Origin of the sequence: Burkholderia sp. IMCC1007 (assembly GCF_027257875.1) — a bacterium.
GTDB lineage: Bacteria > Pseudomonadota > Gammaproteobacteria > Burkholderiales > Burkholderiaceae > Burkholderia.
Genome location: NZ_JAPVQY010000020.1, coordinates 1 through 55,439, shown reverse-complemented (window position 1 = coordinate 55,439; position 55,439 = coordinate 1). Strand labels below are relative to the sequence as shown.

The following is a 55,439-nucleotide window of genomic DNA, read 5'->3' as shown; positions in this document are numbered from 1 at the left end:
GACGGGACGAAAGGGAATACGGGATCGCACGACGGCAGTGCCGATGGACAGGATGGGGCATGCTGGGGCGTACGCTGAACGCGTACCGAAGGCGCATACCAAAGAAGGCGCGTGCCGAAGATACGCATCGCACATGCGGCACATGGCGCCCGTGCACATGCAAACCCACACCCGCCCTCACGTGTCAGCCGTTGTTCGGGGCGCTTCCCCTCTCGGCGCGCGCCTGCTTCCAGATGCGGTACGCCTCCCATGCGGCGAAGCCGACGGTGCCCCACTTCAACGCGGGGCCGGCGCTTGCGCGCAGCAGCGAGCGCATGGGTTTCGCGAGCACGAGCGATGCGAGCGAACTCAGCATCGGATACTGGTTGACGAGTTGGCCAAGGCTCGCGTTCAGTGTCTTGGCGGACTGGCTGAACCTGCCGGTCGACAGGCCGGGCACGAGTATCTTCAGCCAGCTGAAGCGCGTGACAGCATGGCGCACTTCGGCGGCGGCTTCGACAAGCTCGAGCCGCTCGACCTCGGAGCGCAGGATCAGCAACTCCTTGCGCAGCGCGCGATGCTGCGATGCGCTCCAGTTCGATCGCGACGAATGGGAGCGGGGTGAATTGCCCGTAACGTTCTGGCTCATGGCGCGTCGGCGAAGTAGGTGAGAGGGGCGAACGCCGATGCGTTCACGGCTTGCCGCGGAACATGTCGCGGTCTTTCTCGAGTTCGTGCAGCGTCGCCTCGAACACGGTCGGTGCGTCGCGCAGGCCGGAGCGCGCCTTCAGCGCGCACGCGATGCCGCCCACGGCGTACACCGCGGTGATCACCGCCAGCGACTGCCAGCGATAGGTATCCCAGAACGCGATCGCGATGAGCACCGTCAGGGTGATGAGCGTCATCGTCGCGAGCATCATGGCCGCGAGCCCGAGGAACAGTACGCCCAGCAGGCGCTCCTTCTCCTCGGCGAGCTCGATGCCCACCAGTTCGAGGCGCGTCTGCAGAAGGCCGATCGCGGAGCCGACGAGGCGGCGCAGCGGCCCGTGGCCGGACGGCTGCGGGTTGGTGTCTGTCGTCATGGATGAGGCGCTTGCGCGCGCAGTGAACGGCTAAGTCAAAGCCGGCCGGTGGCGACCCACCGGCCTGGCTTCACCCCCCCATGTGCCGCCGCACGGCGGCGCACGGGTGGAACGGCATCGACGCGTTACTTGCGGTTGATCAGCAGACCGACCAGTACGCCGAGGCCAGCGGCGATGCTGATCGACGTCCACGGATGCTCGTGCACGTAGTCGTCGGTTGCGCGCGCGGCCTTCTTGCCTTTTTCGACCACCACGACCTGGACGTCGGCTGCCTTTTCCTTGGCCTGCTTCAGACGCGACATGGCTTTCTCGCGCAGCTCGGCCGCACGGTCGCCCGTGCTGCTCGCGGCTTGCTTGAGCAGGTCTTCGGCGTCCGCGAGAACGGTTTTGATATCCGACATCAGTTTCTCCTTGTTGATTTCCGACATTGCAACTCCCTTCATGCTGTCATGCAGTTTCACATCGTAGCGAAACGCCTGCTTGCTGGCGAGCCGGGAAGACGCACGACGGCCGTGCCAGCCCACATGGTAAACGACTCGTAATCATCAACGGAGCCGCAAACGCCGTGAAAAGTTTCCCTCGCCGCCGTCCGTTCCGCTCCACCACCGCGCAAAAATGACAAAAAAGTATGAATATCAAACGGAATAATCGTTCGCATGTCCCATTGCTTCCCGTAAGCTGATGGACTGTCCCGCGCCGACAGCGCGCGGTTTCAACCAGCATCGTTCGAGGAGGGAACATCATGAGTCTGCGTCTTGGCGACACCGCACCGGATTTCGAGCAGGAATCGAGCCTGGGCCCGATCAAGTTTCACGAGTGGCTCGGCGACAGCTGGGGCGTCTTGTTTTCCCACCCGGCCGACTACACGCCGGTGTGCACGACCGAGCTCGGGCTGACCGCGAAGCTGAAGGGCGAGTTCGAGAAACGCAACGTGAAGGTCATCGCGCTGTCGGTAGACGGCGTCGAGTCGCACAAAGGCTGGATCAACGACATCAACGAAACGCAGTCGACGGTCGTCGGCTTCCCGATCATCGCCGATGCGGACCGCAAGGTTTCGCAGTTGTACGACATGATCCACCCGAACGCGAACGAAACGCTGACGGTGCGCTCGCTGTTCGTGATCGATCCCAACAAGAAGGTACGGCTCATCATCACGTATCCGGCCAGCACCGGTCGCAATTTCGACGAAGTGCTGCGCGTGATCGACTCGCTGCAACTGACCGATAATTACAAAGTCGCGACGCCTGGCAACTGGAAGGACGGCGACGACGTCGTGATCGTGCCGTCGCTGCAGGATCCGGAAGAGCTGAAGAAACGCTTCCCGAAGGGCTTCAACGCAGTGCGTCCGTATCTGCGCCTCACGCCGCAGCCGAACAAGTAAGCATGCGCTGCGCATCGGCGGCGCGCGGCGCATGACACGCGCGAGCGCCGACGAAAACGGCCCGCCCGGCAGCAATGCCGGGCGGGCCGTGTCTTTTCAGTGTCAGCGTCAGCGGCGCCGGCGGGGTAGCGTGCCCGCGTGTCGCGCGCAATCAATCGATCAGAAGAATGCCTGGATGCCGGTCTGCGCGCGGCCGAGGATCAGCGCGTGGATGTCGTGCGTGCCTTCGTACGTGTTGACCACTTCGAGGTTCACGAGGTGGCGCGCGACGCCGAATTCGTCGGAGATGCCGTTGCCGCCGAGCATGTCGCGCGCGAGCCGTGCGATGTCGAGCGCCTTGCCGCACGAGTTGCGCTTCATGATCGACGTGATCTCGACGGCCGCGGTGCCGTCGTCCTTCATCCGGCCGAGACGCAGCACGCCTTGCAGGCCGAGCGTGATTTCGGTCTGCATGTCGGCGAGCTTCTTCTGGATCAGCTGGTTCGCGGCGAGCGGCCGGCCGAACTGCTTGCGATCGAGCACGTACTGGCGCGCGGTGTGCCAGCACGACTCGGCCGCGCCGAGCGCGCCCCACGCGATTCCGTAGCGCGCCGAGTTCAGGCACGTGAACGGGCCGCGCAGGCCGCTCACGTTCGGCATCAGGTTCTCCTCGGGCACGAACACTTCGTCGAGGACGATCTCGCCGGTGATCGACGCACGCAGCCCGACCTTGCCGTGGATCGCGGGCGCCGACAGGCCCTTCCAGCCCTTCTCGAGGATGAACCCGCGGATCGCGTCCTTGCCGTTTTCCTCGAGCTTCGCCCACACGACGAACACGTCGGCGATCGGCGAGTTCGTGATCCACATCTTCGCGCCGGACAGCGAGTAGCCGCCGGGCACCTTCTTCGCACGCGTGACCATGCTGCCCGGGTCGGAGCCGTGGTTCGGCTCGGTCAGGCCGAAGCAGCCGATCCATTCGCCGGTCGCGAGCTTCGGCAGGTATTTTTGCTTCTGCGCGTCCGAGCCGAATTCGAAGATCGGCACCATCACGAGCGACGACTGCACGGACATCATCGAGCGGTAGCCGGAGTCGACGCGCTCGACTTCGCGCGCGATCAGCCCGTAGCTGACGTAATTGAGGCCGGGGCCGCCGTATTCCTCGGGAATCGTCGGACCGAGCAGGCCCACTTCGCCCATCTCGCGGAAGATTTCGGCGTCGGTGCGTTCATGGCGGAACGCCTCGGTGACGCGCGGCGCGAGCTTGTCCTGCGCGTATGCATGCGCGGCATCGCGCACCATCCGCTCTTCTTCGGTCAGTTGCTGGTCGAGCAGCAGCGGATCGTCCCAATGAAAAGTTGCAGCACTCATCGTGTCATCTCCTGTCGGCCGAAGTTGGCGCTTCAGCGCTGACTCCGGCCCTGCTTCGCGGGCGGTCAGAGTTCGCGCTTCAGCACCTGCTCGGCGCCATGCTTTGCGGTCGGCCAGAGCCGGCGCTGCAGCGCTGACTCCGATCCCGTGCTTTGCGGTCGTCCCGGGGTGGCGCTGCGCTGCCTCGCCCCATCTCTAAAGTTTGCTTGACGAGAGTTCCGCTGTGCGGAACAATGTTTTGCAAATCGAACCCAGTGTAGCACCAGATGACGCTTTCAACCATCGACGAAACCATGATCGACGAACGCAAGTTCGTCGTGGCGCTCGCGCGCGGGCTCGACCTGCTGCGCGCATTCCGGCCTGGCGAGACGATGCTCGGCAACCGCGACTTCGCGGAGCGCACGGGGTTGCCGAAGGCGACCGTGAACCGGCTCGCCTATACGCTGACCGTGCTCGGCTACCTGCGCTACGACGAAACGCTCGGAAAGTATGCGCTCGACGCTGGCGTGCTGTCGCTCGGCTACGCGCTGCTGTCCGGGTCGGGGACGATCGACCTCGCGCGGCCGCACATGCAGGCACTCGCGCGCGAGATCGGCGCGGCCGTGTCGCTCGGTTGCCGCGACGGGCTCGACATGATCTATCTGGAGACCATTCGCAGCGAAACGGCGCTCACGCTCGGGCTTGCGCCCGGCTCGCGGCTGTCGATGCTGACGAGCTCGATGGGCCGCGCGTACCTGGCCGTGCAGCCGGAAGACGTGCGTCGCGCGCTCTATGCGGACCTGCACCGCGCGGCCGGCGGCGCGGCCGACGCGGATGCGCTCGTCGCGGCCGCGCAGCAGGCGGTAGCCGAGTTCTCCGAAGGCGGGTGCTGCTATTCGTTCCGCGCGTGGCATATGGACGTGAATGCGGCGGCCGTGCCGTTTCGCGAGCCGCGCGAAGGGCGCTGGCTGATTCTCAGTTGCAGCGGGCCCGCATCGTCGATGGACGAGGACGTGTTCCGCACGCAGGTGGGGCCGAAGCTGAAGGCGCTCGCGCAGCGGCTCGGTCCGACGGCCTGAGCCGCTGCGAGCCGCGACGACCATGACGAGCCATGACGAGCCATGACGAGCCGCGACAACGAAAGCGCGACCGGCGCCGGTTGAATCGCGCGCGAATCGCGCTCATCATCGTTCGTCCGTATCCCGACGACGAGGCTCGCGATGTCCCAGCCCGAGACGATGGAAGGCGGTTGCGCATGCGGTGCGATCCGCTACCGGATCGCGTGCATGCCGGCCGACGCCGGCTTCTGCCACTGCCGGCTCTGCCAGCGCACCACCGGCGCGGCGGTCGTTGCGTCGGCATCGGTGCCGATCGATGCGTTCGAATACCTGCAGGGCGAGCCGACGGTCTATGCGTCGAGTGAGTGGGGCGAGCGGCGCTTCTGCGGACGCTGCGGTGCGCAGCTCGAATACCGGCTGGCCGCTGCGCCGACGACCGTCGAAATCAATTACGCGACGCTCGACGAGCCGTCGCGTCTGCGTCCGGCGTGGCACGTGTGGTACGGGGATCGTTTCCCGGGCATCGAGATCGACGATGATCTGCCGAAATTCGACGATGGCGGAAGGGACTAGCGAGCCGTCATCAGGTGGCCGCGAGCGGGTGGCGGCGCGGCGCGCACAGGCGCTCACCGCGGGCTCGACATGCGCGCGGCGTTGCAAGTAACGGCCAACGAACCGGCCGACATCGAGCCGTGAGCAACGAAGCGCACCGACATCCCGATCCAGCCGTCGAACCTACCGTCCGGCCCGCCGCCTCACGCATGCACGCTTGCGTGCCACTCCCGTAATCAGACCGTGACGACCTTCGCGAACACCGGCCCCTGCATGAAGCGCACGTCGTGCTGGCGCAGCAGTTCGCACTGCGTCTCGTCGACGACGCCGTCGAAAATCAGCGGAATCCGCGCGCGCTGCGCATAGGCGACGAGCGCCTTGACCATCCCGTCGCGCAACGCGATACCTGCATCCATCTTGATGAAGTCGGGCCGCGCCATCTCCGATTCGACCGCGAGAATCCGGCCCGGGTCGGGCAATTTGTCGGCGACCCTGAAGCCGTGATGCTGGTAGCTGCGCGTGAGATACCCGAGGAAGGTCTTGTGCGCGACCGCGACCGCCGGCAGCTCGATCACGATCCGGTCGGCCGGCAGCCCGAAGCGCTGCAGCACCGACGAGAAATGCTTGCCGTGGTCGTACTTCACGCTCTTGAGCAGCCGCTCGTGCACGCGCAGGAACAACAGCCCGTGGCGCTGCGCGCCGAAGAAGTTGATGGCGTGCAGCGCGCGCGACAGCCGGTCGATCGCCACCAGCGTCTGGTCGTCGACGGCCGAGTCGACCGGGTCGTGCGGGCTGCCCGTAACCAGCGTGACGGCCTGGAAACCGAGTTCGTCGCCGTAGCGCTCGATTGCGTCGGCGAACGACGTCGACTGCGGCGAACCGGGCATCGTCACGTCGTAGATCGGCTCGTAGGCGCTCGCAAGCGTGCGCTCCGGCAGATTCGCGCACGCGGTGCCGCCGTCGGCAAGCGCGAGGTGCTCCCCTAGGTAAGGCAGTTGCCCGGCACGGGCGACCAGCTCAGGGATGGTGGGCGGAATCATCGGTGTCAAAAGGAAAAATGGCGGCCGAAAGGGGCCGCCTCATATGTCGATATTAGCAGCGCGCGCCGCGCTCGGCTCGCCGTTTCGTTCATATCGTTATCCCGTCCCTCGACCGATGGCTAGGGTTTACGTTGATTTCACTATTCGTAATTGGTTTTACTATTCGTAAATCCAAGATTTGACGCCGATCAGGAAACGCGGCGTTCGGGCGCCCCGGAATGGCGCCGTTCCGAATCGAATCAACAGGAAGCAAGGAGCGAGACGTGGCGGTTGACTGGAAGTGGACGCAGAAAGGCGGGCAGCGGCGCGGGACGGACCCGGGCGCGACGGTGAAGCGTGCGCCGGCGCGCGCACGGCAGGGTTGAGGAGCGGATGGCGACCATGAGCATCGATTACCAGACGCTGAAGTTCGAATATCGGCCGCGCGCGGCGCGAGCCGGCGGCGACGACACCGCCGTGCACCCGGTGATCGTCGTCGGCGCGGGCCCGGTGGGCCTGTCGGCCGCGATCGATCTGGCGCAGCAGGGCGTGCCGGTCGTGCTGCTCGATGACGACGACACGCTGTCGACGGGTTCGCGCGCGATCTGCTTCGCGAAGCGCACGCTCGAGATCTTCGACCGGCTCGGCTGCGGCGAGCGCTTCGTCGAGAAGGGCGTGAGCTGGCACGTCGGCAAGGTGTTCCTGCAGGACGAGCAGCTGTACGCGTTCGACCTGCTGCCCGAGGAAGGGCATGCGCGCCCCGCGTTCATCAATCTGCAGCAGTACTACGTCGAAGGCTATCTGGCCGAGCGCGCGTTCGCGCTGCCGAACATCGACATCCGCTGGAAGCACAAGGTGACGGGCGTCGCGCAGTCGGCGGAACACGCGGCGCTGACCGTCGAGACGCCGGAAGGCATCGAGACGCTGCGCGCGCAGTACGTGATCGCGGCCGACGGTTCGCGCAGCCCGATGCGCGCGGCGATGGGCCTGGAGAGCCGCGGGCGCACGTTCAAGGACCGCTTCCTGATCGCCGACGTGAAGATGAAGGCGGAATTCCCGACCGAACGCTGGTTCTGGTTCGATCCGCCGTTCCACCGCAACCAGTCGGTGCTGCTGCATCGCCAGCCCGACAACGTATGGCGCATCGACTTCCAGCTCGGCTGGGACGCCGATCCGGTCGCCGAGAAGCAGCCGGAGCGCGTGATCCCGCGCGTGCGCGCGCTGCTCGGGCCGGAGGTCGAGTTCGAGCTCGAATGGGTGAGCGTGTACACGTTCCGCTGCCAGCGGATGGACACGTTCCGTCACGGCCGCGTGCTGTTCGCGGGGGACTCCGCGCACGGCGTGTCGCCGTTCGGCGCGCGCGGCGCGAACAGCGGCGTGCAGGACGCGGACAACCTCGCGTGGAAACTGAAGCTCGTGCTCGACGGCCGCGCGCACGATCGCCTGCTCGACACCTATGCGAGCGAGCGCGAATTCGCGGCCGATGAAAACATCCGCAATTCGACGCGTTCGACCGACTTCATCACGCCGAAGAGCGCGGTATCGCGCGTGTTTCGCGACGCGACGCTGAAGCTCGCGCGCGACTGCGAGTTCGCGCGCAAGCTCGTGAACAGCGGCCGTCTGTCGGTGCCGGCCGTGCTCGCCGATTCGCCGCTGAACACGCCGGATCGCAACGGCGACGCATTCGCATGCGCGATGCGCCCGGGCGCGGCGGCGGCCGATGCGCCGGTGCGCGCGCATGGCGCGTCCGGCTGGCTGCTGCAGCATCTGAGCGATGGGTTCACTGGCGTGCTGTTCGGGTTGCCGGGCGATGCCGCGGCGCTCGCGCAGGCGCTCGACGGTCTCGCGCTGCCGGTACGGCCGGTGCTTGTGGCGCCGGCCGGCCACGCGCAGCCGGTGCCCGGCGTCGACGTGGTGGAAGACGTCGACGGTTTCGCCGCGCAACGCTACGACGCGCGGCCCGGCACGTTCTATCTGCTGCGCCCCGATCAGCACGTGTGCGCGCGGATGCGCGCGCTCGATCGCCAGGCGATCGCCGACGCGCTGGCGCGCGCGACCTGCGCATGCTGAGCACTGCATCGAACACGACGACGACACCGGAGACTCCCGTCATGCCCCGACTCGATACCCGCCCGCGCCTGGCCGATCCGGACGCGTTCTACGAAGCGCTGATCGACATGCATCGCGACCTGTCCGATGCGGACAGCCAGCTCGTCAACGCGAAGCTGATCCTGTTGCTCGCGAACCATATCGGCGATGCCGACGTGCTGCGCGAAGCGATGGCGCTCGCCCGCCAGGGCGTGACGCCGCCCGCGCATCCGGCCGCCGAGGTCGCGCAATGAGTGCGGCGCCGGCCGACGCGCGCGTGCTCGAAGTCGCGCACGTGCGGGTTCTGCGTGGTCGGCGGGCAGCCTGCCATGAACGCGCTCGCGGGCCGGTACTACCCGACGTCGCTGCGCTCGACCGGCATCGGCTGGGGCCTCGGCATCGGCCGGATCGGCTCGGTGCTCGGGCCGCTCGTCGGCGGACAACTGATCGCGCTGAACTGGACCAACGGCGCGCTGTTCCATGCGGCCGCGGTGCCGTGCCGTGCTCGGCGCTGTTCGTCCTCGGCCTGGCCGGCGTAACGCGGCGAAGCGGCGCGCAGGTGCCGAACCCCGCCATGAATTGATGGAGAAAGGAAACGATGACGTTTGACCTGTCGAAACCGGCGACCGCCGGCTACCTGAGCGGTTTCGCGAACGAATTCGCGACCGAGGCGCTGCCCGGCGCGCTGCCGCACGGCCGCAATTCGCCGCAGCGCGCGCCGTACGGGCTGTATGCGGAGCAGCTGTCGGGCACCGCGTTTACCGCGCCGCGCGGCCACAACCGCCGCTCGTGGCTGTACCGGATCCGGCCCGCCGCCGTGCATCGGCCGTTCGAACCGTTCACGGGCCAGCAGCGGCTCGTGTCGGAGTTCGGCGATTCGGCCGACGTGCCGCCGACGCCGCCGAACCAGCTGCGCTGGGATCCGCTGCCGATGCCGGTCGAGCCGACCGATTTCGTCGAAGGGCTCGTGACGATGGCCGGCAACGGCTCGGCGGCCGCGATGAACGGCTGCGCGATTCATCTGTACGCGGCGAACCGCTCGATGCAGGACCGCTTCTTCTATAGCGCCGACGGAGAACTGCTGATCGTGCCGCAGCAGGGGCGGCTGTTCATCGCGACGGAATTCGGCCGGCTCGACGTCGAGCCGTTCGAGATCGCGGTGATCCCGCGCGGCGTGCGTTTTGCCGTCACGCTGCCGGACGGCGATGCACGCGGCTATATCTGCGAGAACTTCGGTGCGCTGCTGCGCCTGCCGGACCTCGGCCCGATCGGCTCGAACGGGCTCGCGAACCCGCGCGACTTCCTGACGCCGCAGGCGGCTTACGAGGATCGCGAAGGCGCGTTCGAGCTCGTCGCGAAGCTGAACGGGCGCCTGTGGCGCGCGGACATCGGCCATTCGCCGTTCGACGTCGTCGCGTGGCACGGCAACTATGCGCCGTACAAATACGACCTGCGCCTGTTCAACACGATCGGCTCGATCAGCTTCGATCACCCGGATCCGTCGATCTTCCTCGTGCTGCAGGCGCAGAGCGACACGCCGGGCGTCGACACGATCGACTTCGTGATCTTCCCGCCGCGCTGGCTCGCGGCCGAGGATACGTTCCGCCCGCCGTGGTTCCACCGCAACGTCGCGAGCGAGTTCATGGGGCTCGTGCACGGCGCGTACGACGCGAAGGCCGAAGGCTTCGTGCCGGGCGGCGCGAGCCTGCACAACTGCATGTCGGGCCACGGGCCCGATGCGGACACGTTCGAGAAGGCGTCGGCGGGCGATACGTCGAAGCCGCACAAGGTCGACGCGACGATGGCGTTCATGTTCGAAACCCGCACGCTGATCCGCCCGACGCGCTACGCGCTCGACACCGCGCAGCTGCAGGCCAACTACTTCGAATGCTGGCAAGGCATCAAGAAACACTTCAATCCGGAGCAGAGATGAGCGATACCCAAGACTGGCGCGCGACGCTGGACCCGGCCCGCAAGAGCTGGGTCGACACGGCGAACGATCCCGCCTGCGATTTCCCGATCCAGAACCTGCCGTTCGGGATCTTCAGCGACGCGAAGCAGGCGGCACGCCGTCCGGGCGTCGCGCTCGGCGACCAGATCGTCGATCTCGCCGCGCTCGCGCGCGCAGGCCTCGTGACCCTGCCGGCCGGTGCCGACGCGTTCGCCGCGCCAACGCTCAACGCGTTCATCGCGCTCGGTCGCGATGCATGGCGCAGCGTGCGCGTGCAGCTGTCGGACCTGTTCTCGCGCGGCCACGCGCGGCTGCGCGACGACGCGGCGCTGCGCGCGCAAGTACTCGTCGCGCAGCGTGATGCGACGCTGCATCTGCCGGTCGACATTCCCGGCTACACCGATTTCTATTCGTCGAAGGAGCATGCGACCAACGTCGGCTCGATGTTCCGCGATCCGAAGAATGCGCTGCTGCCGAACTGGTCGGAGATGCCGATCGGCTACAACGGCCGTGCGTCGTCGGTGGTCGTGAGCGGCACGCCGGTGCGGCGTCCGAACGGGCAACTGAAGCTGCCCGACCAGGAGCGTCCGGTGTTCGGCGCGTGCCGCAAGCTCGACATCGAACTGGAGACCGGCTTCATCGTCGGAAAGGGCAACGCGCTCGGCGAGCCGATCGCGTGCGAGGATGCCGAAGCGCATATCTTCGGGATGGTGCTGCTGAACGACTGGAGCGCGCGCGACATCCAGCAGTGGGAATACGTGCCGCTCGGGCCGTTCAACTCGAAGGGCTTCGCGACGACGATCTCGCCGTGGATCGTCACGCTCGACGCGCTCGAACCGTTCCGCGTCGCGCAGCCGGAGCAGTCGCCTCAGCCGCTCGCGTATCTGCGGCATGCGGGCAAGCATGCGTTCGACATCGCGCTCGAGGTGACGCTGCGCGCGGAAGGTGCGGCCGAAGCGACGTCGATCTGCCGCACCAACTTCAAGCACATGTACTGGACGATGGCGCAGCAGCTCGCGCATCACACGGTGGGCGGCTGCAACGCGCGGGTCGGTGACCTGATGGGATCGGGCACGATCAGCGGGCCGACCAAGGATTCGTTCGGCAGCCTGCTCGAACTGACGTGGAACGCCAAGGAGCCGCTCGTGCTGAACGGCGGCGGCAGCCGCACGTTCATCGAGGACGGCGACGAGCTCACGCTCGCGGGGTGGTGCCAGGGCGACGGTTATCGCGTCGGCTTCGGCGCGTGTGCGGGCAAGATATTGCCGGCGCGTAGCGCGTAACGCAGTGCGGCGCGACACGCCGCGCATCATCCGGAAGGACAGGGCGGCCCGCATTGCGCGGGCCGCTTTTGTTTGGGCGGCAGGTGGAGGGGATCAGGCGCAGGCAGCCGGCGACACGCGGGGCCGGCGTCAGACCGCGCGCTGCAGCGCCGCGCGCCGTTCCCACAGCGCGGCCGCGACGAACGCGGCGACGCACACGACCAGCACACCGACCAGCGCATTGCTGCCCAACTGCTCCATCAACGCGCCCGCCACCAGCGGGCCGCCGAAGCTTGCGGCGCTCCACGACGCGGACACGAGCGAGCTCGCGGTGACGAGCGCCGAGCCGCGGAAACGTTCGCCGCACGCGACGAGCGACAGCGTGTAGATGCTGCCCGCCGCCGCGCCGAGCACGAACAGCAGCGGCCAGCACAGCCACGGATTCGCGATCACGAACGGCAGCAGCGGCAGGCCCGCCAGCACGATCCAGCCGGCGCCGAGATGCACGCGTTCGCGGCCGAGCTTGTCGGCGAGCCAGCCGATCGGGAACTGCATCGCGGTGTCGCCGAACAGCATGATCGACGCGAGCAGCACGGCCGTCGCGCTCGCGACGCCGCGATCCATCGCGTAGAGCGGCAGCAGCGACAGCGCGAGCGTATCGAACAGCGCGAAGAAGCCGGTGCCGATGATCAGCGCGGGCATGCGCGGCAGCACGGCGAGCCAGCTGTCGTGCGCTGCGTGATGCGCGTCGTCGCCGGCGAGCGGCGCGCGCCGGATCGTCGCGAGCGTCGGCAGCGCGAGCAGGAACAGCGCGCCGCACAGCGCGAAGCGGATGCTCGTCGCGCCGGCGATCTGGCTGACGAGCACGGGGCCCGCCATCTGGAACAGCGTGAAATTGGTCGCGTAGATCGCGACCACGCGGCCGCGCGTCGAATCGTCGGCGAGCTGGTTGACCCACGCCTCGCCGATCGTGAACAGCAGCATCAGCGCGGCGCCGCACAGCACGCGCAATACGCCCCACAGAATGAGATTCGATGTGACCTGCATCAGCGCGGTGGCCGCCGCGAGCAGCACGACCGACACGACGATCGCGCGGCGCGCGCCGATATGCCGCGCGAGCGCGGTGACGAACGGGACGATCGCGAGACCGCCGAGCGCCTGCGCGGCGGTCAACATGCCGACGACGTTGGTGCCGTGTCCGGCTTCGGTCAGTGCGAGCGCGGTGAGCGGCAGCGTGGCGCCGGTGCCGAGACCGACTACCGCGACGCTCAGGATCAGCGCGAGGAAATCACGATTGAGAATGGCTTTCATCGGCCGCGATGCTACACCGCGGGCGTTGAAAGGTCCATGAAGGCCATCAGGATCGAATGACGTTGCGCGCGCAACGAACGCTGCAGCGCGCGAGCGGGGCGTCGCGCGTCAAATGTACGCGCGTCAAATGTATTCCGTCGGCGCGGCCACCGGGCGGCGTTCGAGCGACGCCGACCACAGCGTGAGCGCGAGCGCGGCGACCGCCATCGCGACGCCGACCCACGGCAGGCTCACGAGCGACACGCCGGAGCCGATCGCCATCCCGCCGAGCCACGCGCCGGTCGCGTTGCCGAGGTTGAACGCGCCCTGGTTCAGCGTCGACGCGAGATTCGGCGCGTCGCTCGCGCGATCGACGATCATGATCTGCAGCGGCGGCACGATCGCGAACGCGAGCATGCCCCACACGAAGATCGTCGCGAGCGCGGCGAACGGCAGATGCATCGTGCCGGCGAACAGCGCGAGGACGACGCCGATCAGCGCGAGCGTCGCGATCAGCGACGGCATCCGGCGCCAGTCGGCGAGCTTGCCGCCGAGCGTGCCGCCGACGGTCAGGCCGAGGCCGAACAGCAGCAGCACGTAGGTGACCTGATGCGGCGAGAAGCCCGTCACGTCCTCGAGGATCGGCGTGATGTAGGTGAACACGCTGAACAGGCTCGCGGACGCGAGCACGCTGATGCCGAGCACCATCAACACCTGCGGGTGTTTCAGCACGCTGAATTCGCGCGTGATGCTGGTGTCGGGCATCGCGAGGTTCTTCGGCAGGCACACCGCGAGCGCGGCGGCCGCGGCGATGCCGATGCCGGTGACGGCCCAGAACGTCGCGCGCCAGCCGTACGCCTGGCCGAGCGCGGTGCCGAGCGGCACGCCGAGCACGTTGGCGAGCGTGAGGCCGGTGAACATCAGCGCGATCGCCTGCGCGCGGCGGTTCGGCGCGACGAGGTTGCTCGCGACCACCGAGCCGATCCCGAAGAACGCGCCGTGGCAGAACGCGGTGACGACGCGCGCGGCCATCAGCACCGCATAGCCGGGCGCGATCGCGCAGAACAGGTTGCCCGCGATGAACAGGCCGATCAGCCCCATCAGCGCGCGCTTGCGCGGCATCTTCGCGGTGACGATCGCGAGGATCGGCGCGCCGATCGTCACGCCGAGCGCGTAACCCGACACGAGCATCCCGGCAGCCGGGATCGATACGCCGAGGTCGCGGGCGACGTTGGGCAGCAGCCCCATGATCACGAATTCGGTGGTACCGATTCCAAAGGCGGCGACGGCAAGGGCGAAAAGAGGTAAAGGCATCGCGGTGGGCTACGGAAAGAGTCGCTGCCGGGACCGGCGCAGGATGCGCGGGACGGGCGGGGCGGAGGGCATCAGCCGCGATTCTACTTCAGTGAAAACCCCTATGCTTGGGGTCAAAATAGATGTTGCCGGCATGCGACGGCAAGACGGGCACGGTGCGCCACACTGTGGGATTTCAATCGCGTTCAGGCATGTATCGGACGAGTATGTCGGGTCGGAACGAAAGCGGCGACTCGGCCTTGGTCGTGCTGCGAGCGGTTCATTCGGCTAGCGATCGGGGAGGGCCGCGTTTGGTGTGGTGGCGGGGGATTCGTCTGAGGCGGCGATGTCGGGCGACGGTGGCGATCCCGCTCCGATCGCGGTGGTGGACGACGTGGCCGTCGCCGTGGGCGCGGACGTGGACGCCGACCCCGACCCCGACCCCGACCGCGACGCGGCCGCCGCCCCCGTGCGCACGCCTCCCACGCACTCGCCGGCGTCGGACCCAGCCGGCGCGTCCCAGCCGTTTTCGAACAGGCACGCTTCGATCGGCATCCGTGCGGCCCAGCGTTCCTCCTCGAGCATCGGCTTCGCGTAGAACGCGTCGACGTGGCCGACGCACAGCACGGCGATCGGCTTCGCGCCGGCCGGCATGCCGAGCAGCGTGCGCAGCGCATCGACGTCGAACAGCGACACCCAGCCCATCCCGAGCCCTTCGGCGCGCGCGGCGAGCCACATGTTCTGGATCGCGCACGCGGCGGACGCGAGATCCATCTCCGGCAGCGTGCGGCGGCCGAACACGTGGCGCTCGCGGCCATCGGTCAGCGCGACGACCAGCAGCTCGCCGCATTCGCGCACGCCTTCGACCTTCAGCCGCATGAATTCGTCCTGCCGTTCGCCGAGCGCGTCGGCGGTCGCGCGGCGCTCGGCCTCGACGAGCGCATGGATCGCGGTGCGCAATGCGGGATCGGTGATGCGGATGAAGCGCCACGGCTGCATGAAGCCGACGCTCGGCGCGTGGTGCGCGGCGCGCAGCAGCCGCGCGAGCGTGGCCGGATCGACCGGCGCCGGCGTGAAGTGGCGCATGTCGCGCCGTTCGAAGATGGCACGGTAGACCGCGGCAATGGCGGAGTCGTCGAAACGCATGGGCGGCGCAAGCAGGGAGAAATCCGCGCAACGATAGCAGACGCCGCGCGCGCGGCGTTACTTCAGTCGAAACAAAATGCCGGATCGTTGACGGATCGCGTATGCAGGACGTGGTCAGTCAGCGGCCGGCCGCGACGACGTTGGTCGGCGCGCCCGCGTGCCACGCCTCGATGTTCAGCAGCGTGGTATGGGCGATTTCGGCGAGCGCCTCGCGCGTGAAGAACGCCTGGTGCGACGTGACGATCACGTTCGGGAACGTCAGCAGGCGCGCGAGCACGTCGTCCTGCAGCGGCAGGTCGGAGTGATCCTCGAAGAAGAGGCCGCTTTCCTCCTCGTACACGTCGAGCCCGAGATGGCCGAGCTGGCCGCTCTTGAGCGCATCGATGAGCGCCTGCGCGTCGACGAGGCCGCCGCGCCCCGTATTGATCAGCATCGCGCCGTGCTTCATCCGCGCGAGTGTTCTCGCGTTGATCAGATGATGCGTCGACGGCAGCAGCGGACAGTGCAGGCTGACGATATCGGCATGGCGCAGCAGCTCGTCGAGTTCGACATAGCGCGCGCCGAATGCGATCAACTCGTCGTCGTAAGGCGGCATCGAGTGCGCGAGCACGTGCATCCCGAAGCCCATCATGATCTTCGCGAACACGCGGCCGATCAGGCCGGTGCCGATCACGCCGACGGTCTTGCCGTGCAGGTCGAAGCCGAGCAGGCCGTTCAGCGAGAAGTCGCCTTCGCGGGTGCGTGCCACCGCGCGCGGCAGCCGGCGGTTGAGCGCGAGGATCAGCGCGACGGCGTGTTCGGCGACCGCATGCGGCGAATACGCGGGCACGCGCACGACCGCGATGCCGAGCCGCTCGGCGGCCGCCAGGTCGACGTGGTTGAAGCCGGCCGAGCGCAGCGCGATCAGGCGCGTGCCGCCGTCGGCGAGCCGTTCGAGCACGGCCGCGTCGACGGTGTCGTTGACGAACGGGCAGACGACGTCATAGCCGTGCGCGAGGATCGCGGTTTCCGCGTCGAGGTGCGACGGCTGGCAGTGCAGCCGATACCCGAACTTCCGGTTGGCGGCGGTAAACGATTCGTCGTCGTACTGCCGGCTGCTGAACAGGATCACGCGCATGCTGCACCTCCGATGGCTGTCGGCGGCAGTTTACTGCAGGCCCGTGACGATATCGGCGCGATCGGGGCCGCGCGGCGAGCGCAGGAACTCGTAGCTGGTCCGCTCGCTCGCCGTCTGCGTGCCGAAATGCTCGAGCGCGTGTTCGACGAAGCTGCGCGTGCGGGCCGGCACGTATTGGCGATTGGGATACACGAGCGACAGTTGCGCGTCCGGGTCGTCGATCCGGTAGCCGGGCAGCAGCCGCACGAGCGTGCCGCTCGCGAGCGCGTCGGCGACGCACGATTCGGGCAGCACCGCGATGCCCGAGCCGGCCGCGGCCGCCGCCTGCACGAGCGCGAGCTGGTTGACCGTGCAGGTCGGGCGCAGCGTGATCGAATGCGTGACGCCGTCATGGCCGACGAGCCGCCACGCGGGTGCATGCTGATGCGGGGCGAGTGCGACCCAGTCGTGGCCGGGCAGGTCGTCGGGGGCGCGCGGCTCGCCGCGGCGCTCGAGATAGGCGGGCGCCGCGCATGCGACGAACGGGTTCGGCGTGAGCGCATGACCGATCAGCGTCGGGTTGCCGTCGAGCCGGTTGCCGGTGACGATGCCGACGTCGTAGCCGGAGTCGAGCACGTCGAGCGGCCCTTCGGCGACGGTGAGCTGCACGCGCAGTTCCGGGTAGCGGTGGCGGAAGCGGCTGACGAGCGACGTGAGCGCGAGCGGCGACAGCAGGCCCGACGCGACGACGCGCAGCGTGCCGGCCGGCTCGCGCACCGCATGCGCGACCGACGCCTCGAGGTGATCGAATTCCTCGAGCAGCGCACGGCAGCCGTCGAGGTAGCGCAGCCCGGCCTCGGTCAGCGACAGGTTGCGCGTGGTGCGGTGGATCAACCGCGTATTCAGGTGCGACTCGAGCATCGCGATCGAACGCGTGACGAGCGCGTTGGACACGCCTAGATGGTGCGCCGCGCGCCGGAAGCTCTGCTGCTCGGCGACGCAGACGAACACACGCATGGTCTGAATCTGGTTCATGGCTCGCGTATTTCTGGCCCGGTTGATTGATTTATGGTTGTGATTTTTCGTCGTATGCGCTGGAAAACCGTCGCGCGACCACGGTTCTTGCTCGTATCCAAAAAATCATTTTTTGATTCCGCAGACAATTGTTGATGACGGAAGCGATATCCGTCAACCTGAGAAAAGCGGCGGGTTGCGAAAAATCGGCTTCGCAGGTATCGCTTTAACGACGCGGGGCCGTGCGCGCGCAATGAAGATGGCATGCGATGTATTGCGAGCGGGTGCGGATGAAATGAAAAATAGTCATTAAAAACAGGAGTGTGCATGAGGAGGCATGCACCTGACAGGGTAATGGGCGAAATCGCGCCCCAATAGATGTAGGCATAATGGATATTTTTTGGGGCGCCGGGATTTTTTCGGGCCGATTCGCCGCTGCGATTTTTATCGTGATGCCGGATATTGCAGTCGTTGCGTGTGCCGCGCTCGACGATCTGCATAGGTCAATCATCTCAATATTGATGGAGTAAATCGCACGGTTCGAACCGCCGATGGAACCGATGCGCATGCGGACTGCGATTCCCGGCCAATACGAAATGCAATCGCGCGGCAGGTGCGCGGCCGCTGGCCCGGTCCGTCGACCGGGCCAGCGTCACGCTGTCCGGACGTGCGTGCCTCTTGCGCGCAGCCGCGGAACGCGGAATGATCGATCAGTCCACCGTGCCGTGCGGCGGGCGACGTTCCAGCGTTTTCTTCCTTCCATTTTTGCCAGCCATGTCCATCGATTACTCGCCGATTCCTTGTCCCGTCGTCGTGCCGCTCGACGCGATCCTGCCCGAAGAACCGCTGCTGATGATGGGGGCCGGCCCGGTTCCGATCCCGGCCGCGGTCGCCAAGGCGAACACGATCGTGATCAACCACCTCGGCGCGACGATGGCGAAGATCATCGAGCAGGTGAAGGAGATGGCGCGCTACGTGTTCCAGACCCGCACGAAGTGGGTGCTCGGCGTCGCCGGCCCCGGCTCCGCCGCGATGGAAATGGCGATCTCGAACCTCGCGTGGCGCGGCACGCGCGTGCTGTCGATCCGCAACGGCTTCTTCAGCGCGCGGATGGCCGAGATGGCCACGCGCGTGGGCGCCGACGTCGCGACGCTCGAAGTGGCCGACCGCGCGGTCGCGAGCCTCGACGAGATCGCCGACGCGATCGCGCGCGAGCGGCCCGAGATCGTCACGATCGTGCAGGGCGAGACGTCGAATACGGTCTGGAACCGCGACCTGCGCGACATCGCGGCGCTCGCGAAGGCGGCCGGCGCGCTGGTGGTCGTCGACGCGGTGTGCACGCTGTCGACGATGCCGCTCGAGATGGATGCGTGGGGCATCGACGCGGTGATCACCGGCGGCCAGAAGGGGCTGTCGTCGATCCCGGGCGTGTCGCTGATCGCGTTCTCGGATGCCGCGTGGGAGCGCATGAAGACGCGCCCCGAGCCGAACGCGCACTGGTGCCTCGACATGGCGCTCGCGGAGAACTTCTGGCACAACGCCGGCTATCACTACACGGCGCCCGTGTCGGGCGTGCTCGCGCTGCACGAGGCGCTGCGGCTCGTCTGCGCGGAAACGCTCGAAAGCCGCTTCGCGCGCCACCTCCGCTGCTCGCTGGCGCTGCAGGCGGGCGTCGAATCGATGGGGCTCAAGCTCTATGCGCCGAAGGAATGCCGGCTCAATTCGGTGGTCGGGATCGAGACGCCGGAGGGGCTCACGCCCGGGATGGTCTGCGGGCATATCTCGAAGCAGTACCAGGTCGAGATTTCGGGTTCGTTCGGCTTGCCGATCGTGCGGATCGGGCAGATGGGCGAGCAGTGCCGCGAACACAACCTGTTCCGCACGCTGCATGCGTTCGGCCGCACGATGGTCGACCTGAAGGTGCCGGTCGACCTGCCGGCCGGCGTGGCGGCGCTCGAGCAGGAACTGTCGCAGCGCGGCGCGTAAGCGGGAAGACGGGCGTGCCGGGTGGCTGCGCGCAGCGTGTCGCAGAAACCGGCGCGCGGCGCTCAGCCGGCCATAGACCCGGCGCGCGGCGCTCAGCCGCCCTGCATCGCGCGCCGATACGCGCTCGGCGTCGTGCCGTGCGCGTCGCGAAAGCGATGGCTGAAGTGGCCGGCATTCGCATAGCCGCATTCGGCCGAGATCTGCGCGAGCGGCAGCGACGTCGTGCGCAGCAGCAGGCGCGCCCGCGCGAGCCGCTGCTCGGCGACCCACGCATGCGGCGCGCGGCCGAACGACAGCCGGAACATCCGTGAGAAGTGGTATTCGGACAGCGCGGCGACCTCGGCGAGTTCGCCGAGCGTCAGCGGCTGCGTCAGATACGTGTCGATATAGTCGCGCACGCTGCGGCGCACGGCCGGCGCGAGCCCGCCGCGGAACGGCACGTCGGTGCGCGTCGTGCTCTGGCCGCGCAATAGCTGGCTCAACACGTCGTGCGCGGTCTCGTTCGCGCGCAGCTGCCCGTCGGCATCGTCCCAGCGCTCCAGCGCGAGCGAGCGCAGCTGCGCCGCGACGCGCGCATCCTCGAAATAGGTGCGATCGGCGAGCTTCAGCTCGCGCGGCTCGCGATCGAGTTCGCGGATCGCACGCTGCGTGAAGTGCTCGGGCAGAAAGTACAGGTGGATGAAGTGCATCTCGCCGCGCACCCACCAGCGCGATTCATGGTCGCCCGGCAGCGCGCACAGCAGGCTCGGCGCGCCGTAGCGCGGCACGCGTTCGCGCTCCGTCCGGTAGCCGCCGTCGAGATAGCACGACAGCGTGTGGTGCCCGGGCTGGTCGTAGATCGTCTCGCTCTCTTCGGTGATGCGCGTCCATTCGGCGATCGCGAGATGGTCGCCGAGCCACGTGAAGCGCTCGAGCGTCGCGTTCGCCTCCGCGAGCGTCCGGCACACCGACTGCAGGCCGAACGGCATCGCACCGCCGGCCAGGGCGGCGGCGGGATCGACGGGCGGGGCGTGCAGGGGTGAACTCATGATGCGCCGAGTATAAGCGCGCACGCGACGCGCCGTGCGGCGGCCCGCAAAAGACCGCAATTCCGGACAATCCGCGCGGGCAGTGCGGCCGCATAGTCGGTGTCCGTTTCACTCGTTTGCGCTGCATCGCCGCCATGAACCTGTCGCTTTATTTCGTCACCGTGCTGATCTGGGGCACCACCTGGATCGCGATCAAGTGGCAACTGGGCGCCGTGCCGCCGCCCGTCTCGATCGCATGGCGCTTCTGGCTCGCGGCCGCCGTGCTGTTCGCGCTGCTGCGCGTGATGCGCCGGCCGGTCCGCCCGCCGCGCGAAGCGTGGCGCTATCTCGTCGCGCAGGGCTTCGCGTTGTTCTGCCTGAACTTCCTGTGCTTCTACTATGCGGAGCAAGTCGTGCCGAGCGGGCTCGTCGCGGTGATCTTCTCGACCGCGCCGCTGCTCAATTCGATCAACGGCCGGCTGTTCATGGGCCGCCCGCTGCGGCCGTCCGCGATCGCCGGTGCGCTGCTCGGCCTGACCGGCATCGCGTGCCTGTTCTGGCAGCAGATGGCCGGTCATCTCGACGATCACGCGACCTGGACGGGCCTCGCGATCGCGTTCGCCGGCACGATGTGCTTCTCGGCGGGCAACCTGCTGTCGAGCCGGATGCAGTCGATGGGGCTGCACCCGCTTGCGACCAACGGCTGGGCGATGCTGATCGGCGCGGCGATCCTGACCGTCGGCAGCGCGGTGGCCGGGATGCCGTTCTCGCTGGACATGAGCCCGCGCTATCTCGGCGCGCTCGTGTATCTCGCGGTGCCGGGTTCGGTGATCGGCTTCACCGCGTACCTGACGCTCGTCGGGCGGATCGGGCCGGAGCGTGCCGCGTACTGCACGGTGCTGTTCCCGATCGTCGCGCTGGCGGTATCGACGGTGTTCGAGGGCTACCAGTGGTCGCCGCTCGCGGTGATCGGGCTGCTGCTCGTGCTGGCCGGCAATCTCGTCGCGTTTGATCTCACGCGGCGGTTGTTTCTGCGGACGGCCTGAGCCGGCATGACGCGGGCCGCCGCACGGCATGGCTCGCGGTCATCCGAAATGGTTGACTCGGTTGACTTGGTTTCGATTCGGGGCTAGGCTCAAATCCTCAGCCTGTATCAGGAGGTGAGGATGGTCACGCACGCTCATGCGCCCGAAGGCGCGGATGCGATTCTCGATGTCGAGACGGAGGAGGCACTGCGCAGTGCCGTAGGCGCCGCAACCATGCTTGGCGCGGATCGCGCCCGTGCGCTGCTTAGGCTCTCGGACGAGCAATTGGGGCACCTCTTCAAGGTAGGCATCGCGCAGGTCATCGATCTGGCCGGCACGATCACGTTCGGCATCGCGGCGGCCGCGACGCGCGACAGGAAGCCGTCCGGCCGGAAGAAGGGCGCGACCGGCACGCGCACCGATGTCGCCATCGCCGATCTGGAGCGGCACGCGCAGGCCGAGCGCCACGCGCTGGTCGCCGACGGCACGCTGTTGCCGGCCGCGCAGACCTGGGCCGGCCTCGGCATGACGCGGCAGGCACTGAGCAAGGCGGTGGCATCGGGGCGAATTTTCACGGTCGATGTCGGCGCCGCGCAGTACTATCCGGCCTTCTATCTGGCGGGCGATATCGACCGGAAGGTGCTGGGGCGGGTGACCCAGCGTCTCGGCGGGTTGCCTGGATGGAGCAAATGGCAGTTCTTCACGACGCCCAAGGCATCGCTCGGCAATGTCACGCCGCTGGCGGCGCTGTCCCGCGGGAAGGTGGATGAGGTCGAGCGTGCCGCCACGGCGTTCTCGGAACGCTAGGACGCGCATGTGCTGACGGCGCCAGCGGAACATTTCGCGAGCGCGACGCTGGCCACCCGCGAGGTGGAGCCGACGTCGCTGGTTCGCATTTCGCGATACGCGACCGGCGAGCCGTACTTCGGCAAGTCGGGCGGCAACCGCTTTGACGATCCCCGCGCGCGGCGGCGGTACGGCACCAGCTATTTCGGTTTCGATCTGCACTGCGCATTTGCCGAGACGGTGCTGCACGACGAAGTTGCGGATCTGGTGCAGGGCGGCTTTCCGCTCGTGACGACGGAACTCGACCGCTATGTGCTGTCATTTGACGGTGCGCCGTTAACCGTGGCCGTCCTGCACGGCTTGTCGCTGAAAAACCTAGGCGGAGACGGCGGGTTGTCGACCGTCGTGCCGTACGACGTTCCGCAGCAGTGGTCGCTTGCCGTATATCGGCATCACCGGCGGGTCGACGGCTTTCTATACATGTCGCGCCACCTCAATACGTCGGAGGCACTCGTGCTGTTCGATCGTGCCGCCCCCAAACTCTCGCTCAAAAACGCCGTTCCGTTCCGGCGTCATCCGCAAGCCGTCCGCGTGTTGCAGGACTTCAACGTGTTGCTGCGCTGAACGGCGCCGCGTCGACGGCGACGCATCTCAAGCCGCCGCGCCGCTCCCCTGCACCCGCGCCTGCCGCTGGTACAGCGCCATCGACAGCGCAACGCCCGCGGCCGCGGCCACCGCCGCGAACAGGAACACCTGCGGATAGCCGAACGCGCCCGCCACATAGCCCGCCAGCGGGCCCGTGATGCCGAGCGACAGGTCGAGGAACACCGAATACGCGGACAGCGCCGCGCCGCGGCTCGCGGGCGGCACGAGCGCGACGGCCTCGACGCCGAGCGCCGGGAAGATCAGCGCGAAGCCGAAGCCGGTCAGCGCGGCGCCGACGAGCGCGACGTGCGGCACGGGCGCGAGCCACAGCAGCACGAGGCCCGAGCATTCGAATGCGAACGACACGATCGCGACGCGGAAGCCGCCGTAGGTCTTGATCGTGTTCGCGAACAGCAGGCGCGCACCGATGAACAGCGTGCCGAACACGGTCAGCGACAGCGCGGCGTTCGGCCAGTGGCGCGCCGCGTAGTACAGCGTGACGAAGGTCGCGATCGAGCCGAAGCCGGCCGAACCCAGCGCGAGACCGAGGCCGTGCGGCAGCACGCGCGTGAACACGCTCGCATACGACATCCGTTCACCGTGCACGAGCGGCACCGAAGCGATCAGGCGCGCGAGATAGAAGCCGAGCGCGGCGAGCGCGATCACGATCACGCCGATCAGCGCCGGATTCAGCGTGTGCGCGATCGCGACGCCGACCGGCGCGCCGAGCGCGAGCGCGCCGTAGGTCGCGATGCCGTTCCACGAGATCACCTTCGCGTTGTGCGTGACGCCGACCCGGCCGATGCCCCACAGGATCGCGCCGGTGCCGCACAGACTCTCGCCGACGCCGAGCACGAGCCGGCTCGCGACCAGCAGCACGAGGCTCGCGACCGGCCAGTGCGCAAACAGCAGCGCGACGAGCAGCAGCACGCCCGACACGCCGCAGCCGACCAGCCCGCGCAGCACCGTCTGCTTCGGCCCGAGCGTATCGGCGAGGCGCCCGGCGAGCGGCCGCGACGCGAGCGTCGCGAAATACTGGACGCTGATCGCGCCGCCCGCGACGATCGCGGAAAAGCCGAGGTCGTCGTGGACGAAGCCCGGCAGCACCGCGAGCGGCAGCCCGATGGTCAGATAGCAGATGAACGTGAAGCAGACGACGGACACGATTTGCAGCGTGACCGCGAACCCGCTGCGCGGCGGTGTGGCGGAATCGATGGACATGGGGTCGGAACGGGTGATCGAAACGGAGCGGAAGGCGGCGACGAACGGAATCGGGATTTTCCCATGGAACCGGTTTTGCTGCAGGTACCGTTTAGTTAACCGCGTTGCGTTTTAATCGGTGACAAATCACTGGCGGACCGGCGCCGACACGCCCGAAAACCACGCCGGGCAATGCGCGGCGGGCGCACCAGGCGGCCCCGCCGCCCATATCGCGGCAGTTATATGGGCCTCATGCGTGATGGGCTATGGGTTGCGTAATTTGACGGTGATAGCGTGCAAACTGTCAGAAAAACGTCGGTCGAGCGCTAGCGCAGGCCGCCTTGCCCCCCTTGAAGAACGATAGAGACATGAGTGAGCCGATTCGCTTCTACCATCGTCACGCGGTCCGCGAAGTCAGCGGCGCGGACGTCACCCGCACCGTGCTGCAGTATCTGCGCGAGGACGCGCACTGCACCGGCACCAAGGAAGGCTGCGCGGAAGGCGACTGCGGCGCGTGCACGGTCGTCGTCGGCGAGCTGACCGACGCCGGCGCGGTCGAGTTCAAGGCCGTCAACGCATGCATCCAGTTCCTGCCCACGCTCGACGGCAAGGCGTTGCTGACGGTCGAAGATCTGCGTCAGCCGGACGGTTCGCTGCATCCGGTGCAGCAGGCGATGGTCGATTGCCACGGCTCGCAGTGCGGGTTCTGCACGCCCGGCTTCGTGATGTCGATGTGGGCGCTGTACGAGAAGCACGGCCACGAAGGCTGCGCCGGCACCTGCGCAAAGGCGAAGGACGTGCCGACGCGCACCGAGATCGCCGATGCGCTGACGGGCAACCTGTGCCGCTGCACCGGCTATCGGCCGATCGTCGATGCCGCGGTGCAGATGTTTGACGCGGCCGGCGAAGGTGCACCAGCGCCGTCGGCGCCGGTCGATACGGCCGCGCTCGCGCGCACGCTCGCATCGCTCAAGCGCGACGACACGTTCGCCTACACGACGGCCGACGGCGCGCAGTTCGCCGCGCCCCGCACGCTCGACGCGCTGGCCGCGCTGAAGGTCGAGCGCCCCGATGCGCGCCTTCTCGCCGGCAGCACCGACATCGGCCTGTGGGTCACCAAGCAGATGCGCCGGCTCGACGACCTGATCTACGTCGGCCAGATCGCCGAGCTGCAGCAGGTCGCGCACGGCGACGACTGGATCGAGATCGGTGCGGGCGTGACGGTCGAAAACGCGTATGCGGCACTGGCCGGCACGTACCCGGAGCTGATCGAGATGTGGAAGCGCTTCGCGTCGCTGCCGATCCGCAACGCGGGCACGCTCGGCGGCAACGTCGCGAACGGCTCGCCGATCGGCGATTCGATGCCGGGCTTGATCGCGCTCGGCGCGCGGGTCGTGCTGCGCGGCGGCGACACGGTGCGCGAGCTGCCGCTCGAGGCGCTCTACACCGGCTATCAGCAAAAGGACATGGCGCCGCACGAATTCGTGATCGGCCTGAAGGTGCCGACCCGCACCGGTGCGCGCGCGAAGCTGCAGTTCCGCACCTACAAGCTGTCGAAGCGGTTCGACTCCGACATCTCGGCGGTGTGCGCGGCGTTCGCGTTCATCGCGGACGGCGACGTGGTGCGCGAGCCGCGCATCGCGTTCGGCGGGATGGCCGCGACGCCGAAGCGCGCTGCCAATACGGAAGCCGTGCTCGACGGCGCGCAGTGGCACGAAGCGACCGCGCAGGCCGCGATGCAGGCGCTCGAGCGCGACTATCAGCCGCTGTCCGACATGCGTGCGACGAGCGCGTATCGGCTCGATACCGCGAAGAACCTGATCTATCGCTTCTGGCTGGAAACGCGCCCGCACGACCCGCTGCCGCCGCAGGCATTGAATGTGCGAGAAGTGGCCGCCGAAGTTGCCAACGACGCGGCGCGCGTCTGAAGAGGGGAGAACACCGAACATGAACCAGCAAGCAGAACCGTTCCTGAGCACCCTCGACGCGCAGGCAGACGCCGCGCAGGTGCACGTGTCGCGCGCACACGAATCCGCCCACCTGCACGTGAGCGGACGCGCGACCTACACCGACGACATTCCGCTCGTCGCCGGCACGCTGCACGCGGCGCTCGGGTTGTCGGCGAAGCCGCACGCGAAGATCGTGTCGATGAACTTCGACGCGGTGCGTGCGACACCCGGCGTGGTTGCCGTGTTCACGGCCGACGACATCCCCGGCGTCAACGACTGCGGCCCGATCATCCACGACGATCCGGTGCTCGCCAAAGGCATCGTGCAGTTCGTCGGCCAGCCGATGTTCATCGTCGTCGCGACGTCGCACGAAACCGCACGCCTCGCCGCGCGCCGCGCGCAGATCGACTACGAAGAGCTGCCCGCGATCCTCACCGCACAGGAAGCGCGCAAGGCCGAAACCTACGTGATCCCGCCGCTGAAGCTCGCGCGCGGCGACGCGGCCGCGCGGCTCGCCGTTGCACCGCATCGCGAGTCGGGCGAGATGCTGCTCGGCGGCCAGGAGCAGTTCTACCTGGAAGGGCAGATCGCGTACGCGGTGCCGAAGGACGACGACGGGATGCACGTGTACTGCTCGACGCAGCACCCGAGCGAGATGCAGCACCTCGTCGCGCATGTGCTCGGCGTCGCGTCGCACAACGTGCTGGTCGAATGCCGCCGGATGGGCGGCGGCTTCGGCGGCAAGGAATCGCAGTCGGGGCTGTTCGCGTGCTGCGCGGCGCTTGCCGCGTGGAAGCTGCTGTGCCCGGTGAAGCTGCGACCGGACCGCGACGACGACATGATGATCACCGGCAAGCGGCACGACTTCCATTACCGCTTCGACGTCGGCTACGACGACGACGGCCGCATCGACGGCGTCGCGCTCGACATGACGTCGCGCTGCGGCTTCTCGGCCGACCTGTCGGGCCCGGTGATGACGCGCGCGGTGTGCCACTTCGACAACGCGTACTGGCTCGGCGACGTCGACATCGCCGGCTACTGCGGCAAGACCAACACGCAGTCGAACACCGCGTTCCGCGGCTTCGGCGGCCCGCAGGGCGCGTTCGCGATCGAATACATCCTCGACGACATCGCGCGTTCGCTCGATCGCGATCCGCTCGACGTGCGTTACGCGAACCTGTACGGCAAGACCGAACGCAACGTGACGCCGTACGGGCAGACCGTCGAGGACAACGTGCTGCAGGAGCTGCTCGGCGAACTCGAGACGACGAGCGATTACCGTGCGCGGCGCGCCGGCGTACGCGCATTCAACGCACGCAACACGGTGCTGAAGAAGGGCATCGCGCTCACGCCGGTGAAGTTCGGGATCGCGTTCAACGTCACGCACTTCAACCAGGCCGGCGCGCTGGTGCACATCTACACCGACGGCTCGGTGCTCGTGAACCACGGCGGCACGGAGATGGGGCAGGGGCTCAACACGAAGGTCGCGCAGGTCGTCGCGCACGAGCTCGGCATCCGTTTCGGCCGGATCCGCGTGACCGCGACCGACACGAGCAAGGTCGCGAACACGTCGGCCACTGCCGCGTCGACGGGCTCCGACCTGAACGGCAAGGCCGCGCAGGATGCAGCGCGCCAGCTGCGCGAGCGGCTCGCGGCGTTCGCCGCGAAGCAGTTCGGCGACGGCAAGGTCGAGGCGGCCGACGTGAAGTTCGGCAACGACTTCGTGTGGATCGGCGGCGCGAGCGTGCCGTTCGGCGAAGTGATCGCGAAGGCGTATCTCGCGCGCGTGCAACTGTGGTCGGACGGCTTCTACGCGACGCCGAAGCTGCATTGGGATCAGTCGAAGCTGCAGGGCCGGCCGTTCTACTACTACTCGTACGGCGCGGCCGTGTCGGAAGTCGTGATCGACACGCTGACGGGCGAGATGCGCACGCTGCGCGTCGATGCGCTGCACGACGTGGGCGCATCGCTGAACCCGGCGCTCGATATCGGCCAGGTCGAAGGCGCGTTCATCCAGGGGATGGGCTGGCTCACGACCGAGGAGCTGTGGTGGAACCAGGGCGGCAAGCTGATGACGCATGCGCCGTCCACGTACAAGATCCCGACGGTGAACGACACGCCGCCCGAGTTCAACGTGCGGCTGTTCCAGAACCGCAACGTCGAGGACAGCATCCACCGTTCGAAGGCCGTCGGCGAGCCGCCGCTGCTGCTGCCGTTCTCGGTGTTCTTCGCGGTGCGCGATGCGATTGCTGCGGTCGGCGACTATCGCGTGAACCCGCCGCTCGACGCGCCGGCGACCGGCGAGTCGATCCTGCGGGCGGTGCGTGCCGTTCGTGCGGCGAGCGCCGCCAAGGCGAGCTGAGATGAAACGACCTTCGCGCTCATGTTGTTCGCTTCGGAGGACGCGCGCGTCCCATCTCTCGAAGGCGGAGCCCTGCGCAGGCAGGGCGGCCCGGCGGAGGCTCACATGAACGGGCCTACGCGCCCGCTGCATGCCGCGTCGCATGGGCCCGTCGCCGGGTGCGACGGCGCGTGCGGCACGTCGCTGTCGCCGACGCAGGCATTCGCGCAAGGCACCGGCCGGCGCAACCGCGCGACCGCCGCGCCGCCGCCGATGCACATCGTGCTGTTCGGCGCGGGGCACGTCGGTCACGCGCTCGTCACGCTGCTCGGCGCATTGCCGTGCGTCGTGCAGTGGGTCGACACGCGTGACGAGCTGTTCCCGGACGAATGTCCGCCGAACGTGCAGCCGGAGCCGACCGACACGCCGGAGGCCGTCGTCGACGCGGCGCCGCCGGGCGCGTACTTCCTCGTGATGACGCACAACCATGCGCTCGACTTCTCGCTCGCCGCGCGGATCATGCGGCGGCGCGACTTCGCGTACTTCGGGATGATCGGCTCGCGCACCAAGCGCGTGAAGTTCGAGCGCCGGCTCGCGGCGCGCGGCGTCGATCCGGCCAGGCTCACCGAGATGGTGTGTCCGATCGGTGTCGCGGGCATCGTCGACAAGGCGCCCGGCGCGATCGCGGTGGCCGTCTGCGCGGAACTGCTGCAGGCGCGCTCGGGGATGCCGGTGGCCGATGCGAAGGCCGCGGCGGCCGGGCGCGCGCGCGACGACGTCAGCTGCGCGCGCTGACGACGCGCGGCCGATACGCGCGGCGCACGCCCGCGCGTTTTTGCCTACACTGCACGGATCGCGCGGCATCGGGCCGCGCGTCTTTCGTGCACGTTCCATGTCCGATCACCAGGTCTATCTCGACGCGCTCGATGCGAGCCTCGTCGCCATCGAGCGCTGGCTGTCCGGCGCCGATACCGCGCCCGCGGCGCTCGATGCGCTGCTCGCGCCTTTCTCCACCGATTTCACGATGATCCTGACCGACGGTCGCCTGCTCGACCGCGACGGCCTGCGCGCGCTGTTCGCGCAGCTCGGCGGCGCGAAGCCGGGATTGCGGATCGCGTTGTCGGAGATCCGCGTGCTCGCGGCCGACGCGTCGCACGTGACGCTGACCTACCTCGAAGCGCAGCATGCGGCATCGGGCGAATTGCCCGCGCGGCGCGCGACGGCCGTGTTCGAGCGCGACGCGGCAGGCGTCGCGCGCTGGACCCATCTGCAGGAAACCTTCTGCACGGCCTGAGCGGCTGGACGAAGCGAACGCGTGCGGGCCGTCATGCGAAGGCTCGGCGCCGCTTCGGCGCTGCTCTACCGCTTGCGTCCGCGTGCGGCCGTCAATTCGTCGGACACGCTCTGCATCAGCGCGCACAGCCATGCGATGTCGGTCGGGCGATCCGGCTGCGGATGCGTGAGCAGATAGCTCTTGATGCGCGGAAACGGCACGGGCGGCGTGACGACGACGAGCGGCAGCAGTTGCGCATAGTGCGTCGCGAAGCGGCGCGTCGTCGTGAAGATCAGGTCCGATTGCAACAGCACCTGCGGCACGATCCCGAAATACGGCAGCGTCGTCACGATCCGCCGCGTGAGACGCGCGCGCGCGAGGCCGATTTCGATCGCGTTGCGCTTGTCGCCGGTGTACGGCGTCGGCGCGACGTGCGCGGCCGACGCGTACGCTTCGCGTGTGAGCGGCGCGCGCGCGAGCGGATGCGCGTCGCGCATCAGGCACACGATCGTGTCGGAGAACAGGTCCTGCCGCGCGAAGTGCGGGTCGGGTTTCGGCCAGTTGCCGATCACGAGATCGAGCGCGCCCGATTCGAGTGCGCCCGCATGATCGAGCGCGGGATTCAGCGAATCGATTTCCAGATGCGCATGCGGCGCCGCGTCGCGAAAGCGCTCGATCAGCGTCGGCATGAAGAAGTCGTTCAGGTAGTCGGGCGCGGCGACGCGGAACGTGCGCCGCGCGGACGACGGATCGAAGTCGCCATGCGGCGTCGCGATGAAGTCGACTTCGCGCAGCGCGCGCGACGCCGCGCCGAGCAGCGATGCGCCGTATTCCGTCGGCACCATCCCGGATTTGCCGCGCACGAGGATCGGGTCGTTCAGCGTCTCGCGCAGCTTGCGCAGCGCGGTGCTGATCGCGGGCTGGGTCTGGTTCAGCCGCAGCGCGGCCTGCGTGACGCTGCGCTCGAGCAGCAGCGTGCGCAATACGCGCACGAGCCAGATATCGAGCGAGGCGGTACGGTCGTCGTCTTCCATCGGTGAGGGGGATTCGGGGGACGCGTAACCTTACCGCAGCCGCACGTTGCCGTGCGTGATACCGGCCATCACGCGCGGCCCTTCGGCAGCGTGCTGATCCGCTTGACCTCGCGCGACTCGAGCCAGTTCGGCGTGCGTGCACAGTACAGCACCATCGGCAGCGCGTCCTCGCCCCAGAACAGCTGCTTGTTCATCCAGAAGGTCGGCACGCCGAACACGCCGAGCGCGATCGCGTCGTCGGTGTTGCGGCGCAACTGCGCGCTGGTCTCCTCGAATTCGATCAGCTCGTCGCCGTGGCTGACGCCGACGCGCTCGCACAGCGCCGCGAACCCGTTCGGCGTCGACGGATCGTTGCCGTCGTGCCAGATGAAGCGGAATATCTCGAGCACGGTCACGATGTCGGCGCGCAGCGCGATCGCGAGGCGCAGCACCTTGTCGGAGTCGAACGGGTGCGCGGGCGGCATCTTGAAGCGGATGCCGAGCTGTTCGGCGCGAAACAGCGCGTGACGGTACGTGAACACGCGCTTGGCCGGCACGTCCGAGCTCGAGCGCTGCCCCCAGTGGCGCTGCAGGTCGGGCAGCGACACGGCGACGGGTTCGAACGGCACGTCCGGCCACTTGTCGTGCTGTTCGAGCAGCAGGTAGGAGAACGGCGACACGAAGTCGAAGAACCAGGCTGGCTGGGTGGTGTCGAGGCCGGTGGTCATGGCGGATCTCCAGAGGGTGGGGCGTGCGCGCCTGGCGGCGGCCTTCATGTTGCGCGGTGGCGCGCGGATGCAGCAATGATCGCGGATCGGCCGCTCATGCGGAACCGGGAGTCGCCCGAGGGGGCGCGCCGGCCGGCGGCGACGAGTCGCCTGCGCGGGCGCCGGCGCCGGGCGTGCCGGCCGCCGTGTCGCGGTCGTGCGCGGTGAGCCGCTCGCGCACGAAACCGATGTGCTCGCGCAGCACGTAGAACTGCCCTGCATACGCGAGCGGCATCTTCATCCGGTTCACGGCTTCCTCGATGTCGTCGAGCTCGTCGAGCAAATGGACGCGTTCCTCGGCCGTATGTTCGCCGAGCGCGCGGCGCTCGAGCGCGATCAGCGCGCCGTACCAGCGGTAGATGCGCGAGCGCACGCGCCAGCCGTACAGCGACGGCACGAGCCGCAGCCCCGGAATCAGCACGACGATCAGCGGCACCACCACGACGAGCAGCCGGTCGACGAGGCTCGCGACCCAGAACGGCAGGCGCCGGTACAGGAAGGTCTTGCCCGACTTGTAATAGCGCGCGGCGTCGTCCGACAGCGGGAAGCCGCGCGTGACCGGCGACGGGAATTCGCCCGCATGCTGCAGGATCGTCGCGTGGCCGTGGACTTCGCGCGCGGCCTCGATCAGCAGGTCGGACAGCGCGGGATGCAGCGAGTCGCGCGCGACCAGCTCGATCGTCGGCGCGACCGTGTGGATGTCGGCGGGCGGCAGGTTGCGGCCGAGGTCGTAGACGCCCATCGGCAGCGTGATCGCGGTCAAGTACGGGAAGCGCCGCGCGTACGCTTCGGCCTGCGTGAACGAATACACGTGCACGCCGGGCGCGCGGAACAGCTTCGCCATCACCGGGATCTGCGTCGAGTCACCGGACAGGAACGCGGCGTCGATCTTGCCGTCGAGCAGTTCGGTCGCGGCGTCTTCGCCGGAGGTCGGCAGCAGCTCGGTCGACCCGCCGGGCACGATGCCGTTCATCTTCAGCAGCGCGAGGCTCAGCTCGCGTGCGCCGCTGCCTTCCGCGCCGAGTGCGAGCCGCTTGCCCTTGAAATCGGACAGGCGCGCGACGATCGGGCCGCGGTACATGATCGCGAGCGGCACGTAGCCGATGCTGCCGAGCGACACCAGGTGTTCGTCGCGCTCCTTCGGGCCGATGCCGCTCTGCACGAAACCCACGTCGACCGGCGCGTTCGGGTTGGACAGCCGCGCGAGGTTCTGCGCGGACCCTTCGGACGACTCGACGTCGAGCGTGATGCCGTTCTTCGCGAGAATCGTCTTGTATTTCTGCGCGGCGTTCCAGTACGTGCTGCCGGGCGGCCCGGCCGAAATCACGAGAGTGGACGGCGGCGCAGGCTGGATCAGCTTGACCGCGAGCCAGACGGCCGCTGCCGCGAGCAGCACGGTGGGGCCGATCGACAGCGCGAGGTCGCGCCACGACACCGCGACGAAGCGGGCGAGGATGCGGCGCGGCGGGCGGGGTCGGGCAGGCTTCATGGAATCGGCGGATGACACGGGTGTGACGCATCGATGACGACCGTCACGGACGATGCACGTTCTCGCGGCGATGGTACCCGGTTTCGCCGCGGGTGCGCGAGCCGGGCGCCGCGGCGCGGCTGTGCGCCCACGCCGGCGGGCGCGCGCGCGTCAAAAGCTTTGCGCTTCGGCGGGCGCTGGATTACATTGTGCGACGCAGCCGCGCCCGATTCGCGCGCGACCCGGCACGCAATGAGACCGGGCGCGTCCGGCCGGCGGCTGTCCGGCCCGGCCGGCCCGCACTCGCGCGCGCCGGTCGCCGGCCCGTGTCGCCTCTCTCGCATCGCCGTGGAAAACATCGGCCGTCCCGCCCGTTTGCGCGCGGGCCGGCTGCCTTTGGGGGTTTGCGGCCGTACTGTGCACGGCCGTTCCGGAGTTACAAGGAGATAGCATGAAGTCGATCGTGTTGAGAGCGTTGGGTGTTGCGGCCGTGGCGGCCTGTTTGACGGGCAGCGTATACGCGCAGTCGAGCGATGCGGCGGGCACCGAAGCGCCGGCCGCGGCGACGAGCTCGTCGAAGGCGGCAGCCAAGACCGCGAAGAAGGCGAACCGCAGGCTCGGCTATGCGGTGCGCAAGGCCATTACGAAGGCTGGCGGCGTCGACGTGTCGAGCCTCGTCGTGCGCTCGAAGGGCGGCGCGATCACGCTGGAGGGCACGGTGCCCGACCAGGCCCAGATCGACAAGGCGGAACAGGCGGCGAAGGGCGTGAGCGGCGTGACGTCGGTCTCGAACAAGCTGACGGTCCAGCAGCAGTGATGGCGGGCGGCGGCGCGCGAGCACCGCTCGCGCCCGCTTTCAGGCGGGCCCCGGTGTGCCGGGGCCCGTTTGCGCTTCAGACGCGTCAGACCTGTCGCTTCGCGCCAGACTTCCCGAGGGGTACCCTGCAGCGGACGTTCTTCGGGGCATGAAACCCGGTCGGCCCGGCGTTTGCTTCAAAGGCCACGGGCCGCGCACGACACGGCGGCGGTCTGACGATATCAATATCGGGAGGGGGCAATGACGACGCACGGGTGGGGTAGTCGGATTCTTCTCGGCGCGGCGCTGGCCGCGGCAACGATGCTCGGCGCCTGCAACGGCGACGAGTCGGGTGAACACAACCGGCTGCCCGGCTTCGTGTCCGGCAGCGTGCGCACGACCGCCTATGACGGCACGAGCGACGACCTGCTGACGGCCGGCCTCGGCAAGACGGGCCTCGCCGCCGCCACCGCACCGGCATTCGCGGATCCGTCGCGGCCGACGAGCGCCGAGCTGCGCCGCGTCGCGATCTGGTCGAACTACCGCGCGCTCGTCGACATGAGCGCCAACGGCGGCTACGGCCGCTTCTGGGGGCCGAACGTCGACCTCGACGGCAACGACACGCTCGGCGAAGGCAAGATTCCCGGCACCGAATATCTCGCGTACGCCGACGACGGCAGCGGCCGCAAGAACGTCACGCTGCTCGTGCAGGTGCCCGCGAACTTCGATCCCGCGCAGCCGTGCATCGTCACGGCGACGTCGTCGGGTTCGCGCGGCGTATACGGCGCGATTTCGGCGGCCGGCGAATGGGGGCTCAAGCGCGGTTGCGCCGTGGCGTACAACGACAAGGGCGGCGGCAACGGCGCGCACGAGCTCGGCACCGACACGATCACGCTGATCGACGGCACGCTCGCCAACGCGGTGCTGGCCGGCAATGCCAGCCTCTTCAGCGCCAACGTGACGAGCGGCGACCTCGCCACGTACAACAGCCGCTTCCCGAACCGCTACGCGTTCAAGCACGCGCATTCGCAGCAAAATCCCGAGCAGGACTGGGGCCGCGCGACGCTGCAGGCGGTCGAATTCGCGTACTGGGCGCTCAACCAACAGTTCGGGCCGCTGCTCGACAGCTCGCATCACGGCGTGCGCTACCGCCCCGGCGACATCACGACGATCGCCGCATCGGTCAGCAACGGCGGCGGCGCCGCGCTCGCGGCGGCCGAACAGGACACGCGCCGCTGGATCACGGCGGTCGTGGTCGGCGAGCCGCAGATCAACGTGCGGATGGCCGCCAACGCGGTCGTGCGCGAGGGCGGCCAGCCGGTGCCCTCGTTCGGCCGGCCGCTGGCCGACTACGCGACGCTCGCGAACCTGCTGCAGCCGTGCGCGGCCGCGTCGGCGTCGCTCGCCGGCGAGCCGTACCTGAGCGGGTTGCCGCTCACCACCACGCAGTCGATCCGCACGCAGCGTTGCGCGACGCTCGCCACCGCGGGGCTCGTGTCGGGCGCCGATACGCAGAGCCAGGCCGCCGATGCGCTCGCGCAACTGCACGCGGCCGGCTATCTCGCCGATTCCGACCTGCTGCACGCGTCGATGTGGGATTCGCAGGCCATTCCGGCGATCGCGGTCACCTATGCGAACGCGTACACGCGCTCGCGCGTGACCGACAACCTGTGCAATTTCAGCTTCGCGACGACCAATGCGGCGACGGGCGCGGTCACGGCGCCCGCCGCGTCGCCGATGCCGGCCGTGTTCGGCCTCGGCAACGGCGTGCCGCCGACGGCCGGCATCAATCTCGTGTTCAACACCGGCGCGGGCATCGACCACCGGCTCGCGACGCCCGACGCGAGCTTCGCGGGCGCGCTGTGCCTGCGTCAGCTGTGGACCAACGGGATGCTCGACATGCCGGCAAACGTCGACGCGGTGCGCGTGAACGCGAACCTGCAGGGCAAGCCCGCGATCATCGTGCAGGGCCGCAGCGACGCGCTCGTGCCGGTGAACCATGCGTCGCGCGCGTACGTCGCGCAAAACAGCATCAGCGAAGGCGGCCGCAGCCAGCTCGTGTTCTACGAGGTGACGAACGGCCAGCACTTCGACGTGTTCCTGCCGGTGGCGGGCTTCGACACGCGCTTCGTGCCGGTCCACTACTACAACCTGCAGGCGCTGAACCTGATGTGGCGGCACCTGAAGAACGGCGCGCCGCTGCCGCCGTCGCAGGTGATCCGCACGGTGCCGCGCGGCGGCACGCCGGGCGCCGCACCCGCGCTGACGAGCGCGAACCTGCCGCCGATCTCGAGCGCGCCCGGCGCGAACGCGATCACCGCCGGCGCCGGCGCGATCGACGTGCCGCTCTGACGGTTCCAGCGCGCCGCCATTCCGAAACGTCGCGTACACGCAGGACAATCCGGACCCGTCGAAGCCGCGTCCGGTCACGTTCTTCTACAACGGCGGCCCCGGTTCGTCGTCGGTCTACCTGCTGCTCGGCTCGTACGGGCCGAAACGCCTGCAGTCGTCGTTCCCGAACTTCACGCCGCCGGCGCCGTACAAGCTGCTCGACAACCCGGACAGCCTGCTCGACCGCACCGACCTCGTGTTCATCAACCCGGTCGGCACCGGCTACTCGGCGGCGATCGCGCCGGCGAAGAACAAGGATTTCTGGGGCACCGACCAGGACGCGCGCTCGATCGACCGCTTCATCCAGCGCTACCTGACCAAGTACTCGCGCTGGAATTCTCCGAAGTTCCTGTACGGCGAGTCGTACGGCACCGCGCGCAGCGCGGTCGTGTCGTGGGTGCTGCACGAGGACGGCATCGACCTGAACGGGATCACGCTGCAGTCGTCGATCCTCGACTACGCGAACGCGCTGTCCGCACTCGCTCACGCGTCCCGACGCTGCGGGTCGTGTGCGTTGATGGCGTTGCTGTCGTTCCTCAAGATGCCCCTGGGAATCATGGAATCCCGGGGGCATTTTTTGTGTCCGAGGGGGCGTCGCCCGGGAAGTCGCAGGTGACGGCGTGCTTAATCCTCAAAACAGGGATCAAAAGCCCTCTATTGAGGATTATGCGGAAAATCCTCATAATGGGGATAATCATCCCCAATCTAAGGATTTGTGTGGGCGTCGCCGACTTTCTTCTCACACCCGGCATGCAACGTGTGCTGGGCGCCACGCTGCTGCAACCCGACCGCTGCTTCACGCTGCAGGAATTGCTGCGTCTGGCAGACAGCGGGCGCGGCAGCGCTCAAAAGCAGGTAGACCGGCTGATCGAGGCCGGTGTGTTGAAGGAAGATGCCCGCCGAGGCCGACAACGGAGCATCCGCGCAAATATGGAATTCGTGCTCTACCCGGAATTGGTGGAGATCGCGCGAAAGTCGTTTGCTGTCGCGGAGCCGTTGAAGGAAGCCTTGTTGCCTTTTGCCGAGCATATTTCCACGGCCTTCGTGTTTGGCTCGGTCGCCAAGGGTACCGACAGTACCCGCAGCGACATCGACCTGATCGTCATCGGCGACGTCCAGCTTCTCGATCTATCCGAAGCCTTGCACGCCGTAGAGCATGATCTGCAGCGTCCCATCAACTGCTCGTTGTACGAACCTGCCGAATGGGCCGCGCTGGTAGACAGCGATCCTGTCATCGCGCAGATCGCCCAGGGCCCCACTTTGAGGATTCTGTGATGCCGCGTCCGACCGAATATGAAAACCTCATCAAGACGAGAGCCTTTGATGCGGTTGCGCCGACACCCGGGGCAATCGCAGGCTTCCTGCGCAATGCGGAAGACTACAAGGCCACTGCCGACGAACTGGATCCTGCCCGGCATTTGCAGGTATTTACCTTGGCCTAGGAAGGCTACTTCCAGGTCGTACAGGCCGTTCTGGAGTTCTACGAGGTGGGACCAAAGATGCGGGCCGTAACCTGGCCATCCAGCGCGTTTCCACCTCGTTGGGCGTGAGCGCTGCGGAATTCGCCTTCATCACGAGGGCACACGAGCGACGCAACGGCACGTCGTACGTTTCGCCGTTTCCGCCGGTGTCGAAAGCAGAGGCCGCCACCATGCTGGGCATCCTCGCGAAGTACCTGCCTGTTGCACGTGCGCTGACCGGTATGTCGTGAAACCCGCTTGGTCATCCGTCAAGCCGGGCGACAGATCGCGGGTGCTTGCACCGCGACGGCGTTGTTCGTCAGGAGCGAGAGACCCGCTGCTTACGCCAGCACGAGCCGCACGCCGACCGCGACCAAGGTCGCCGCGAGCAGGTTGCGCAGCAGCCGCTCGGGCGCGCGCGCCGACAGCAGGCTGCCGAGCACGATGCCGGGCAGCGAGCCGAGCAGCAGCGACAGCAGCATCGACCAGTCGACCGAGCCGAGCAGCCAGTGGCCCATGCCCGCGACCAGCGTGAGCGGCACCGCGTGCGCGATGTCGGAGCCGACGATGCGGGTCGTCGCGAGCAGCGGATACAGCAGCAGCAGCACGGTCACACCGATCGCGCCGGCGCCGACCGACGTCATCGACACGAGCACGCCGAGCACGGCGCCCGTCAGCACGGTCGACCACAGCGTGCGCGCGGGGCTCGGCGCGAGCGGGTTGCGCGCGGCGAATGCCGTGAGCTGCGGCCGGAAGATCAGCGCGAGCGACGTGAGCAGCAGCGCCACGCCGAGCACGAGCTGGATCATCCGCGCGGTGCTCGGCGTGTTCATCCCGTGCGTGTGCAGCCACCACAGCGTGAGGGCCGCGGCCGGCACGCTGCCCGCCGCGAGCCGGCCGGTGATGCGCCAGTCGATCGACCCCTTCAGCCCGTGGACGAGCGTGCCGGTGGCCTTGGTCGCGGCCGCGTACAGCAGGTCGGTGCCGACCGCCGTCGCCGGGTGGACGCCGAACAGCAGCACGAGGATCGGCGTCATCAGCGAACCGCCGCCGACGCCCGTCAGGCCGACGAGAATGCCGACGAACAGGCCGGACAGGGAGTACAGCAGATCGATATGGGGAAGCGACATCGGAAGCAGGCGGTTATGCGGCGTTCGGCGGCGGCGCGCGGCTGCGGCGCGCGCGTCAAAGTCTGCCATTGTCGCAAAAGTGGCGCTTCGGTGTACGACTACGTTAAAAATCGGCCGGAGAGGCGCGCCGGGCGGGCGGTTCGTCCGGCGTGAAACGGTCGTTTGAACGTGTGTCGGGCGGCAACGGCGGCGCGCGTGTGGCCGGCGGCCTACCGGGCGGCGGGGTAGGGATGCGCGGGAAGCCGGAAGCGGGAAACAGGAAGCGGGAAGCGGGAAACAGGAAGCAGGAAGCAGGAAGCAGGAAGCGGAAAGCGGAAAGCGGAAAGCCGAACGGGCCGGAGCGCAACGGTGCGTGCCCCGGCCGGCCGTCAGTGCGTCGTGCGGCCGACGCCGGCGACCGCATCCCGGCGACGAATGCGCAGCGCGAGGCCGAGCAGCCCGGCGGCGGCCGCGAACGCCGCGCCGACCGCGAACGCGGTGTGGTAGCCGCCGTTCAGCGCGTCGAGCGGCGCGGCATGCGCGGCAGTCAGCGCGTCGCTGCGCGCGGCCGCGAGGCTTGCGAGCACGGCGAGGCCGAGCGCGCCGCCCATCATGAACGCGGTGTTGACGATTCCCGACGCGAGCCCGGAATCGGCCGGATCGACGTCGCTCATCGCGGCGAGCAGCACCGGATTGAACGCGACGCCCGCGCCGATGCCGAGCAGCGTCATGCCGGGCAGCACGTGCCAGACGAAGCCGCCGTCCGCCGGCGCGCGCGAGAACAGCGCGAGGCCGCACGCCGCGATCAGCAGGCCGGCGGCAATCGGGCCGCGGATGCCGAAGCGCATCACGATCCGCGCGGACAGCCCGAGCGAGAACGCCGCCATGATCAGGTTCGCGGGCAGGAACGCGAGTCCGACCTGCAGCGGCTCGTAGCCGAGCACGCGCTGCATGTAGAGCGCGGACAGGAAGAACCACGCGAACATCGCGGCCGCCCACAGCACGCCGATCACGTTCGCGAGCGCGACGTTGCGCGCGGCGAACAGCGTGAGCGGCATCAGCGGATGCGCGACGCGCGCCTCGATCGCGATGAACAGCGCGAGCAGCACGACGGCGGCGCCGATCAGCACGATGGTCTGCGTCGACAGCCAGCCGGCCTCGTTGCCGCCGACGATTCCGTAGACCGCGAGCATCAGCGACGCGGTCACGGTGATCGCGCCCGCGACGTCGAGCCGCGCGGCGTCGGTAGGCGCACGCATGCGCGGCAGCAGCGCGACGCACATCGCATAGACCGCGATGCCGATCGGCAGGTTGACGAGGAAGATCCAGTGCCACGACAGCGTGCTCGTCAGGAGGCCGCCGAGCAGCACGCCGATGCTGCCGCCGCCCGCGCACACGAAGCCGTAGACGCCCATCGCGCGCGCCCGCTCGCCGGGCTCGGTGAACAGATTCATGATCAGCGACAGCGACACGGCCGACACGATCGCGCCGCCGAAGCCCTGCACCGCACGTGCCGCGATCAGCATCGTCTGCGACTGCGCGAGGCCGCAGGCGAGCGACGCAACGGTGAACACGACGAGGCCCGCGAGGAACATGCGCCGCTGGCCGTACAGGTCGCCGAGCCGGCCGCCGAGCAGCAGGCAGCCGCCGAACGTCAGCAGGTACGCGTTGACGACCCACACGAGGGCCGTCTCGGTGAAATGGAGATCGGTGCTGATCGACGGCAACGCGACGTTCACGATCGTGCTGTCGAGCACGATCATCAGCACGCCGAGGCAGAGGACGATCAGCGCGTACCAGCGCTTCTCGCCGTGAATCCCGTGGGTCATGGGCTGCAGCCTTCTCTCTGATAGTTATTTGAAAGGCTGCATTGTAGACGCCATTCGCGCGCGCTTCCTGCCGGTTTGTGGCAGCAGCCACGCGTAGTGGCGGGCGCGCTTCGCACGGCGGCGTGGCGCGCGCGGGGCGGCAGGCGCAGGACGCGGGATGTTATCCGCGCGGCGGCAGTTCGCAGCCGTCCGGGCCGCAGGCGCCCGCGTCGTTTCCGGCGAGCTCGACGATGCCGCCGTCGCGCCATGCCTGGTCGAGCGCCTGCGCGAACACGTCGGCCGGTTGCGCGCCCGACACCGCGTAGCGGCCGCCGAACACGAACAGCGGCACGCCGCGGCCGCCGATCTGCTCGGCGCGCGCGATATCGGCCTCGACTTCGTCGCGGTACGCGTCGCTACCCAGCACTGTTTCGGCAGAGGAGCGCTCCAGCCCGGCTTCGACCGCGAAATCGAGCAGTGCCGCGTGATCGAACAGCGAACCGTGTTCGCAGAAATACGCGCGATAGAGCCGCTCGGTCAGCGCGTGCGCACGGCCCGTCGCTTCCGCGAGCTTCACGAGCCGGTGAGCGTCGAGCGTGTCGCCGGCGAGCGTGCCGGGCAGGTCGTAGTCCAGCCCGACGCTCGCGGCCGCGTCGGTCACCTGGCGCAGCATCTGGTCGACCTGCGCGGACGCCATCCGGTACTTGCCCGCGAGCATCGCCTCGACCGGTTCGACCGGATGGCCCGGCATCAGCCGGTACGCGCGCAGCACGACCTCGACGTGCGCGGCGTGCGCGAACGCGGCGAGCGCGTCGTCGAAGCGGCGCTTGCCGATCCAGCACCACGGGCAGATCAGGTCCGACCAGATTTCGACGGTCAGCGTCGGGCGGGCGGTCGGGGCGGCGGTGGTCGGCATCGGAACTCCGGGCAGCAGAAAAAATGTAACCGAGACTATATCATTTCCCGGCTTCGATGCTGCGGGGCGGTTCGGCCACGCAGGGCGGCGCGGCCGCCGCATTGCCCGGCACAACCCGCGCGAACGCGCGAGCAAGCGGTCTCCGGCACGCGCCGGTGCGATGCGCGGCTTGCCGGCTTACGCGTCGTCCTGTGTTTCCTTCAGATGCTTCAGGTGCTTGTAGACGGTCGCGCGCCCCATCCCGAGCACGTTCGCGACATAGTTCGCGGCGCTCTTGCCGCGGAACGCGCCTTCCGCGTGCAGCGCCTCGACGAGCTCGCGCCGGTGCTCGCGCGTGAGCCCGTTCAGCCCGACCTGACGCTCGCGCAGCCAGCCGTGCAGGAACGTGTTGATGCGCTCCTGCCAGTCGTCGCGGAACAGCTCGTCGGGCTGCGCGACGACGCCCGCGCCCTTGATGAACACGTCGAGCGTCGTGCGGACGTCGTCGAACACCGCGATGTTGAAGTTGATGCACATCATCCCGGCCGGGTGGCCTTCGTCGTCGAACAGCACGTTGCTCACGCAGCGCATGCGCCGGCCGTCCCAGTTCAGCTTCTCGTACGGGCCGATCACGCGCTCGCGCGCCGAATGATCGATTTCCTCGAGCGCCGAGTCGTCGCCGACCTCGCGCTTCGACAGGTTGTTCGCGAGATACAGCACGGTCTGGTCGTGCAGGTCGTGGATCACGACTTCCGCGTACGGGAAGAACAGCGCCGCGATGCCGTCGGCGATCGGTGCGTAGCGGGTGAGCAGCAGGTCTTTGACGGGGGATTGCTTCTTGCGCATCGGAATCGCCATCTCGGGTAAGCGGGGGCCGGGCGGTGCGTCGGCGCGGCGCGCCGGCGTGCCGTTGGCCGGCATGTCCGTGCGCGCACGCGCCGCCGCCGCGGCGGTTGCGCCATTGTATCGGCCCCGCGTGCGCGTGACGCTCATGCGCGCGTCAGATGCGTGTACAGCGCGTGCGCGATCGCGATGTCCTCGAGTCCGAGGCCGATCGAGCGGAAGAACGCGTGACGCGTGCGCGACGGCGCCGCGCAACCTCCGGTGACGAGCGCGGGCAGGTCGCCGACGATCCGCTCGGGCGACCAGCCGTGCTCGGCCACCGCGATCTGCATCTCGCCCGCGCTGGCGGGCGTCGTCAGCCGGTAGTCGCAGTACACGTCCATGTCGGGCAGCCATGCGGGCGGGATTTCGTGTGCGCGCGCGACGTTCGTGCTGATCGACGTGACGAGCGCCGGACGCGTGACCATGCCGTCGGCGAGCACCGGCGTGCCCGACGACGTGCAGAGCATGACGACGTCCGCGTCGCGCACGCACGCTTCGACGCTCGCGGCCGGCCGCGCGCGCGGATCGATCCGCGCGAGCGTCGCCTGCAGCGCGGCGTCGCCGGCGAGCGCTGGCGAATGGACGCTGATCGACGTCCAGTCGCGCAATCCCGCGGTGTGGCGCAGATGCGCGAGGCCGACCGCGCCCGTGCCGATCACGGCGAGCCGGCGCGCATCGCGCGGCGCGAGGCAGTCGACCGCGAGCGCGGTCGTGCCGGCCGTGCGCTCGATGGTCAGCAGCCCTGCGTCGCACCACATCAGCGGCTGGCCGGTACGCATCGACATCAGCGCGGTCCATGCGGTCACGATCGGTTTGCCGCCGGTCACGACGTACGGCGACAGCTTCGCGCCGAACACCTGTTCGTCGGCAAGCGCGCCGAGGTAGGTGATGAAGTCGCCGGCCTGTTCGGGGAACAGCGTGAGGGTTTGCGGCGGCTGCACCGCACGGGCCGACGCGAGCGACGCGAACATGCGGCGCAGCGTGCCGAGCACGTCGAGCGACGGCAGCGCTGCGCGCACCGCGGCTTCGTCGACGGTCAGCGGCAGGGTCGGGGCGGGTTGCGTCATGGAGCTTCTCCGGGTCGGGAGCCGGACAACAGAGTCTCGAAAGAGGACGTCCGGCGGTGTTCGTGATGGATTAAAAGTCTAATATAGACAAAAGAAGTCGGGTGAACTTTTATTTTTCGGACCGGATGACGTCGGCATTTTTGAGAAAAACATCGAGGAATCAAAGGTTTTCCGTGTGAGCTGTGCGGTTTCGACATACAACACCCGGGGCGGGATTATCGTATCCCCTATAGTCTATAGTAGACTTTCAGTCTATATTTCATCTGCAGACCAGCGTGCGCCGCACGGCGCCATGCGACCGGTCTTCATCGCCTCAATCCAGAACCGAAGGACCTCCGTCATGAACTGGAAGCTTTCTCTTTGCGCCGTCGCGGCGCTTGCGTGCGCGGCCGTCACGGCCCACGCGGAACAGACCACGCTGCGCTTCGGGATCGAAGCCGCCTATCCGCCGTTCGAGAGCAAGACGCCGGCCGGCCAGCTGCAGGGTTTCGACGTCGATGTCGGCAACGCCGTGTGCGCGAAGCTGAACATGAAGTGCGTGTGGGTCGAGAACGCGTTCGACGGGCTGATCCCGGCGTTACAGGCACGCAAGTTCGACGCGATCAATTCGGCGATGAACATCACCGCGAAGCGCAAGCAGAGCATCGACTTCACGCCGGCGATCTACGTGGTGCCGATCGTGATGGTCGCGCGCCGCGGCTCGCCGCTGCGCCCGGATGCGGCGAGCCTGCGCGGCAAGCACGTCGGCGTGCTGCAGGGGTCGTCGCAGGAGGATTTCCTGAAGGCGCACTGGGCGAATGCGGGCGTGAACGTCGTGTCCTATCAGGATCAGGACCAGATCTATGCGGATCTCGTGGCCGGCCGTCTCGATGCGGCCGTGCAGGAGGCGCAGACCGCGCAGGACGGCTTCCTCGACAAGCCGGCCGGGCGCGATTACCAGATCGTCGGCGAGCCGCTGAAGGATCCCGCGACGCTCGGCGAAGGCACCGGCTTCGGGCTGCGCAAGGGCGACCGGGCGCTGCAGGCGAAGATCGTCGGCGCGCTCGATGCGCTGAAGAAGGACGGCACGCTCAGCGCGCTGTCGCAGAAGTACTTCAAGCGCGACATCGTCGCGAAATAAGCCTACCCGCGCGCCGGCAGCGTGGCCGGTGCGCGTCGCACCGAATCTCGACGCAGTACGGAAAAGCATGGATTTCGACGTCATCGTTCTGGGGGCCGGCATCGTCGGCGTGTCGTCGGCGCTGCATCTGCAGGATCGCGGGCTGCGCGTCGCGCTCGTCGACCGGCGCGCGCCCGGCGAGGAAACGAGCCACGGCAATGCGGGGCTGATCGAGCGCTCGTCGGTCGTGCCGTACGCGTTCCCGCGCCGGCTCGGTACGCTGCTGCGCTACGCGCGCAACCGCTCGGTCGACCTCTATTGGGACTACAAAGCACTGCCCGCGTATGCGGGGTGGCTCGCGCGCTTCTGGCGCGAATCGTCGCCGCAGCGGCTCGCGGCCGCCGCGCGCGACATGCTGCCGCTGGTCGCGGCGAGCGTCGTCGAGCACGATGCGTTGCTCGCGCGCACCGACGCGCAGCCGCTCGTGCACGACGGCGGGTGGATCGAGGCATTCCGTTCGCCCGCGCTGTTCGACGCGGAAGCGCGTGCGCAGCAGCGCGTGGCCGATGCGCACGGGTTGCGGATGAGCGTGCTCGACGCGCGTGCGCTGCGCGATCGCGAACCCGGTATCGGCGACGCATTCTGCGGCGCGTTCCACTGGCAGGATCCGAAGACCGTGTCGAGTCCCGGTGGGCTGACCAAAGCGTATGCGCGGCTGTTCGAGTGCGACGGCGGCACGTTCCTGCCCGGCGACGCGACGACGCTTGCGCAGGTGCGCGATGGCTGGCAGGTCGATACCGCGCACGGCCCGGTTTCGGCGAAATCGGTCGTGGTCGCGCTCGGGCCGTGGTCCGATCACGTGTTCGCGCCGCTCGGGTACCGGATTCCGCTGCGCGCGAAGCGCGGCTATCACATGCACTACCGGCCGACGCGCACGCCGCTGAACGTGCCGGTGTGCGATACCGAGGAGGGCTTCGTCGTCGCGCCGATGGAAGGCGGCCGCCTGCGGCTCACGACCGGCGTCGAGATCGCGGTGCGCGGCGCGCCGCCGACCGGCGTGCAGCTTGCGCGCGCGGAGCCGCTTGCGCGCGACGCATTCGGCATCGGCGAGCGGCTCGACCCGGCGCCGTGGCTCGGGATGCGGCCGTGCACGCCCGACATGCGGCCGGTGATCGGGCCTGCGCCGCGCCATCGTCATCTGTGGTTCGCGTTCGGCCATTGTCATCACGGGCTCACGCTCGGCCCTGCAACCGGGCGATTGCTCGCGGAAATGATGACGGGCGCGCCGACCTATATCGATCCGCATCCGTATCGTCCCGCGCGCTTCGGTTGAGCGAACGGAACGTGGCAGCCGCGCGTGCGGCTGCCGCGGTTGTTCGTTGAGTCGTCCCGACCGATCGTCGATTAGATTGACGCGCGAGCACCAATGCTCCGCGTAATCGGGCGGAAAGAAATCGCGGAATAAAAGGACTTAGAAATCGCGATTCATCAATGCAGTTTCATTGCGATGAAAAGCGGACCGGGAAGTCCGTCACGGCAATCCGGCATGTACCGGAACACGTTACCGCAGCCTCTCCAACGTTACGTTACATCGGCGCTCCGCACGCTTTTTCGTCGGACGATTCGGGCGCCCCGATGCGCCCGTTTCCCCGGAAATTCCTGAAAAAACCGTAATTGGCTAGCAATGAGCCAACGAATGAACCCGCTTTGTCTCGGTGGCACGCTTCATGCAGTCCGTCCCCATGCTTTGTCAACGAAGTGCCAACCGAGACGGGGTAACGATGCGGCAAAAACTCAAATTGACGGGGATGGCGTTGTCGGTCGCGGCGGCGTTCGGGGCGCTCGCTTCCGGGTCGGCCATGGCCGGGGCGCTCGCTGCGCTGCCGATTCCGCAAGTAGTCGTCAATCCGCCGACGACCAACGTATCCGTCGGGCTGGGCGCGGCGGCCACGTCGCCGGTCGGTTCGGTTGCCGTGGTGACGGGCGCATCGGGCCCGGCGCCGACGTCGGGCGGCAATCCCGGTCAGGCGCTGTCGGGTGCGGTGAGCGGGCTTGCGGGCGCGCTCGGCGGCGGTGGCGGCGGCGCGCTGGCGCCGCTTCAGGGCGCGGCGAATCAGGTAACCGGTGCGGTCCGCGGTGGCAACCCCGCTGGTGCAGTGAGTAATGCGCTTGGCACGGCAGCGGGTCCACTCGGCAACGCGGGCGGCGGGGCGAATCCGCCGGCGCCGCTTCAAGGCGCGGCGAATCAGGTGAGCGGTGCGCTCGGCGGTGGCAACCCGGCTGGCGCATTGACTAATGCGCTTGGCACGGCAGCGGGTGCACTCGGCAACGCCGGCGGCGGGGCGAATCCGTTGGCGCCGCTTCAAGACGCGGCGAATCAGGTAACCGGTGCGGTCGGCGGTGGCAACCCGGCTGGTGCATTGAGCGGCGCGCTGAGCAACGCCCTCGGCACGGAAACCGGCGCGCTCGGTAATACCGGCGGCGCGCCGAATCCGCTGGCGCGGCTTCAAGGTGTGGTGAATCAGGTCACCGGCCCGCTCGGCGACGGCAACCCGGCAAGCGGGCTCACCGTCGCATTGGGCAATCTCATCGGCAGCAACCCGAAAAATGCACTGACCGGCGTCCTGGGCACGGTCACCGGTGCGTTGGGCGCCGCCGGCAGCGTTACCCCGATCGCGCCGCTCCAGAGCGTCGTCGACCAGGTGACGGGCACGCTGGGCAGCGGCAACCCGGCCGGCACGCTCAGCAACGCGGTCAATACGATCGGCGGGACGCTCGGCAACGCCGGCGGCGCATCGAACCCCCTCGCGCCGGTGCAAGGCGCCGTCACGCAACTCGCCGGAACGCTGGGCAACGACAACCCGGCAGGCGCACTGACGGACGCGGCGAACGCGCTGACGGGCACGCTCGGCAACCTCGGCAGATCGGATCCGCTCGCGCCGGTACAGGGCGTCGTGAACCAGGTCGTCGGCGCGCTGTCCGGCGCCGGCGCCGGCAGCGGCAGCCCGATCACGCCGATCACGAACCTCGTCAGCGGCTTGCAGAACGCGCTGCCGACGGGCGGCAACGCGGCGGACGCGCTCACCGGTGCGCTCGGCTCGGTGCGCGGCGCGCTCGGCAACCTCGGCGGCTCGAACCCGCTCGCGCCGGTGCAGGGCGTCGTGAATCAGGTGGTCGGCACGCTTGGCGGCAGCAATCCCGCGGGCGCGCTGAGCAACGCGGTCAACTCGGTGACGGGCGCGCTCGGCAATCTTGGCAATCTCGGCGGCTCGAACGCGCTGGCGCCGGTGCAAGGCGTCGTGAACCAGGTCGTCGGTACGCTCTCGGGCGCCGGCGGCGGCAACCCGGCCGGCGCGCTGACCGGTGCGCTCGGTTCGGTGACGGGTGCGCTCGCGAACGGTCCGGCCGCGCTCGGGCAGGCGGCCGGCACGTTGCTGTCGACGGGCAGCAATGCGACGACGGCGATCGTCAACGCGGTCGGCACGACGCTGGGCACGGCGCTCGGTTCCGTGCCGGGCCTGTCGGGCGCATCGCACTCGGGCAGCGGCTCGGCGAACAGCCCGCTCGCACCGGTGTCGCCGCTGCTTCAGTCGGTGACGGGCGCACTGCCGAAGTAACTTCCCCGAGCGTGCGGCGGCGATGCATCGTCCGCCGCGCGAACCGGGCCACGCAACGCGGCATGACAGCACTGTCATGCCGCGTTTTCTTTGGATCTCCGATTGTCTTGTGCCGGATGACCGGCCGGTGCGCGCTCGGCGCCGGCCGTCGTGCGATGTCGTGGAATGTCCTGTCTCGCGGATTCCGTGCGCAGCGGGATAATGGACGCGACGAAGTCGAGCGTTCGATCCGGCGGTGCCGCGTTGTCAGGCCACGCCCAGGAGAGCGGGAATGATGACGATGCAGTGCGTGAGCGCGCAACGGGTAGCGGAGCCGCTGCGCAGCGTCGAACGGCAACCGGCCGACGAGGATCGGGCGTCGTGCGGCGGGTTGCGCAGCCGCGCAGCAGGCATCCGGATTGCGCACGAGAATTTCGTTGCACCGGCATCCGTATCGGTCGGACGCAAACCGGCCGGCGCGCCGCCCGGTGCCGGCATTGCGCCGCACGCCGCCACGGACGCGACACCGCGCGCCTTCCGCGTCACCGCGGCGGCGCGCGGCAGCTTCACCTACCGTTTCACGCAGTGGCCGCCGTGCTTCGGCGGCCATCGCGAGCGCGGCACCGAATGCGCGTTCGACGTCGAGGCGGCGTCATGATCGCTGCATTGCTGGCCGCGAGCCTGATAGGAGCGAGCATGACAGCCGACCCCGTGACCGTCGCGCAGGCGCACTTCGACCACGTCCAGTCGTACCGCGCGACGATTCGCGCGTCGGGACGAAGCGGCGAGCACACCGAGATTCACTACGCGTACCTGAAACCCGGCTTCGTCCGGATGGATTTCGTGTCGCCCCATCACGGCGCGGTGCTCGCCTACGATCCCGGCGAAGGGAAGGTCCGGCTACGTCCGTTCGGCGCGCACGCACTGCCTGCGCTGACGCTGTCGCCGTCCAATCCGCTCGTGCGCGATCGCAGCGGCCACCGTGTCGACCACTCGGACGTCGGTGCGCTGCTGCGCAACGTCCATGCGCTGCAGCAGGGCGGTGCGACGGTGACCCAGGGCGAGGAAACCGTCGGCGGCCGCACCGCGCTGCGCGTATCGGTGACGGGCGCACCCGCGCATGCGATCCACGGCGTGCATCGCTACGAGCTGTGGCTCGACACGGAGGACGGCTTCCCGCTGAAGATCGTCAGTTTCGCGGATGGCGACGGCGAGCCGCTCGAAACCGTGACGCTCGACGACGTCGAGATCGACGTCGCGTTTCCCGCAAGCTTTTTCGCGCCCTGAGTTTTGCGCGCTGATGTGCTGCTGCGCTGATGCGCTGATCGCGCTCCATGCGCGCACGACACGCCGGAGGCTGCATGGCGGAATACCGGTTTTCGACCACGTGGCGAGTGGATGCGCCGCTGGCGGTCGTCTGGGAAGCGATCTTCCAGGTCGACCGCTGGCCCGAATGGTGGAAGAGCGCCGTGCGTACCGTCGAGATCGAGCACGGCGACGCACGCGGCGTCGGCGCGCTGCAGCGCTATACGTGGAAGGGGGCGTTGCCGTACCGGCTGACCTTCGACATGCGCGTGCTGCGCATCGAGCCGCCGCATGTGCTCGAAGGCCGCGCGAGCGGCGCGATCGAAGGCGACGGATGCTGGTCGTTCGTCGCCGACGGCACGCGCACCGTCGTGCGCTACGACTGGCACATCCGTACCCGCGAGCGCTGGATGAACTGGCTGGAGCCGGTTGCACGCCCGCTGTTCATATGGAATCACGACGTCGTCATGCGTGAAGGCGCGAAAGGCCTCGCGCGCCGGCTCGGCGCCGAAGTCGAAACCGACGGTCGCATCTTCCGGCCGGCCGTGGGCGCGGACTGCGCCGACGTGTGAGCCCGGCGCGCCGGTCAGCCGCGTACGCCCTCACCGCACCGTCGACGACGAGCGCGACGCGCTCGCCGATGGCCGGCCGTCGGTCTCGACCGTGCTGCGCTCGGCGTGCTGGAAGCCGCACAGCACGCGCAGCAGCGTCGTCTTGCCGCTGCCGGACGGGCCGAGCAGCGCGAGCCGCGAACCGCGAGCCGCGCCGTACCGTGCGGTCGATGTCGTGCACGACGGTATGCGATCCGAACGATTTGGACACGCCGTCGATGCGTAGTTCGCTCATAAGGTAATGGGAGGGCTTACGGATGGGGCTTCGCGCGTGTTCGGCAGCGTGCTGAACCGTAAATATTCATGTAATGAAATTGAATGGTTCGGTGCGGGTCGATGTACCCGCGAGGAGTTGCGAAGGGCGGGCGGCGTGCTCGAGCGTGGGCGTTACGGTGGACGACATCGACGTCCGTGCAGGTTTTTTGATGCGATGTCGCCGAGCGCAGGAACTCCGTGCTTACCCGGTGTCAAAACGGGGCCGAACGATTTTTCGGGTGCGCCGCGCGCGTGGATCATGCCGGTGCCGGCTACTCATCATATTGTTTTAAAAGGCATTTTTGTTCGATTCGCGTGTTTTCCCGCCTGCTTCGTCACCCCGAAAATTCCTCCGACATCCCTTCTTGAATTTGTCAAAACCCGTCCATATAATTAGCACTCGCTGCACGAGAGTGCTAACAATTCTCTGCCGGGCGATAAGCCGGGCAGATTCCCTAAGCGTTCTTCAATCTCAGTCAAGAGAGGAGTGAATATGAACCTTCGTCCTTTGCACGATCGCGTGATCGTCAAGCGCCTGGATCAGGAAACCAAGACCGCCTCGGGCATCGTGATCCCCGACGCCGCTGCTGAAAAGCCGGACCAGGGCGAAGTCCTGGCCATCGGCCCGGGCAAGCGCGACGACAAGGGCGCCCCGATCGCGCTCGACGTGAAGGTCGGCGATCGCGTCCTGTTCGGCAAGTACGCAGGCCAGACCGTGAAGGTCGACGGCCAGGAACTGCTGGTCATGCGCGAAGAAGACATCATGGCCGTGGTCAACGCCAAGTAAGCGTCCTCCGACGGTACATATTCCCAAGAATTCAAGGAGTTAGAAGATGGCAGCTAAAGACGTCGTATTCGGCGATTCCGCCCGTTCGAAGATGGTCGAAGGCGTGAACATTCTCGCCAACGCAGTCAAGGTCACGCTGGGTCCGAAGGGCCGCAACGTCGTGCTCGAGCGCAGCTTCGGCGGCCCGACGGTCACCAAGGACGGTGTGTCGGTCGCGAAGGAAATCGAGCTGAAGGACAAGCTCCAGAACATGGGCGCGCAAATGGTCAAGGAAGTTGCTTCCAAGACCAGCGACAACGCAGGCGACGGCACGACGACGGCAACCGTCCTCGCGCAATCGATCGTTCGCGAAGGCATGAAGTACGTCGCATCGGGCATGAACCCGATGGACCTGAAGCGCGGCATCGACAAGGCAGTCGCAGCGGCTGTCGAAGAGCTGAAGAAGATCAGCAAGCCGTGCACGACCAACAAGGAAATCGCACAGGTCGGCTCGATCTCGGCGAACAGCGATTCGTCGATCGGCGATCGCATCGCTGAAGCGATGGACAAGGTCGGCAAGGAAGGCGTGATCACCGTCGAAGACGGCAAGTCGCTGGCCGACGAGCTCGACGTCGTCGAAGGCATGCAGTTCGACCGCGGCTACCTGTCGCCGTACTTCATCAACAACCCGGACAAGCAAGTTGCCGTCCTCGACAACCCGTTCGTGCTGCTGCACGACAAGAAGGTGTCGAACATCCGTGACCTGCTGCCGGTGCTCGAGCAAGTCGCGAAGGCTGGCCGTCCGCTGCTGATCATCGCAGAAGACGTCGAAGGCGAAGCGCTCGCAACGCTGGTCGTCAACAACATCCGCGGCATCCTGAAGACCGTCGCGGTCAAGGCGCCGGGCTTCGGCGATCGCCGCAAGGCCATGCTGGAAGACATCGCGATCCTGACCGGCGGTCAAGTCGTCGCGGAAGAAACCGGCCTGACGCTCGAGAAGGCAACGCTGGCAGAACTGGGCCAGGCGAAGCGCATCGAAGTGGGCAAGGAAAACACGACGATCATCGACGGCGCAGGCGAAGCCGCGAACATCGAAGCGCGCGTCAAGCAAGTTCGCACGCAAATCGAAGAAGCGACGTCGGACTACGACCGTGAAAAGCTGCAAGAGCGCGTGGCCAAGCTGGCCGGCGGCGTGGCAGTGATCAAGGTCGGTGCTGCGACCGAAGTCGAAATGAAGGAAAAGAAGGCACGTGTCGAAGACGCACTGCACGCAACGCGCGCAGCTGTGGAAGAAGGCATCGTGGCAGGTGGCGGCGTTGCGCTGATCCGCGCTCGCACCGCGATCGCAGGCCTGACCGGCGCGAACGCCGACCAGAACGCCGGCATCAAGATCGTGCTGCGCGCGATGGAAGAGCCGCTGCGCCAGATCGTCACGAACGGCGGCGAAGAAGCCAGCGTCGTGGTGGCGGCGGTTGCTGCAGGCACGGGCAACTACGGCTACAACGCAGCAACGGGCGAGTACGTCGACATGGTTGAAGCCGGCGTCGTCGACCCGACCAAGGTCACGCGCACCGCACTGCAGAACGCAGCTTCGGTTGCTGGCCTGCTGCTGACGACGGACGCAGCTGTCGCAGAACTGCCGAAGGAAGACGCACCGATGCCTGGCGGCATGCCGGGCGGCATGGGCGGCATGGGCATGGACATGTAATCGACTTCGGTCGACGGTGTCCGGAGCGCGCAGCGATGCGCGTTCCAGCCAAAAGAAAAGACCCGCAGCGATGCGGGTCTTTTTGTTTGTCGCGCGGGATGCGCTGCGCGCGTGAAAGAAGGGGCGGCCGTGCCGCCCCGCTGCGATAATGTGCTGCGCTCGACGGCGCGGCGGCATGCGGCCGCCGTGCGCGCGTCAGTGCCGGTGCGACGTCCTCGGTACCGGGTCGGCCTTCACGGCCGGCGGCGTGTCCGCATCGTCGTTGCTGCGCGCCCAGAAGAACCGGTCGGGCAGGTAGGCGCCCATGCCGGGCCGGAACCCGTCGCGCACGGCCTGATACAGATACTCCTGCGCTTCGCGCACCGCTTCGGGCGGCTCCTGGCCGTTCGCGAGCAGCGCGGCGATCGCCGCGCCCAGCGTGTCAGTGATGCCCATCAGCCGGTGCGGCGAGCGGTCCCACATGTCTTCGCGCAGCTGACCTTCCTCGCCGTACAGCGTGTTGACGAGCCGGTGCGAGCCCGTTTCCGACGACAGGATGTACTCGCAACCCTGCGACAGCAGGTGCGACACCGCCGCGTCGAGGTTCGGCGCTTCGGCGTCGCCGTCCGGCTGCGCGAGCGCGATCAGCGTCGCGTGGTCGGCGACCAGCAGCGTCGTCTGCGGTGCGAGCAGGTCGGCGATCGATTCGCGCAGGTCGTCGGCGGCGAGCACGTGCTCGTCGTCGAGCGTGAAGTCCGGCGCGAGCACGAGCGGCACGCCGTCGTAATCGGCGACCACTTCCGCGATCGCGCTCACGACTTCCGCGCGCGTCGCCGCGCCGATCTTGAACGCGGCGACCGGCATGTCTTCGAGCAGCATGCGCGCCTGGGCGGCGACGACATCGGGATCGAGGCCGGTCACTTCTTCGCAGGCAGCCGAGTCGCGCACGGTATAGCCCGTCAGGACGGACACGCCGTGGCAGCCCATGCTCGCCAGGGTCATCAGATCGGCTTGGAGGCCGGAGCCGCCGGTGGGATCGGACAAGCCGAAGGTGAGGACGATCGGAGGGGCGTTGCTGGACATGTAGAAATGGGGCAAGAAAAAAACGGGGAAGCGACGGAGGTGCGGACGGCGGCGCGAAATCGGCCATTTCGGGCCTGTGTTGCCCGGCAGGCCGCACTTTGCAGCCATTATGCGGCGGATTCCCGCCCGCACAACGGATTTTTTAGCGCGGCGCAACGTAGTCGCCGTACTCCAGCGCGATTGCTAGGCAGTCCGGCCCCGACACGGTACCATCATGGCTCCCGAATTTACCGACTTTCCCGACGCGGCTTAAGATGGAATACAAGAGCTGGATGTGCCTGATTTGTGGCTGGATTTACGACGAAGAAGCGGGGCTCCCCGAAGAGGGCATCGCCCCCGGCACGCGCTGGGAAGACGTCCCGATCAACTGGACGTGTCCGGAGTGCGGCGCTCGCAAGGAAGACTTCGAGATGGTCCAGATCTGACGGGCCCCGGCCCAACGCACACCGCTGCGGCCTCGCGGTTGCCCGGCGCTTGCGCGCCGCGGCCGGCGCGAGCGACTTGACGATGACAGGCGCGCGTGTCCATGACGGCCGACCCGGCGAACGTCCCTCCTCCTGATGCACTGCCCAACCCTCGCGGCGGGGCGGTGCGCGCGGCCGACGTGTCACTCGCGGCGGCCGCCGACGCATTTGCGCGTCGCGACGACGCGGTAGCGCCGCTCGCGGCCGCAGCAGCGGTGCTCGCGGAGGCCGGCTGGCTGCCGGCCGCCCGTTTCGCGGGTCAGTTGTCGGCCGCCGCGCCGCTGGTCGCCACCGAACCGACGTCTGCCGCCTGGCGCGTCGCGCTCGACGATTTCCGCGCGGCCGTCGCGCGTCACAATCTGCGCGAGCTGGCCTGCTCGCCGGTACTCTTCGAACATTTCCGTGCGTTGCGTGCGCAAAGCGCGGTGGATCTGCACGCCAGCGTGCCGCTCGACGCGCTCGCGCTCGTCGGGCGCGCGGTGCCGCCGGCCACGCTGCGCGCGTTGCCCGATACCTTCGCGAGCCGCGCCCGCGCCCGCTACGAACAGGCGCTGCTCGCCGTGCTGCGCGCGCCGCAGAGCACGCCGGACGCGGCGCTCGACGAACTCGATGCGACCCTGGCCGCACTGGCCGATGCTGTGCCGTACGACTTCTGGCGGCTGGCCGGCGCGTGCCTGCGCGCACTGCGCGCCAGCGGCGCGCCCGAGCTGAAACGCTTTCTCGCACGGACCAACCTGCTGCTCGGCGAGCACGCGCAGGGCCGGCGCAGTGCGCCGCCCGAGTTCGTGCGCGAGACCGTCGCGCTGTTGTGGCGCGATTTAGCGTTATTCGGCGCGGCGGCCGAGGATGCCGCGCTCGTCGACGTGCTGCACGACTACGGGCTCACGGTGGACTGGCACGTGGCCGGCACGCCGGTATCCGAGGCGTTGTGGGAAGCCGGTGCCGCGCGCGCCGAGCATGACGCGGTTGCGGCGGCGCCGACCCGCACGCTCGGCGTCGTGACCGTCAACGCGCATGCCTATGAGGATTTCCTGCAGACGGCCGACGCATCGATGGCCGATCTCACCGCCGCGCCGGCCGGGGCCGACGCGGGCGCCGCGTGGCGCGCGTCGGCCGCCGCCTATCGGGTCGGCACGGCCGCGTGCGCGCTCGGCCTCGGCCACGC

52 protein-coding genes and 3 pseudogenes (1 of these 55 running past the window's edge) are annotated in these 55,439 nt (G+C 68.2%); 32 read left to right on the top strand and 23 right to left on the bottom strand.

What is annotated here, in order from left to right; translation table 11 throughout:
- On the top strand, window positions 1-78 hold the end of the coding sequence (locus O1Q03_RS18815) for a type IV pilin protein (RefSeq protein WP_269505336.1). Its footprint begins 375 nt before the window's first position; 78 of the gene's 453 nt are visible here — the last part of the coding sequence; its start codon lies off the left edge, out of view; it ends in the stop codon at window positions 76-78.
- A gap of 106 nt (window positions 79-184) precedes the next feature.
- Here O1Q03_RS18815 and O1Q03_RS18810 read toward each other — a convergent pair whose 3' ends face one another.
- The 3 genes from O1Q03_RS18810 to O1Q03_RS18800 form a co-directional block, all read right to left on the bottom strand.
- Window positions 185-628, bottom strand: coding sequence for a DUF3318 domain-containing protein (locus tag O1Q03_RS18810; protein ID WP_269505335.1), 444 nt, complete (start codon window positions 626-628; stop codon window positions 185-187).
- 43 nt (window positions 629-671) lie between these two features.
- The gene (locus tag O1Q03_RS18805) at window positions 672-1,061 is read right to left on the bottom strand and encodes a phage holin family protein (RefSeq protein ID WP_269505334.1); all 390 of its coding nucleotides are present in this window, start codon (window positions 1,059-1,061) and stop codon (window positions 672-674) included.
- Between the two features lie 125 nt (window positions 1,062-1,186).
- A complete protein-coding gene (locus tag O1Q03_RS18800; RefSeq protein WP_269505389.1) occupies window positions 1,187-1,489 on the bottom strand; it encodes a DUF883 family protein in 303 nt (100 codons plus the stop codon).
- Window positions 1,490-1,803: 314 nt separating this feature from the next.
- On the opposite strand from O1Q03_RS18800, the gene O1Q03_RS18795 reads away from it, so the two are divergent.
- On the top strand, window positions 1,804-2,442 hold the full coding sequence (locus tag O1Q03_RS18795; protein WP_269505333.1) for a peroxiredoxin: 639 nt from the start codon (window positions 1,804-1,806) through the stop codon (window positions 2,440-2,442).
- Between the two features lie 159 nt (window positions 2,443-2,601).
- Here the strand turns inward: O1Q03_RS18795 and O1Q03_RS18790 are convergent, their stop codons facing one another.
- Window positions 2,602-3,789, bottom strand: coding sequence for an acyl-CoA dehydrogenase (locus O1Q03_RS18790; RefSeq protein WP_269505332.1), 1,188 nt, complete (start codon window positions 3,787-3,789; stop codon window positions 2,602-2,604).
- Window positions 3,790-4,055: 266 nt separating this feature from the next.
- Here O1Q03_RS18790 and O1Q03_RS18785 point away from each other — a divergent pair, with 266 nt between their 5' ends.
- Window positions 4,056-4,847 (top strand): IclR family transcriptional regulator, encoded by a 792-nt coding sequence (locus O1Q03_RS18785; RefSeq protein ID WP_269505331.1) that lies wholly within the window; start codon window positions 4,056-4,058, stop codon window positions 4,845-4,847.
- A 141-nt stretch (window positions 4,848-4,988) separates the two neighbouring features.
- Window positions 4,989-5,399 carry a GFA family protein gene (locus tag O1Q03_RS18780; RefSeq protein ID WP_269505329.1) on the top strand — a complete coding sequence of 137 codons (411 nt, stop codon included), beginning with the start codon at window positions 4,989-4,991 and terminating at the stop codon, window positions 5,397-5,399.
- 215 nt (window positions 5,400-5,614) lie between these two features.
- Here the strand turns inward: O1Q03_RS18780 and O1Q03_RS18775 are convergent, their stop codons facing one another.
- Entirely contained in the window at window positions 5,615-6,418 is an 804-nt protein-coding gene (locus O1Q03_RS18775) for an EAL domain-containing protein (RefSeq protein ID WP_269505328.1), read from the bottom strand.
- 372 nt (window positions 6,419-6,790) lie between these two features.
- On the opposite strand from O1Q03_RS18775, the gene O1Q03_RS18770 reads away from it, so the two are divergent.
- From O1Q03_RS18770 to fahA, 5 genes and pseudogenes are all read left to right on the top strand, one after another.
- Window positions 6,791-8,467, top strand: coding sequence for an FAD-dependent oxidoreductase (locus O1Q03_RS18770; protein ID WP_269505327.1), 1,677 nt, complete (start codon window positions 6,791-6,793; stop codon window positions 8,465-8,467).
- A gap of 41 nt (window positions 8,468-8,508) precedes the next feature.
- Window positions 8,509-8,739, top strand: coding sequence for a DUF2783 domain-containing protein (locus O1Q03_RS18765; RefSeq protein ID WP_269505326.1), 231 nt, complete (start codon window positions 8,509-8,511; stop codon window positions 8,737-8,739).
- A 45-nt stretch (window positions 8,740-8,784) separates the two neighbouring features.
- Window positions 8,785-9,068: pseudogene (locus O1Q03_RS18760) on the top strand (aromatic acid/H+ symport family MFS transporter); the annotation flags it as partial.
- 15 nt (window positions 9,069-9,083) lie between these two features.
- Complete coding sequence (gene hmgA / locus O1Q03_RS18755) at window positions 9,084-10,418, top strand: homogentisate 1,2-dioxygenase (RefSeq protein WP_269505325.1); 1,335 nt, start codon at window positions 9,084-9,086, stop codon at window positions 10,416-10,418.
- Entirely contained in the window at window positions 10,415-11,719 is a 1,305-nt protein-coding gene (gene fahA, locus O1Q03_RS18750) for a fumarylacetoacetase (RefSeq protein ID WP_269505324.1), read from the top strand. The genes hmgA and fahA overlap by 4 nt, the downstream gene beginning before the upstream one ends.
- A gap of 129 nt (window positions 11,720-11,848) precedes the next feature.
- Here fahA and O1Q03_RS18745 read toward each other — a convergent pair whose 3' ends face one another.
- From O1Q03_RS18745 to O1Q03_RS18720, 6 genes are all read right to left on the bottom strand, one after another.
- Complete coding sequence (locus tag O1Q03_RS18745) at window positions 11,849-13,009, bottom strand: MFS transporter (RefSeq protein ID WP_269505323.1); 1,161 nt, start codon at window positions 13,007-13,009, stop codon at window positions 11,849-11,851.
- Between the two features lie 123 nt (window positions 13,010-13,132).
- On the bottom strand, window positions 13,133-14,302 hold the full coding sequence (locus tag O1Q03_RS18740) for an MFS transporter (RefSeq protein ID WP_269505322.1): 1,170 nt from the start codon (window positions 14,300-14,302) through the stop codon (window positions 13,133-13,135).
- 267 nt (window positions 14,303-14,569) lie between these two features.
- Complete coding sequence (gene bluB / locus O1Q03_RS18735; protein ID WP_269505321.1) at window positions 14,570-15,427, bottom strand: 5,6-dimethylbenzimidazole synthase; 858 nt, start codon at window positions 15,425-15,427, stop codon at window positions 14,570-14,572.
- A 118-nt stretch (window positions 15,428-15,545) separates the two neighbouring features.
- A complete protein-coding gene (locus O1Q03_RS18730) occupies window positions 15,546-16,544 on the bottom strand; it encodes a 2-hydroxyacid dehydrogenase (RefSeq protein WP_269505320.1) in 999 nt (332 codons plus the stop codon).
- Between the two features lie 30 nt (window positions 16,545-16,574).
- The gene (locus O1Q03_RS18725) at window positions 16,575-17,558 is read right to left on the bottom strand and encodes a LysR family transcriptional regulator (protein WP_269505318.1); all 984 of its coding nucleotides are present in this window, start codon (window positions 17,556-17,558) and stop codon (window positions 16,575-16,577) included.
- Window positions 17,555-18,037 carry a hypothetical protein gene (locus O1Q03_RS18720; protein ID WP_269505314.1) on the bottom strand — a complete coding sequence of 161 codons (483 nt, stop codon included), beginning with the start codon at window positions 18,035-18,037 and terminating at the stop codon, window positions 17,555-17,557. The genes O1Q03_RS18725 and O1Q03_RS18720 overlap by 4 nt, the downstream gene beginning before the upstream one ends.
- A 274-nt stretch (window positions 18,038-18,311) precedes the next feature.
- On the opposite strand from O1Q03_RS18720, the gene O1Q03_RS18715 reads away from it, so the two are divergent.
- Window positions 18,312-19,523, top strand: a complete 1,212-nt coding sequence (locus O1Q03_RS18715; RefSeq protein ID WP_269505306.1) for a pyridoxal-phosphate-dependent aminotransferase family protein — start codon at window positions 18,312-18,314, stop codon at window positions 19,521-19,523.
- 92 nt (window positions 19,524-19,615) lie between these two features.
- Here the strand turns inward: O1Q03_RS18715 and O1Q03_RS18710 are convergent, their stop codons facing one another.
- Entirely contained in the window at window positions 19,616-20,551 is a 936-nt protein-coding gene (locus O1Q03_RS18710; RefSeq protein ID WP_269505305.1) for a helix-turn-helix domain-containing protein, read from the bottom strand.
- A 134-nt stretch (window positions 20,552-20,685) separates the two neighbouring features.
- Between O1Q03_RS18710 and O1Q03_RS18705 the strand changes: the two genes are divergently transcribed.
- The 3 genes from O1Q03_RS18705 to O1Q03_RS18695 all read left to right on the top strand — a co-directional run bounded on the left by O1Q03_RS18705 (window position 20,686) and on the right by O1Q03_RS18695 (window position 22,965).
- The gene (locus O1Q03_RS18705; protein WP_269505303.1) at window positions 20,686-21,576 is read left to right on the top strand and encodes a DMT family transporter; all 891 of its coding nucleotides are present in this window, start codon (window positions 20,686-20,688) and stop codon (window positions 21,574-21,576) included.
- 120 nt (window positions 21,577-21,696) lie between these two features.
- Window positions 21,697-22,362 carry a hypothetical protein gene (locus O1Q03_RS18700; RefSeq protein ID WP_269505301.1) on the top strand — a complete coding sequence of 222 codons (666 nt, stop codon included), beginning with the start codon at window positions 21,697-21,699 and terminating at the stop codon, window positions 22,360-22,362.
- Window positions 22,363-22,371: 9 nt separating this feature from the next.
- Window positions 22,372-22,965, top strand: coding sequence for an RES family NAD+ phosphorylase (locus O1Q03_RS18695; RefSeq protein WP_269505300.1), 594 nt, complete (start codon window positions 22,372-22,374; stop codon window positions 22,963-22,965).
- Between the two features lie 27 nt (window positions 22,966-22,992).
- On the opposite strand, the gene O1Q03_RS18690 is transcribed toward O1Q03_RS18695, so the two are convergent.
- Window positions 22,993-24,207 (bottom strand): MFS transporter, encoded by a 1,215-nt coding sequence (locus tag O1Q03_RS18690; protein ID WP_269505298.1) that lies wholly within the window; start codon window positions 24,205-24,207, stop codon window positions 22,993-22,995.
- A 347-nt stretch (window positions 24,208-24,554) separates the two neighbouring features.
- On the opposite strand from O1Q03_RS18690, the gene xdhA reads away from it, so the two are divergent.
- From xdhA to O1Q03_RS18670, 4 genes are all read left to right on the top strand, one after another.
- Window positions 24,555-26,114: a xanthine dehydrogenase small subunit gene (gene xdhA, locus O1Q03_RS18685; RefSeq protein WP_269505297.1), complete on the top strand. Its 1,560-nt coding sequence runs from the start codon at window positions 24,555-24,557 to the stop codon at window positions 26,112-26,114.
- A 19-nt stretch (window positions 26,115-26,133) separates the two neighbouring features.
- Window positions 26,134-28,497, top strand: coding sequence for a xanthine dehydrogenase molybdopterin binding subunit (xdhB, locus tag O1Q03_RS18680; RefSeq protein WP_269505295.1), 2,364 nt, complete (start codon window positions 26,134-26,136; stop codon window positions 28,495-28,497).
- Between the two features lie 105 nt (window positions 28,498-28,602).
- Window positions 28,603-29,271, top strand: coding sequence for a xanthine dehydrogenase accessory protein XdhC (gene xdhC, locus O1Q03_RS18675; RefSeq protein WP_269505293.1), 669 nt, complete (start codon window positions 28,603-28,605; stop codon window positions 29,269-29,271).
- A 97-nt stretch (window positions 29,272-29,368) separates the two neighbouring features.
- On the top strand, window positions 29,369-29,770 hold the full coding sequence (locus O1Q03_RS18670) for a nuclear transport factor 2 family protein (protein WP_269505291.1): 402 nt from the start codon (window positions 29,369-29,371) through the stop codon (window positions 29,768-29,770).
- A 65-nt stretch (window positions 29,771-29,835) separates the two neighbouring features.
- Here the strand turns inward: O1Q03_RS18670 and O1Q03_RS18665 are convergent, their stop codons facing one another.
- The 3 genes from O1Q03_RS18665 to O1Q03_RS18655 all read right to left on the bottom strand — a co-directional run bounded on the left by O1Q03_RS18665 (window position 29,836) and on the right by O1Q03_RS18655 (window position 33,018).
- Entirely contained in the window at window positions 29,836-30,783 is a 948-nt protein-coding gene (locus O1Q03_RS18665) for a LysR family transcriptional regulator (RefSeq protein ID WP_269505290.1), read from the bottom strand.
- Between the two features lie 68 nt (window positions 30,784-30,851).
- Window positions 30,852-31,490 carry a 2-hydroxychromene-2-carboxylate isomerase gene (locus O1Q03_RS18660; protein WP_269505287.1) on the bottom strand — a complete coding sequence of 213 codons (639 nt, stop codon included), beginning with the start codon at window positions 31,488-31,490 and terminating at the stop codon, window positions 30,852-30,854.
- Between the two features lie 94 nt (window positions 31,491-31,584).
- Window positions 31,585-33,018, bottom strand: a complete 1,434-nt coding sequence (locus O1Q03_RS18655; protein ID WP_269505285.1) for a TAXI family TRAP transporter solute-binding subunit — start codon at window positions 33,016-33,018, stop codon at window positions 31,585-31,587.
- Window positions 33,019-33,448: 430 nt separating this feature from the next.
- Here O1Q03_RS18655 and O1Q03_RS18650 point away from each other — a divergent pair, with 430 nt between their 5' ends.
- The 5 genes and pseudogenes from O1Q03_RS18650 to O1Q03_RS18630 all read left to right on the top strand — a co-directional run bounded on the left by O1Q03_RS18650 (window position 33,449) and on the right by O1Q03_RS18630 (window position 37,626).
- Entirely contained in the window at window positions 33,449-33,814 is a 366-nt protein-coding gene (locus tag O1Q03_RS18650; RefSeq protein ID WP_269505284.1) for a BON domain-containing protein, read from the top strand.
- 240 nt (window positions 33,815-34,054) lie between these two features.
- Window positions 34,055-36,145, top strand: coding sequence for a D-(-)-3-hydroxybutyrate oligomer hydrolase (locus tag O1Q03_RS18645; RefSeq protein ID WP_269505283.1), 2,091 nt, complete (start codon window positions 34,055-34,057; stop codon window positions 36,143-36,145).
- 28 nt (window positions 36,146-36,173) lie between these two features.
- Window positions 36,174-36,665: pseudogene (locus O1Q03_RS18640) on the top strand (S10 family serine carboxypeptidase-like protein); the annotation flags it as partial.
- A 236-nt stretch (window positions 36,666-36,901) separates the two neighbouring features.
- Window positions 36,902-37,459, top strand: a complete 558-nt coding sequence (locus O1Q03_RS18635; RefSeq protein ID WP_269505282.1) for a nucleotidyltransferase domain-containing protein — start codon at window positions 36,902-36,904, stop codon at window positions 37,457-37,459.
- Window positions 37,459-37,626 carry a hypothetical protein gene (locus O1Q03_RS18630; protein WP_269505281.1) on the top strand — a complete coding sequence of 56 codons (168 nt, stop codon included), beginning with the start codon at window positions 37,459-37,461 and terminating at the stop codon, window positions 37,624-37,626. Before O1Q03_RS18635 ends, O1Q03_RS18630 begins: the two co-directional genes overlap by 1 nt.
- Window positions 37,627-37,985: 359 nt before the next feature.
- Here O1Q03_RS18630 and O1Q03_RS18625 read toward each other — a convergent pair whose 3' ends face one another.
- The 5 genes from O1Q03_RS18625 to O1Q03_RS18605 form a co-directional block, all read right to left on the bottom strand.
- On the bottom strand, window positions 37,986-38,774 hold the full coding sequence (locus O1Q03_RS18625) for a sulfite exporter TauE/SafE family protein (protein WP_269505280.1): 789 nt from the start codon (window positions 38,772-38,774) through the stop codon (window positions 37,986-37,988).
- A 368-nt stretch (window positions 38,775-39,142) separates the two neighbouring features.
- Window positions 39,143-40,582 (bottom strand): DHA2 family efflux MFS transporter permease subunit, encoded by a 1,440-nt coding sequence (locus O1Q03_RS18620; protein ID WP_269505279.1) that lies wholly within the window; start codon window positions 40,580-40,582, stop codon window positions 39,143-39,145.
- A 160-nt stretch (window positions 40,583-40,742) separates the two neighbouring features.
- Window positions 40,743-41,477 carry a DsbA family oxidoreductase gene (locus O1Q03_RS18615; protein ID WP_269505278.1) on the bottom strand — a complete coding sequence of 245 codons (735 nt, stop codon included), beginning with the start codon at window positions 41,475-41,477 and terminating at the stop codon, window positions 40,743-40,745.
- 177 nt (window positions 41,478-41,654) lie between these two features.
- A complete protein-coding gene (locus tag O1Q03_RS18610; RefSeq protein ID WP_269505277.1) occupies window positions 41,655-42,449 on the bottom strand; it encodes a helix-turn-helix transcriptional regulator in 795 nt (264 codons plus the stop codon).
- Window positions 42,446-43,408: an ornithine cyclodeaminase family protein gene (locus O1Q03_RS18605; protein ID WP_269505276.1), complete on the bottom strand. Its 963-nt coding sequence runs from the start codon at window positions 43,406-43,408 to the stop codon at window positions 42,446-42,448. Before O1Q03_RS18605 ends, O1Q03_RS18610 begins: the two co-directional genes overlap by 4 nt.
- A gap of 340 nt (window positions 43,409-43,748) precedes the next feature.
- Here O1Q03_RS18605 and O1Q03_RS18600 point away from each other — a divergent pair, with 340 nt between their 5' ends.
- From O1Q03_RS18600 to O1Q03_RS18575, 6 genes are all read left to right on the top strand, one after another.
- Window positions 43,749-44,528: an ABC transporter substrate-binding protein gene (locus O1Q03_RS18600; RefSeq protein ID WP_269505275.1), complete on the top strand. Its 780-nt coding sequence runs from the start codon at window positions 43,749-43,751 to the stop codon at window positions 44,526-44,528.
- Window positions 44,529-44,595: 67 nt separating this feature from the next.
- Complete coding sequence (locus O1Q03_RS18595; protein WP_269505274.1) at window positions 44,596-45,840, top strand: NAD(P)/FAD-dependent oxidoreductase; 1,245 nt, start codon at window positions 44,596-44,598, stop codon at window positions 45,838-45,840.
- Window positions 45,841-46,288: 448 nt separating this feature from the next.
- Window positions 46,289-48,124, top strand: a complete 1,836-nt coding sequence (locus tag O1Q03_RS18590) for a beta strand repeat-containing protein (protein WP_269505273.1) — start codon at window positions 46,289-46,291, stop codon at window positions 48,122-48,124.
- Window positions 48,125-48,395: 271 nt separating this feature from the next.
- A complete protein-coding gene (locus O1Q03_RS18585) occupies window positions 48,396-48,761 on the top strand; it encodes a hypothetical protein (protein ID WP_269505272.1) in 366 nt (121 codons plus the stop codon).
- Window positions 48,758-49,390: a LolA family protein gene (locus O1Q03_RS18580; protein WP_269505271.1), complete on the top strand. Its 633-nt coding sequence runs from the start codon at window positions 48,758-48,760 to the stop codon at window positions 49,388-49,390. The genes O1Q03_RS18585 and O1Q03_RS18580 overlap by 4 nt, the downstream gene beginning before the upstream one ends.
- A 74-nt stretch (window positions 49,391-49,464) precedes the next feature.
- Window positions 49,465-49,980 (top strand): SRPBCC family protein, encoded by a 516-nt coding sequence (locus tag O1Q03_RS18575; RefSeq protein WP_269505270.1) that lies wholly within the window; start codon window positions 49,465-49,467, stop codon window positions 49,978-49,980.
- Between the two features lie 72 nt (window positions 49,981-50,052).
- Here O1Q03_RS18575 and O1Q03_RS18570 read toward each other — a convergent pair.
- A pseudogene (locus O1Q03_RS18570) lies at window positions 50,053-50,254 on the bottom strand (ATP-binding cassette domain-containing protein); the annotation flags it as partial.
- 513 nt (window positions 50,255-50,767) lie between these two features.
- On the opposite strand from O1Q03_RS18570, the gene groES reads away from it, so the two are divergent.
- Both groES and groL read left to right on the top strand, forming a co-directional pair.
- Window positions 50,768-51,061 carry a co-chaperone GroES gene (gene groES, locus O1Q03_RS18565; protein WP_004186661.1) on the top strand — a complete coding sequence of 98 codons (294 nt, stop codon included), beginning with the start codon at window positions 50,768-50,770 and terminating at the stop codon, window positions 51,059-51,061.
- Between the two features lie 46 nt (window positions 51,062-51,107).
- The gene (groL, locus tag O1Q03_RS18560; RefSeq protein WP_269505268.1) at window positions 51,108-52,748 is read left to right on the top strand and encodes a chaperonin GroEL; all 1,641 of its coding nucleotides are present in this window, start codon (window positions 51,108-51,110) and stop codon (window positions 52,746-52,748) included.
- A gap of 195 nt (window positions 52,749-52,943) precedes the next feature.
- On the opposite strand, the gene O1Q03_RS18555 is transcribed toward groL, so the two are convergent.
- Entirely contained in the window at window positions 52,944-53,810 is an 867-nt protein-coding gene (locus O1Q03_RS18555) for a hydroxymethylpyrimidine/phosphomethylpyrimidine kinase (protein ID WP_269505267.1), read from the bottom strand.
- Between the two features lie 254 nt (window positions 53,811-54,064).
- On the opposite strand from O1Q03_RS18555, the gene O1Q03_RS18550 reads away from it, so the two are divergent.
- Together O1Q03_RS18550 and O1Q03_RS18545 are read left to right on the top strand one after the other, a co-directional pair.
- Window positions 54,065-54,235 carry a rubredoxin gene (locus tag O1Q03_RS18550; protein ID WP_004186709.1) on the top strand — a complete coding sequence of 57 codons (171 nt, stop codon included), beginning with the start codon at window positions 54,065-54,067 and terminating at the stop codon, window positions 54,233-54,235.
- 101 nt (window positions 54,236-54,336) lie between these two features.
- Window positions 54,337-55,439, top strand: a 1,103-nt coding sequence (locus O1Q03_RS18545; RefSeq protein WP_269505266.1) for a hypothetical protein, incomplete at its 3' end; no start/stop codon positions are given.

Excerpts from the sequence above, each read along its gene's own strand:
- O1Q03_RS18725 (WP_269505318.1), bottom strand. The coding sequence starts at position 17,558 with ATGAACCAGATTCAGACCATGCGTGTGTTCGTCTGCGTCGCCGAGCAG.
- O1Q03_RS18810 (WP_269505335.1), bottom strand. The coding sequence starts at position 628 with ATGAGCCAGAACGTTACGGGCAATTCACCCCGCTCCCATTCGTCGCGA.
- O1Q03_RS18765 (WP_269505326.1), top strand. The coding sequence starts at position 8,509 with ATGCCCCGACTCGATACCCGCCCGCGCCTGGCCGATCCGGACGCGTTC.
- O1Q03_RS18805 (WP_269505334.1), bottom strand. The coding sequence starts at position 1,061 with ATGACGACAGACACCAACCCGCAGCCGTCCGGCCACGGGCCGCTGCGC.
- O1Q03_RS18585 (WP_269505272.1), top strand. The coding sequence starts at position 48,396 with ATGATGACGATGCAGTGCGTGAGCGCGCAACGGGTAGCGGAGCCGCTG.
- O1Q03_RS18770 (WP_269505327.1), top strand. The coding sequence starts at position 6,791 with ATGGCGACCATGAGCATCGATTACCAGACGCTGAAGTTCGAATATCGG.
- O1Q03_RS18715 (WP_269505306.1), top strand. The coding sequence starts at position 18,312 with ATGTCCATCGATTACTCGCCGATTCCTTGTCCCGTCGTCGTGCCGCTC.
- O1Q03_RS18660 (WP_269505287.1), bottom strand. The coding sequence starts at position 31,490 with ATGACCACCGGCCTCGACACCACCCAGCCAGCCTGGTTCTTCGACTTC.
- O1Q03_RS18740 (WP_269505322.1), bottom strand. The coding sequence starts at position 14,302 with ATGCCTTTACCTCTTTTCGCCCTTGCCGTCGCCGCCTTTGGAATCGGT.
- hmgA (WP_269505325.1), top strand. The coding sequence starts at position 9,084 with ATGACGTTTGACCTGTCGAAACCGGCGACCGCCGGCTACCTGAGCGGT.
- bluB (WP_269505321.1), bottom strand. The coding sequence starts at position 15,427 with ATGCGTTTCGACGACTCCGCCATTGCCGCGGTCTACCGTGCCATCTTC.
- O1Q03_RS18610 (WP_269505277.1), bottom strand. The coding sequence starts at position 42,449 with ATGAGCGTCACGCGCACGCGGGGCCGATACAATGGCGCAACCGCCGCG.
- O1Q03_RS18630 (WP_269505281.1), top strand. The coding sequence starts at position 37,459 with ATGCCGCGTCCGACCGAATATGAAAACCTCATCAAGACGAGAGCCTTT.
- O1Q03_RS18705 (WP_269505303.1), top strand. The coding sequence starts at position 20,686 with ATGAACCTGTCGCTTTATTTCGTCACCGTGCTGATCTGGGGCACCACC.
- O1Q03_RS18645 (WP_269505283.1), top strand. The coding sequence starts at position 34,055 with ATGACGACGCACGGGTGGGGTAGTCGGATTCTTCTCGGCGCGGCGCTG.
- O1Q03_RS18720 (WP_269505314.1), bottom strand. The coding sequence starts at position 18,037 with ATGCAGATCGTCGAGCGCGGCACACGCAACGACTGCAATATCCGGCAT.
- O1Q03_RS18700 (WP_269505301.1), top strand. The coding sequence starts at position 21,697 with ATGGTCACGCACGCTCATGCGCCCGAAGGCGCGGATGCGATTCTCGAT.
- O1Q03_RS18780 (WP_269505329.1), top strand. The coding sequence starts at position 4,989 with ATGTCCCAGCCCGAGACGATGGAAGGCGGTTGCGCATGCGGTGCGATC.
- O1Q03_RS18710 (WP_269505305.1), bottom strand. The coding sequence starts at position 20,551 with ATGAGTTCACCCCTGCACGCCCCGCCCGTCGATCCCGCCGCCGCCCTG.
- groL (WP_269505268.1), top strand. The coding sequence starts at position 51,108 with ATGGCAGCTAAAGACGTCGTATTCGGCGATTCCGCCCGTTCGAAGATG.
- O1Q03_RS18655 (WP_269505285.1), bottom strand. The coding sequence starts at position 33,018 with ATGAAGCCTGCCCGACCCCGCCCGCCGCGCCGCATCCTCGCCCGCTTC.
- O1Q03_RS18790 (WP_269505332.1), bottom strand. The coding sequence starts at position 3,789 with ATGAGTGCTGCAACTTTTCATTGGGACGATCCGCTGCTGCTCGACCAG.
- O1Q03_RS18620 (WP_269505279.1), bottom strand. The coding sequence starts at position 40,582 with ATGACCCACGGGATTCACGGCGAGAAGCGCTGGTACGCGCTGATCGTC.
- O1Q03_RS18800 (WP_269505389.1), bottom strand. The coding sequence starts at position 1,489 with ATGTCGGAAATCAACAAGGAGAAACTGATGTCGGATATCAAAACCGTT.
- O1Q03_RS18625 (WP_269505280.1), bottom strand. The coding sequence starts at position 38,774 with ATGTCGCTTCCCCATATCGATCTGCTGTACTCCCTGTCCGGCCTGTTC.
- O1Q03_RS18690 (WP_269505298.1), bottom strand. The coding sequence starts at position 24,207 with ATGTCCATCGATTCCGCCACACCGCCGCGCAGCGGGTTCGCGGTCACG.
- groES (WP_004186661.1), top strand. The coding sequence starts at position 50,768 with ATGAACCTTCGTCCTTTGCACGATCGCGTGATCGTCAAGCGCCTGGAT.
- xdhA (WP_269505297.1), top strand. The coding sequence starts at position 24,555 with ATGAGTGAGCCGATTCGCTTCTACCATCGTCACGCGGTCCGCGAAGTC.
- O1Q03_RS18650 (WP_269505284.1), top strand. The coding sequence starts at position 33,449 with ATGAAGTCGATCGTGTTGAGAGCGTTGGGTGTTGCGGCCGTGGCGGCC.
- O1Q03_RS18595 (WP_269505274.1), top strand. The coding sequence starts at position 44,596 with ATGGATTTCGACGTCATCGTTCTGGGGGCCGGCATCGTCGGCGTGTCG.
- O1Q03_RS18590 (WP_269505273.1), top strand. The coding sequence starts at position 46,289 with ATGCGGCAAAAACTCAAATTGACGGGGATGGCGTTGTCGGTCGCGGCG.
- O1Q03_RS18665 (WP_269505290.1), bottom strand. The coding sequence starts at position 30,783 with ATGGAAGACGACGACCGTACCGCCTCGCTCGATATCTGGCTCGTGCGC.
- O1Q03_RS18555 (WP_269505267.1), bottom strand. The coding sequence starts at position 53,810 with ATGTCCAGCAACGCCCCTCCGATCGTCCTCACCTTCGGCTTGTCCGAT.
- O1Q03_RS18730 (WP_269505320.1), bottom strand. The coding sequence starts at position 16,544 with ATGCGCGTGATCCTGTTCAGCAGCCGGCAGTACGACGACGAATCGTTT.
- O1Q03_RS18670 (WP_269505291.1), top strand. The coding sequence starts at position 29,369 with ATGTCCGATCACCAGGTCTATCTCGACGCGCTCGATGCGAGCCTCGTC.
- O1Q03_RS18550 (WP_004186709.1), top strand. The coding sequence starts at position 54,065 with ATGGAATACAAGAGCTGGATGTGCCTGATTTGTGGCTGGATTTACGAC.
- xdhC (WP_269505293.1), top strand. The coding sequence starts at position 28,603 with ATGAACGGGCCTACGCGCCCGCTGCATGCCGCGTCGCATGGGCCCGTC.
- O1Q03_RS18580 (WP_269505271.1), top strand. The coding sequence starts at position 48,758 with ATGATCGCTGCATTGCTGGCCGCGAGCCTGATAGGAGCGAGCATGACA.
- O1Q03_RS18795 (WP_269505333.1), top strand. The coding sequence starts at position 1,804 with ATGAGTCTGCGTCTTGGCGACACCGCACCGGATTTCGAGCAGGAATCG.
- O1Q03_RS18745 (WP_269505323.1), bottom strand. The coding sequence starts at position 13,009 with ATGAAAGCCATTCTCAATCGTGATTTCCTCGCGCTGATCCTGAGCGTC.
- O1Q03_RS18605 (WP_269505276.1), bottom strand. The coding sequence starts at position 43,408 with ATGACGCAACCCGCCCCGACCCTGCCGCTGACCGTCGACGAAGCCGCG.
- xdhB (WP_269505295.1), top strand. The coding sequence starts at position 26,134 with ATGAACCAGCAAGCAGAACCGTTCCTGAGCACCCTCGACGCGCAGGCA.
- O1Q03_RS18785 (WP_269505331.1), top strand. The coding sequence starts at position 4,056 with ATGACGCTTTCAACCATCGACGAAACCATGATCGACGAACGCAAGTTC.
- O1Q03_RS18575 (WP_269505270.1), top strand. The coding sequence starts at position 49,465 with ATGGCGGAATACCGGTTTTCGACCACGTGGCGAGTGGATGCGCCGCTG.
- fahA (WP_269505324.1), top strand. The coding sequence starts at position 10,415 with ATGAGCGATACCCAAGACTGGCGCGCGACGCTGGACCCGGCCCGCAAG.
- O1Q03_RS18615 (WP_269505278.1), bottom strand. The coding sequence starts at position 41,477 with ATGCCGACCACCGCCGCCCCGACCGCCCGCCCGACGCTGACCGTCGAA.
- O1Q03_RS18775 (WP_269505328.1), bottom strand. The coding sequence starts at position 6,418 with ATGATTCCGCCCACCATCCCTGAGCTGGTCGCCCGTGCCGGGCAACTG.
- O1Q03_RS18600 (WP_269505275.1), top strand. The coding sequence starts at position 43,749 with ATGAACTGGAAGCTTTCTCTTTGCGCCGTCGCGGCGCTTGCGTGCGCG.